At 60.8% G+C, this 56,849-nt stretch carries 57 protein-coding genes and 1 pseudogene (1 of these 58 only partly in view); 19 read left to right on the top strand and 39 right to left on the bottom strand.

Annotated elements, in window-relative coordinates; genetic code table 11:
• Positions 1 to 1,611, top strand: the 3' portion of a protein-coding gene (locus tag XM1_RS11130; RefSeq protein ID WP_011383424.1) for a pentapeptide repeat-containing protein. The gene continues 18 nt to the left of window position 1, outside the view; the window shows 1,611 of its 1,629 coding nt (coding positions 19-1,629); its start codon lies beyond the left edge, outside the window; it ends in the stop codon at positions 1,609 to 1,611.
• A gap of 426 nt (positions 1,612 to 2,037) precedes the next feature.
• Here XM1_RS11130 and XM1_RS23250 read toward each other — a convergent pair.
• From XM1_RS23250 to XM1_RS11110, 4 genes are all read right to left on the bottom strand, one after another.
• Positions 2,038 to 2,989 (bottom strand): IS630 family transposase gene (locus XM1_RS23250; protein WP_156428703.1). Its coding sequence is split into 2 segments (ribosomal slippage): positions 2,038 to 2,653 and positions 2,652 to 2,989, totalling 954 coding nucleotides; the frame shifts between segments, so codons are not numbered across the junction.
• Positions 2,990 to 3,139: 150 nt separating this feature from the next.
• Positions 3,140 to 3,388, bottom strand: a complete 249-nt coding sequence (locus tag XM1_RS11120) for a hypothetical protein (protein WP_068428062.1) — start codon at positions 3,386 to 3,388, stop codon at positions 3,140 to 3,142.
• The gene (locus XM1_RS11115; protein ID WP_369815998.1) at positions 3,385 to 4,593 is read right to left on the bottom strand and encodes an IS91 family transposase; all 1,209 of its coding nucleotides are present in this window, start codon (positions 4,591 to 4,593) and stop codon (positions 3,385 to 3,387) included. The genes XM1_RS11120 and XM1_RS11115 overlap by 4 nt, the downstream gene beginning before the upstream one ends.
• Position 4,594: 1 nt before the next feature.
• Positions 4,595 to 5,452 carry a tyrosine-type recombinase/integrase gene (locus tag XM1_RS11110; RefSeq protein ID WP_068428055.1) on the bottom strand — a complete coding sequence of 286 codons (858 nt, stop codon included), beginning with the start codon at positions 5,450 to 5,452 and terminating at the stop codon, positions 4,595 to 4,597.
• Positions 5,453 to 5,664: 212 nt separating this feature from the next.
• Here XM1_RS11110 and XM1_RS23245 point away from each other — a divergent pair, with 212 nt between their 5' ends.
• The 6 genes from XM1_RS23245 to XM1_RS24935 all read left to right on the top strand — a co-directional run bounded on the left by XM1_RS23245 (position 5,665) and on the right by XM1_RS24935 (position 12,030).
• The gene (locus tag XM1_RS23245) at positions 5,665 to 7,044 is read left to right on the top strand and encodes a bacteriohemerythrin (RefSeq protein ID WP_082700459.1); all 1,380 of its coding nucleotides are present in this window, start codon (positions 5,665 to 5,667) and stop codon (positions 7,042 to 7,044) included.
• A 138-nt stretch (positions 7,045 to 7,182) separates the two neighbouring features.
• On the top strand, positions 7,183 to 7,722 hold the full coding sequence (locus XM1_RS11105; protein ID WP_068433442.1) for a PAS domain-containing protein: 540 nt from the start codon (positions 7,183 to 7,185) through the stop codon (positions 7,720 to 7,722).
• Between the two features lie 14 nt (positions 7,723 to 7,736).
• Positions 7,737 to 9,047, top strand: coding sequence for a methyl-accepting chemotaxis protein (locus tag XM1_RS11100; RefSeq protein ID WP_068433440.1), 1,311 nt, complete (start codon positions 7,737 to 7,739; stop codon positions 9,045 to 9,047).
• A 22-nt stretch (positions 9,048 to 9,069) separates the two neighbouring features.
• On the top strand, positions 9,070 to 9,585 hold the full coding sequence (locus XM1_RS23240) for a bacteriohemerythrin (RefSeq protein ID WP_231920776.1): 516 nt from the start codon (positions 9,070 to 9,072) through the stop codon (positions 9,583 to 9,585).
• Positions 9,586 to 9,602: 17 nt separating this feature from the next.
• The gene (locus XM1_RS11095; protein WP_068433437.1) at positions 9,603 to 10,454 is read left to right on the top strand and encodes a bacteriohemerythrin; all 852 of its coding nucleotides are present in this window, start codon (positions 9,603 to 9,605) and stop codon (positions 10,452 to 10,454) included.
• 13 nt (positions 10,455 to 10,467) lie between these two features.
• A complete protein-coding gene (locus tag XM1_RS24935; protein WP_231920775.1) occupies positions 10,468 to 12,030 on the top strand; it encodes a hemerythrin family protein in 1,563 nt (520 codons plus the stop codon).
• Positions 12,031 to 12,215: 185 nt separating this feature from the next.
• Here the strand turns inward: XM1_RS24935 and XM1_RS11085 are convergent.
• Positions 12,216 to 12,662, bottom strand: a pseudogene (locus tag XM1_RS11085) (transposase); the annotation flags it as partial.
• Positions 12,663 to 12,727: 65 nt separating this feature from the next.
• On the opposite strand from XM1_RS11085, the gene XM1_RS11080 reads away from it, so the two are divergent.
• Together XM1_RS11080 and XM1_RS11075 are read left to right on the top strand one after the other, a co-directional pair.
• Positions 12,728 to 14,086 (top strand): IS66 family transposase, encoded by a 1,359-nt coding sequence (locus XM1_RS11080; protein WP_068433431.1) that lies wholly within the window; start codon positions 12,728 to 12,730, stop codon positions 14,084 to 14,086.
• A 17-nt stretch (positions 14,087 to 14,103) separates the two neighbouring features.
• Entirely contained in the window at positions 14,104 to 14,556 is a 453-nt protein-coding gene (locus XM1_RS11075; RefSeq protein WP_197603116.1) for a transposase, read from the top strand.
• A gap of 220 nt (positions 14,557 to 14,776) precedes the next feature.
• On the opposite strand, the gene XM1_RS11070 is transcribed toward XM1_RS11075, so the two are convergent.
• The 5 genes from XM1_RS11070 to XM1_RS11040 form a co-directional block, all read right to left on the bottom strand.
• Entirely contained in the window at positions 14,777 to 15,217 is a 441-nt protein-coding gene (locus XM1_RS11070; protein WP_008622032.1) for a response regulator, read from the bottom strand.
• A gap of 644 nt (positions 15,218 to 15,861) precedes the next feature.
• Positions 15,862 to 16,275, bottom strand: a complete 414-nt coding sequence (locus XM1_RS11065) for a MucR family transcriptional regulator (RefSeq protein WP_008622031.1) — start codon at positions 16,273 to 16,275, stop codon at positions 15,862 to 15,864.
• On the bottom strand, positions 16,265 to 16,543 hold the full coding sequence (locus XM1_RS11060; RefSeq protein ID WP_008622030.1) for an HU family DNA-binding protein: 279 nt from the start codon (positions 16,541 to 16,543) through the stop codon (positions 16,265 to 16,267). The genes XM1_RS11065 and XM1_RS11060 overlap by 11 nt, the downstream gene beginning before the upstream one ends.
• 159 nt (positions 16,544 to 16,702) lie before the next feature.
• Positions 16,703 to 19,063, bottom strand: a complete 2,361-nt coding sequence (locus XM1_RS23235; protein ID WP_231920774.1) for an ATP-binding protein — start codon at positions 19,061 to 19,063, stop codon at positions 16,703 to 16,705.
• A gap of 718 nt (positions 19,064 to 19,781) precedes the next feature.
• Positions 19,782 to 20,048, bottom strand: a complete 267-nt coding sequence (locus XM1_RS11040) for a hypothetical protein (RefSeq protein ID WP_156428702.1) — start codon at positions 20,046 to 20,048, stop codon at positions 19,782 to 19,784.
• A 414-nt stretch (positions 20,049 to 20,462) separates the two neighbouring features.
• On the opposite strand from XM1_RS11040, the gene XM1_RS11035 reads away from it, so the two are divergent.
• Both XM1_RS11035 and XM1_RS11030 read left to right on the top strand, forming a co-directional pair.
• Positions 20,463 to 20,942, top strand: a complete 480-nt coding sequence (locus XM1_RS11035) for a bacteriohemerythrin (RefSeq protein WP_043743477.1) — start codon at positions 20,463 to 20,465, stop codon at positions 20,940 to 20,942.
• Positions 20,943 to 21,096: 154 nt separating this feature from the next.
• Positions 21,097 to 21,663, top strand: a complete 567-nt coding sequence (locus tag XM1_RS11030) for a hypothetical protein (RefSeq protein WP_008622357.1) — start codon at positions 21,097 to 21,099, stop codon at positions 21,661 to 21,663.
• A gap of 49 nt (positions 21,664 to 21,712) precedes the next feature.
• On the opposite strand, the gene XM1_RS11025 is transcribed toward XM1_RS11030, so the two are convergent.
• On the bottom strand, positions 21,713 to 22,966 hold the full coding sequence (locus tag XM1_RS11025; protein ID WP_068433428.1) for a response regulator: 1,254 nt from the start codon (positions 22,964 to 22,966) through the stop codon (positions 21,713 to 21,715).
• Positions 22,967 to 23,196: 230 nt separating this feature from the next.
• On the opposite strand from XM1_RS11025, the gene XM1_RS11020 reads away from it, so the two are divergent.
• Entirely contained in the window at positions 23,197 to 23,607 is a 411-nt protein-coding gene (locus tag XM1_RS11020) for a helix-turn-helix transcriptional regulator (RefSeq protein ID WP_011383409.1), read from the top strand.
• A 109-nt stretch (positions 23,608 to 23,716) separates the two neighbouring features.
• Here the strand turns inward: XM1_RS11020 and mamW are convergent, their stop codons facing one another.
• Positions 23,717 to 24,070, bottom strand: coding sequence for a magnetosome protein MamW (gene mamW / locus XM1_RS11015; protein ID WP_008622215.1), 354 nt, complete (start codon positions 24,068 to 24,070; stop codon positions 23,717 to 23,719).
• A gap of 166 nt (positions 24,071 to 24,236) precedes the next feature.
• On the bottom strand, positions 24,237 to 25,466 hold the full coding sequence (locus tag XM1_RS11010; protein WP_231920773.1) for a chemotaxis protein CheY: 1,230 nt from the start codon (positions 25,464 to 25,466) through the stop codon (positions 24,237 to 24,239).
• A 327-nt stretch (positions 25,467 to 25,793) separates the two neighbouring features.
• Between XM1_RS11010 and XM1_RS11005 the strand changes: the two genes are divergently transcribed.
• Positions 25,794 to 27,089: a hypothetical protein gene (locus XM1_RS11005; protein WP_231920772.1), complete on the top strand. Its 1,296-nt coding sequence runs from the start codon at positions 25,794 to 25,796 to the stop codon at positions 27,087 to 27,089.
• A gap of 49 nt (positions 27,090 to 27,138) precedes the next feature.
• On the opposite strand, the gene mamV is transcribed toward XM1_RS11005, so the two are convergent.
• The 18 genes from mamV to mamH form a co-directional block, all read right to left on the bottom strand.
• Entirely contained in the window at positions 27,139 to 28,125 is a 987-nt protein-coding gene (gene mamV, locus XM1_RS11000) for a CDF transporter MamV (RefSeq protein ID WP_231920771.1), read from the bottom strand.
• A 98-nt stretch (positions 28,126 to 28,223) separates the two neighbouring features.
• Positions 28,224 to 29,117, bottom strand: a complete 894-nt coding sequence (mamU, locus tag XM1_RS10995) for a lipid kinase MamU (protein ID WP_008622201.1) — start codon at positions 29,115 to 29,117, stop codon at positions 28,224 to 28,226.
• 47 nt (positions 29,118 to 29,164) lie between these two features.
• Positions 29,165 to 29,647, bottom strand: coding sequence for a magnetosome protein MamT (mamT, locus tag XM1_RS10990; protein ID WP_008622199.1), 483 nt, complete (start codon positions 29,645 to 29,647; stop codon positions 29,165 to 29,167).
• A gap of 67 nt (positions 29,648 to 29,714) precedes the next feature.
• Positions 29,715 to 30,257 carry a magnetosome protein MamS gene (mamS, locus tag XM1_RS10985; protein ID WP_068433420.1) on the bottom strand — a complete coding sequence of 181 codons (543 nt, stop codon included), beginning with the start codon at positions 30,255 to 30,257 and terminating at the stop codon, positions 29,715 to 29,717.
• 19 nt (positions 30,258 to 30,276) lie between these two features.
• Positions 30,277 to 31,167: a magnetosome biogenesis CDF transporter MamB gene (gene mamB, locus XM1_RS10980; RefSeq protein ID WP_008622631.1), complete on the bottom strand. Its 891-nt coding sequence runs from the start codon at positions 31,165 to 31,167 to the stop codon at positions 30,277 to 30,279.
• The gene (gene mamR, locus XM1_RS10975; protein WP_008622632.1) at positions 31,164 to 31,418 is read right to left on the bottom strand and encodes a magnetosome protein MamR; all 255 of its coding nucleotides are present in this window, start codon (positions 31,416 to 31,418) and stop codon (positions 31,164 to 31,166) included. Before mamR ends, mamB begins: the two co-directional genes overlap by 4 nt.
• The gene (gene mamQ / locus XM1_RS10970; protein WP_011383430.1) at positions 31,415 to 32,233 is read right to left on the bottom strand and encodes a magnetosome protein MamQ; all 819 of its coding nucleotides are present in this window, start codon (positions 32,231 to 32,233) and stop codon (positions 31,415 to 31,417) included. Before mamQ ends, mamR begins: the two co-directional genes overlap by 4 nt.
• Positions 32,234 to 32,282: 49 nt before the next feature.
• Positions 32,283 to 32,936: a magnetosome protein MamA gene (mamA, locus tag XM1_RS10965; RefSeq protein WP_009869052.1), complete on the bottom strand. Its 654-nt coding sequence runs from the start codon at positions 32,934 to 32,936 to the stop codon at positions 32,283 to 32,285.
• Positions 32,937 to 32,970: 34 nt separating this feature from the next.
• Positions 32,971 to 33,798: a magnetosome magnetite formation protein MamP gene (mamP, locus tag XM1_RS10960; RefSeq protein WP_068433417.1), complete on the bottom strand. Its 828-nt coding sequence runs from the start codon at positions 33,796 to 33,798 to the stop codon at positions 32,971 to 32,973.
• A 27-nt stretch (positions 33,799 to 33,825) separates the two neighbouring features.
• On the bottom strand, positions 33,826 to 35,739 hold the full coding sequence (mamO, locus tag XM1_RS10955; protein ID WP_068433415.1) for a magnetosome protein MamO: 1,914 nt from the start codon (positions 35,737 to 35,739) through the stop codon (positions 33,826 to 33,828).
• Between the two features lie 40 nt (positions 35,740 to 35,779).
• Entirely contained in the window at positions 35,780 to 37,093 is a 1,314-nt protein-coding gene (gene mamN, locus XM1_RS10950; RefSeq protein WP_068433414.1) for a magnetosome biogenesis transporter MamN, read from the bottom strand.
• On the bottom strand, positions 37,094 to 38,050 hold the full coding sequence (gene mamM / locus XM1_RS10945; RefSeq protein ID WP_011383399.1) for a magnetosome biogenesis CDF transporter MamM: 957 nt from the start codon (positions 38,048 to 38,050) through the stop codon (positions 37,094 to 37,096).
• A 50-nt stretch (positions 38,051 to 38,100) separates the two neighbouring features.
• Complete coding sequence (mamL, locus tag XM1_RS10940; RefSeq protein WP_008620778.1) at positions 38,101 to 38,337, bottom strand: magnetosome protein MamL; 237 nt, start codon at positions 38,335 to 38,337, stop codon at positions 38,101 to 38,103.
• 55 nt (positions 38,338 to 38,392) lie between these two features.
• Positions 38,393 to 39,436 carry a MamK family actin-like protein gene (mamK, locus tag XM1_RS10935; RefSeq protein ID WP_068433412.1) on the bottom strand — a complete coding sequence of 348 codons (1,044 nt, stop codon included), beginning with the start codon at positions 39,434 to 39,436 and terminating at the stop codon, positions 38,393 to 38,395.
• Positions 39,437 to 39,483: 47 nt separating this feature from the next.
• Positions 39,484 to 40,644: a magnetosome protein MamJ gene (gene mamJ / locus XM1_RS24680; RefSeq protein WP_068433410.1), complete on the bottom strand. Its 1,161-nt coding sequence runs from the start codon at positions 40,642 to 40,644 to the stop codon at positions 39,484 to 39,486.
• Positions 40,645 to 40,659: 15 nt separating this feature from the next.
• Entirely contained in the window at positions 40,660 to 42,846 is a 2,187-nt protein-coding gene (mamE, locus tag XM1_RS10925) for a magnetosome formation protease MamE (RefSeq protein WP_068433408.1), read from the bottom strand.
• On the bottom strand, positions 42,846 to 43,055 hold the full coding sequence (mamI, locus tag XM1_RS10920) for a magnetosome protein MamI (RefSeq protein ID WP_008620768.1): 210 nt from the start codon (positions 43,053 to 43,055) through the stop codon (positions 42,846 to 42,848). Before mamI ends, mamE begins: the two co-directional genes overlap by 1 nt.
• 36 nt (positions 43,056 to 43,091) lie before the next feature.
• Positions 43,092 to 44,387 carry a magnetosome biogenesis transporter MamH gene (mamH, locus tag XM1_RS10915; protein ID WP_231920770.1) on the bottom strand — a complete coding sequence of 432 codons (1,296 nt, stop codon included), beginning with the start codon at positions 44,385 to 44,387 and terminating at the stop codon, positions 43,092 to 43,094.
• Between the two features lie 270 nt (positions 44,388 to 44,657).
• Between mamH and XM1_RS10910 the strand changes: the two genes are divergently transcribed.
• Positions 44,658 to 45,827 (top strand): DUF445 domain-containing protein, encoded by a 1,170-nt coding sequence (locus tag XM1_RS10910; protein ID WP_043746017.1) that lies wholly within the window; start codon positions 44,658 to 44,660, stop codon positions 45,825 to 45,827.
• Here the strand turns inward: XM1_RS10910 and XM1_RS10905 are convergent.
• The 4 genes from XM1_RS10905 to mms6 form a co-directional block, all read right to left on the bottom strand.
• Positions 45,824 to 47,233: a heme biosynthesis protein HemY gene (locus XM1_RS10905; RefSeq protein WP_011383393.1), complete on the bottom strand. Its 1,410-nt coding sequence runs from the start codon at positions 47,231 to 47,233 to the stop codon at positions 45,824 to 45,826. The two genes, XM1_RS10910 and XM1_RS10905, sit on opposite strands and share 4 nt — an antisense overlap.
• A 2-nt stretch (positions 47,234 to 47,235) precedes the next feature.
• Positions 47,236 to 48,282, bottom strand: coding sequence for a COG4223 family protein (locus tag XM1_RS10900; protein ID WP_011383392.1), 1,047 nt, complete (start codon positions 48,280 to 48,282; stop codon positions 47,236 to 47,238).
• 221 nt (positions 48,283 to 48,503) lie between these two features.
• Complete coding sequence (gene mmsF, locus XM1_RS10895; RefSeq protein WP_008620754.1) at positions 48,504 to 48,827, bottom strand: magnetosome protein MmsF; 324 nt, start codon at positions 48,825 to 48,827, stop codon at positions 48,504 to 48,506.
• A gap of 17 nt (positions 48,828 to 48,844) precedes the next feature.
• Positions 48,845 to 49,318, bottom strand: a complete 474-nt coding sequence (gene mms6, locus XM1_RS10890) for a magnetic particle specific iron-binding protein Mms6 (protein WP_011383391.1) — start codon at positions 49,316 to 49,318, stop codon at positions 48,845 to 48,847.
• 616 nt (positions 49,319 to 49,934) lie between these two features.
• Here mms6 and mamG point away from each other — a divergent pair.
• The 4 genes from mamG (at position 49,935) to mamC (ending at position 52,023) form a co-directional block, all read left to right on the top strand.
• Entirely contained in the window at positions 49,935 to 50,246 is a 312-nt protein-coding gene (mamG, locus tag XM1_RS10880; RefSeq protein ID WP_068433403.1) for a magnetosome protein MamG, read from the top strand.
• 14 nt (positions 50,247 to 50,260) lie between these two features.
• The gene (mamF, locus tag XM1_RS10875; protein WP_008620747.1) at positions 50,261 to 50,596 is read left to right on the top strand and encodes a magnetosome protein MamF; all 336 of its coding nucleotides are present in this window, start codon (positions 50,261 to 50,263) and stop codon (positions 50,594 to 50,596) included.
• A gap of 76 nt (positions 50,597 to 50,672) precedes the next feature.
• On the top strand, positions 50,673 to 51,617 hold the full coding sequence (gene mamD / locus XM1_RS24675; RefSeq protein WP_197603114.1) for a magnetosome protein MamD: 945 nt from the start codon (positions 50,673 to 50,675) through the stop codon (positions 51,615 to 51,617).
• A 31-nt stretch (positions 51,618 to 51,648) separates the two neighbouring features.
• A complete protein-coding gene (mamC, locus tag XM1_RS10865) occupies positions 51,649 to 52,023 on the top strand; it encodes a magnetosome protein MamC (RefSeq protein WP_008620745.1) in 375 nt (124 codons plus the stop codon).
• 84 nt (positions 52,024 to 52,107) lie between these two features.
• Here the strand turns inward: mamC and XM1_RS10860 are convergent, their stop codons facing one another.
• The 4 genes from XM1_RS10860 to XM1_RS10845 form a co-directional block, all read right to left on the bottom strand.
• Complete coding sequence (locus XM1_RS10860) at positions 52,108 to 52,428, bottom strand: hypothetical protein (protein WP_068433401.1); 321 nt, start codon at positions 52,426 to 52,428, stop codon at positions 52,108 to 52,110.
• 874 nt (positions 52,429 to 53,302) lie between these two features.
• A complete protein-coding gene (locus XM1_RS10855) occupies positions 53,303 to 54,331 on the bottom strand; it encodes an IS110 family transposase (protein WP_068430816.1) in 1,029 nt (342 codons plus the stop codon).
• Between the two features lie 376 nt (positions 54,332 to 54,707).
• A complete protein-coding gene (locus XM1_RS10850; protein ID WP_011383385.1) occupies positions 54,708 to 55,112 on the bottom strand; it encodes a response regulator in 405 nt (134 codons plus the stop codon).
• A gap of 178 nt (positions 55,113 to 55,290) precedes the next feature.
• On the bottom strand, positions 55,291 to 55,770 hold the full coding sequence (locus XM1_RS10845; protein WP_008621838.1) for a hypothetical protein: 480 nt from the start codon (positions 55,768 to 55,770) through the stop codon (positions 55,291 to 55,293).
• Between the two features lie 386 nt (positions 55,771 to 56,156).
• On the opposite strand from XM1_RS10845, the gene XM1_RS10840 reads away from it, so the two are divergent.
• Positions 56,157 to 56,369, top strand: coding sequence for a hypothetical protein (locus XM1_RS10840; protein WP_068433399.1), 213 nt, complete (start codon positions 56,157 to 56,159; stop codon positions 56,367 to 56,369).
• The last annotated feature ends 480 nt before the right edge of the window (positions 56,370 to 56,849 follow it).

Here is a 56,849-nt window from a genome sequence, read left to right as displayed (position 1 = left end):
CTACAACATCTCGGCCAGGGAGCCGGCGACTGGAACGCCTGGCGCCAGCAGGAGCCCGATGTACGACCGGACCTGACCAACGCCAATCTGCGTGGGGCCAATCTCGCCGGGATGGATTTGTCCGGATCGCTGTTGTCGCTGGCAAATCTGCGCAAGGCCGTTCTGTCCGGCGCGAATCTCCGTGATTGCAACCTCCCCCGGGCCTGCCTGGAAGACGCCGATCTGTCGGGCGCCAAGCTTCAGGGCGCCAATCTGGCCGGGGCGACCTTGCTGCGCGCCAACTTCTCCGGCGCCAATATGCGCATGGCCAATCTGGCTGGCGCCAATCTGGCTGGCAAGATGGATTTGTCCGGAGTCGATCTGACCGGCGCCAATCTGGCCGGCGCCAAGCTGATGGGGGCCAATTTCTCCGGCGCCACCTTGGCCGGCGCCAATCTGGCGGGCGCCGACGCCCGCAATGCCAATTTCACCGGCGCGGATCTGACCGATGCCGTGACCGCCGGCGCCCTCCTCGACGGCGCCAACATGTCCGGCGCGGTCATTCGCCGGACCGCAGGCCGCCCCCAGACCATCGTCGCGGATCTGGAGCCCGAGCCCGAACAGCCTCTGCCCCGCACCGTTTCCGAACGCCCGCAGCCCGTTTCGGTCGAGACCTTCGAGGCCGAGGGATTCGAAGCCCCCCCCGTTTCGGTCGAGGCGCCTTCGAACGAGATCGAACCGGTCTTCGAGACCCAACCGGAATGGGACAATTCGGCCCAGCCGGAATTGGCCGAGCCGGAGCAAGAATCCGAGCCGGAACCCATCGACACGCTGGTGGATGTACCTGCGGATATTGAGCCGGAACTCGAGCCCGAACCCGAGCCCGAGCCGGAACTGGCCGCCGTCGAGGAGATGGCGGAAGACGACGATTCTGCCTTCGACGCGCCCCCCATGGCGACAGCCGCTCCGATCCCGCTTGCCGAATCGCAAATTTCAGATCTTTTGGCCGATTCCGTGCAGGACGAGGCCCTCTCGCGTTTACCTGTTCCGGTCGATGACGCCGTTGACGAGGAACCGCAAGACAGCCCCTTCTATACCTACGAAACCAAGGAATTGGCCATTCTCGCCCTGTATCTCGATCAGGTGAGCCGGAAGACCAAGGCCGAGAAGGCCATGCTGCTGGATCTACTGGTCCAGTATAACCGCAATTTCCTCGGACAAGATGTCAGCGTCCCCATGACCACCAGCGGCAACGCCATTCTGGTCGGTTTCGGCGACCCCACCAACGCCCTGCGCTGCGGCGGCCTGTACATCAGCATGCTGCGCGACATGCAGGTCGAGTCCTATGTGGCGATCAATTGGAGCATGGCAACCGTCCGGGTCGATTCCGAAGGAAGCGAGAGCGACGAGTTGATCGCCAATTCCATTTCGCCGTCGGCTCGTCTGATGCCGGTGGGGGTCGTGGGCGAGGTTCTGGTCTTGGAAGAGCTGTATTCCAATCCCCTGACCCAGCGCGACCTCTTCACCTTCGAGCGTGTCGCCCGGAAATGGAAAGCCGCCAACGACACCCATGGCGAAGGCATCGACGTTATCTGCTACAGCGTTCGCAGCAAGCAGCCCCCGTATCCCTGAGTCCCCCCCCCCCCCGGTCAAGCCACCTCCGTGCCCCTTGCCCGCACGGGTGGGGCATGTATCGTGGGGATTGAACGGAACCGCTATGGCGGTATCGGTGTGTGATGTGACGTCGAAGGCTCCCATCTGACAGGGCTGGTTTCGACCACCCGACAGACAGGAGGCCCACGATGGCCGAGATGAGCCCCCTGCGTCGCCGCACGATCCTTATCGAAATTCATAAACGGATGGGATGCCTTTATAGCAATCGGTTAGCATTCATTTATTCATTCAGTATGCTCATCAGGCCGCGTTCACCATCCATTCAATCTGGAAGAGGCGTCGGAGATGACGGGTGACCTACGTAAACGATGTGTTTTTGACGGTCAGCGGCTATACCGAATCCGAATTGTCACAGCAGTCTGAAAATCTTAGAGCAATTCGCGATCACACTGGTTCATATCCGGCAGCCTTGAAGAAATTTCGGCACTCTTGAGGTTCGTAGAGATCGCAGCTTCGGCCGATGGCGTCCCAGAGGTCCTGAATGGTCCTGGCAGCCGTTTTTCTGAGGTGTGCCTTGAGCTTCGAGAAGGCCATTTCGATGGGATTGAGGTCGGGGGAATACGGCGGCAAGAACAGCATGAAGGCACCACGATCTTGGATGATCCGTTCTGCCCGAGGACTTTTGTGAGCTGAGAGATTGTCGAGGATCACGACGTCGCCCGGCTCCAGGGTTGGGGCCAGTTGGGTCTCGATATAGGCCTCGAACATCTTCCGGTTCATCGGGCAATTGATGACAAAGGGCGCCACCAAGCCATCATGACGCAGCCCGGCGATGAATGTTTCCGTCTTCCAATGTCCGAAGGGCACAGCGGCTTTCAACCGCGCCCCTTTGGGTGAGCGGCCCCGCAGACGGGTCATTTTGGTATTGGTTCCGGTCTCGTCGAGGAACACCAGGCGATGGGCCTGACGCCGCATCAGCGGTTGGCGGCCTTTAATCCACTCCTCGCGCAGCAACCGGACGTCCGGCCTCATCTGCTCGGACGCGACCAAAGTTTTTTTTATAGGTCAGCCCCTGTGCCCGGAGAAACCGGGCAAGGTTGGAAAGATGGATTTGAACGCCCCGCTCGGCCAGTTCTTTGGTTAAATCGGCCAGCGAGATATCCGGAACCTGCTTAACACGCAGCAGCACATAGGCCCGATGGTCGCCCAATTTACTGCGCCGATCACCGCCTTGCCGCTTTGGCGCCACCGTCCCACTCGACAGATATTGCGCCACATAGCGTACCGCCGAGCTCACCGAGATATTGAAGACACTGGCCGCCTGTCGGCGCGAATGGCCAGCCAGAACATATCGCGCAACACGGTCGCGCAGATCTACGGATAAAGGTCGAGTCATCGTGGGCCACCTCCACAGGAAGTGAATCACGATTAGCCGCGCCTGTGAATCTGGAGGGTTCTCTGAGGTCCGGCCGGTACGACGGCAGCCTCAAAGGAGCCGGACCTCTGAGAAGCCGGATTGAACGAAACCGCGGGACGCAGACGAGGTCTATGGGGATTTGGCCGTGGCGGTGGGTGCGCCGGGCGGCTGGGGCGGTGAGATGACGGCCGAGGGGGCGTTCACGGGCGCGGCGGCCAGGACCAAAATTGCGGCGGCGGTTGCCGTGAGGTGCCGATCGGCGGCAATCGCGCTGACCATGATGGGCGCCAGGACACGATGTGGGCGACCGAGCGCGATGCCGACGGCCAGCGTCGGTGCGAGCACGGTTCCCAAGAGCAGGCACGGTACGGCGGTCATGACGTGTCGATCCGGTAGGCGGCATGGCCGGCCGGTGATCGAGGGATGGCGCCGAGCGGCGCCATAGTGCCGCCGCAGCATGGGCAGCGGCGGAGGTCGTGGCCGGTGAGGCGGTGATGGCGGTCGCGGTAGTCGTCGGGCGTCCCCGCCGTGACCGTTGCCGGCGCCGGCACGGCCAGCAGGCGACGGCAGTTTTCCAGCTTGGCCGCCCGCTGGCCGTTGGCGAGGAATCCGTAATGACGGATGCGGTGGAAGCCGTCGGGCAAGACGTGGAGCAGGAAGCGGCGGATGAATTCGCCGGGCTGCAGCGTCATCACCTTCTGCTTGTCGTGATGACGATAGTCTTTCCAGCGGAAACGGACCGAGCCGTCCGCGATCTCGACCAGGCGGCTGTTGGCGATGGCAACGCGGTGGGTGTAGCGGCCGAGATAGGCCAGCACCTGCTCGGGGCCGCCGAATGGGCGTTTGGCGTAGACCACCCAGTCGGTTTTGCGCAGCGGCGCCAGATGGCGGGCAAAGGCGGCCGGCTCGGCGAGGGCTGCGAGGTCGGAGAAGAAGGCGAGCTTGCCCGCCAGGAACGCCGCCGTCATTTGGGCCAGAAACAAGCGGCGGAACAACCGGGACAGCACACGCACCGGCAGGAAGAAGCCCGGACGGCAGGCGACCCAGCGGCTTCCGTCCGGCGACAGGCCGCCGGCCGGCACCACGCAATGGAGATGGGGATGGTGCTGGAGCGCCTGTCCCCAGGTGTGCAGCACGGCGACGAAACCGGGTTCGGCGCCGAGATGCCTGGGATCGGCGGCGATGGTGCGCAGTGTCTCGGCTGTCGCCTTGAACAGGATGTCGTAGACCACCGCCTTGTTGTGGAAGGCAATGGCGGCGATCTCGGCCGGCACGGTGAAGACGACGTGGAAGTATGGCACCGGCAGCAACTCGGCTTGGCGGTCGGCCAGCCACTGGGCGCGTGCCAGCCCCTGGCATTTGGGACAATGCCGGTTGCGGCAGGAATTGTAGGCGATGCGCACCAGCCCGCACGCACCACAGGACTCGCTATGGCCGCCCAATTGCGCCGTTCGGCAAGCCTCGATGGCGGCCATCACCCGGCGGCGGCCGCGGTCGAGATGTCCATCCTGGGCAGCCCGCCATGCACTGCCGAAGCGGCGGAACACGTCCGCCACCTCCAGTCCCCCGGCCATGGCTGCCATCTCAGGACGGCGGCACCACCATCAGGTCGAGGCCGTCGAGTGGGCTGGTCGTCTTGGCGATCATTGCGTTGGAGACCTGGGTGTAGCGGGCCGTGGTCGACAGATTGTTGTGGCCGAGCAGCACCTGAATGATGCGGATGTCGGTGCCCGCTTCCAGCAGATGGGTGGCAAAGCTGTGGCGCAGGGTATGAACGGTGACGCACTTGTCGATCCCGGCGGCGGCACAGGCCGAGCGGCACGCGCAATTCAGCACATTCGGCTCGATCGGCTTGTCCTCGCGGCCGGGAAACAGCCAATGCCCGGGCCGCGCCAGCCGCCAATAGGTGCGCAGGATGCCGAGCAACTGCGCCGACAACATGACGTAGCGGTCCTTGCGCCCCTTGCCCTGCTCGACCCGGATCACCATCCGGCCGCTGTCGATGTCGGCCAGCTTGAGCGCCACCACCTCTGATACTCGCAGCCCGGCGGCATAGGCCGTGGTCAGCGCCGTGCGGTTCTTCAGGCTGGGCACCGCCTCCAGGAAGCGCACCACCTCGTCGGCGCTCAATACTACTGGCAACCGCCGCGGCTGGCGGGCATAGGTGATCCGCTCCGGGGTCTCGGGGCACCGCAGCGTCACCCCGTAGAAGAACCGCAGCGCCGCCACAAACTGGTTGAGGCTGGCCCACGAAATCCCCTGCGACACCAAGTGGACCTGCCACGTGCGCACGTCTTCAAGGTCGAGCCGATCCGGCGATCGATTGAAGAAGCGGCTGAACTTCGAAACCGCATGAAGGTAGGATCGTTGCGTCGCCGGCGAAAGATTGCGGACCGTCATGTCCTCGATCATGCGGCGACGCAAAGGGCTCAATTCGGCCATCGGGGGCCTCCTGTCTGTAGGGGGGGGCGTGGAAAACCAACCTTCTCAGACAGGAGCCTTCGCCGTCCCCTCAGGCTCCAATACCGCGCCAGCGGTTTCGTTCAATCCCCTGCGATTCCGTTAGATCGCGAACCGCTCTAGCCGCGAGGTTGATGGCTTTATCGCCCGAATTGGCGGGCGGTAAGCGATAGAGTCCATGGAGATTTTGCTGAATGACAGAAGAATGCCAGATCGCTGGATGGTCAGACGCTTTCTCTGTCGGGAATGCTGCGATTGACAGCGATCACAAGGCATTCTTTGAAATTGCCAATTTACTCAAGGGCGTCATTTTCGAGGCAGCAGAAAGCAAATTCGTAATCGAAAGTGCTTTGGCTATGCTCGAAGAATATGTCGCAGGGCACTTTCTCCGTGAAGAAAAGGCCATGGCTAAAATTGGTTTTCAACACTTTGACGATCATCGTGCAAAGCACTTTGCCTTCAATCGAAAAATTAATGAGGTGATCAGACTATATCGTGGCGGAAGTTTGTCAGTTGCGGAGAAACTGCACGATCTTGTGCTTAAGTGGCTTGCAAGTCACATTATGAATGAAGACATGAAGTTCAAGTCATTGTTGACTGATGACGTCGTTGATCAGAGGCCGCTTGCGTATCTTGCTCTCGACGCTATTGAGAATGAAGAGTCTGAAAAAGTTGCCGTTCCTAATGCCATTGTGCATGCCAAGGTTAAATTAGATTACTCTAAAATAACAGCATTAATTTGCGAGCCAAGCAGCACAATTCGATCTGGAATACGGTTTACACTAAATGAAATTGGAATCACAAATATAGAGGAGTCGAATAATTTTATTGCCATTGATGAATCATGCAAAAATGGTGGCTTCCAGATTGTTGTCATGGATGCTGTGCTTGATGGGAATGACTCGGCGTATTTCATTCGCCAAATCAGATCTTTGCAGACAAATAGCGATCCATTCGTATTGACGGTTCTTCTCCTTTCATCAAGAGATGAAGTGGCGGTTCGTAGTGCCATGTCGTCAGGAACAGATTCCGTGCTTCTTATTCCATTCTCATCCGGCCAATTGAGAGATCAGATTGTTGGTCATGTAGAAAGGCGGAGGCCATTTATCGTCACCCAAGATTATATTGGTCCTGAACGCCGAAATGAAAGTCGTCCTGGTTGTGCCTCGGCCCCACAAATCATAGTTCCGAATCCGGTCGAGGCGTTAGGTCGAGGCATTCCGATGGATCAGTATGAATCCAAAAAAAATGAAGCCATTCAAGTTATCGTAAATTTTCGTTTGAAAAGTCTTGCTGGAGCCATAATTTTTGAATGTAACTCTTTGGCGGCTGGCATGCGTGACGGATTAGCTACAAATGAAAGCACTTTTCGAAGCTTAACAAAGCTTGAAAATATTGCTGATGAGTTGGCGGAGAAAATTCGAAAATTTTCTGGAGCCAAATCCTACTCAGTTGAAACCTTCCGAGATAGATGTCGGGAATTGAAGGGTGGGGTGGACAAAATCACCTACGCTGATGTGGAGGAGCTTTCAGCATCCGGCAAGAAGGTATCGGAAAGCTATGCGTCACGCTGAATCGGGTTGCTGTTCATAAATTAATCCAAACAATGAGAGTGACGTTTGATTGTAACATTCTGACAAATAACGACTATTCTCTTTTTTAGAGCACTAGCCTAAAGTCATAATCCAATCAGACTGGGAGAGGTGTCGGAGATGGCGGGTGACCGTAAAACTCCATCAGGTCGCGAGCGAACTTTTGCTCATGACGAACTGATCGTCAGTAAGACCGATCCCAAAGGAAGGCTGACCTACGTCAACGACGTGTTTTTGACAGTGAGCGGCTATGCCGAATCCGAGGTGATGGGGAAACCACATTCGGTCATACGGCACCCCGAAATGCCACGATGCGTCTTCAAACTGCTTTGGGACACCATTGCCGATGGTCGGGAGATATTCGCCTATGTGAACAACATGGCAAAGAATGGTGACAATTACTGGGTATTCGCCCATGTCACCCCGAACTTCGACGCTGCCGGTCAGATCATCGGATATCACTCCAATCGACGGGTGCCCGAGAAGGCTGCTTTGGAGACGATCAAGCCGCTTTATCATTCGCTGATGGAAGAAGAACGCCGCCATCCAGATTCGAAGGTCGGGCTTGAGCGATCATGGAAAATGTTGAACGACGCCGTAGCAACGGCGGGATTTGATAGCTATGACCGATTCATCTTCACCATCACGCCAGAAAATTGATCAGAGGCAGCAACATGGAATCGACTCTCGGCTCATATGCCCGAACCTTATCCCTTGGGATGCTGGTTCCTTCGGCGATCTGCTTACTGGCGGGAACATTCGGGCTGCTTGGCGGTTCGAGCATCGCCCTTTGGGTCGTGATCGCGGTATCCCTGCTTGGCATTGTCGGAGGCGTCAAGATCGGTGGTTCTGCTCGACGAATGGCAGGTGATCTGTCCACTGCGATCCACGTGCTCAGCCGGTCCGCCAGTGGTGATCTCAACGCTCGGATTCTGGACGTTCGAGGCAGCGATGGCATTGGAGCCTTGCAACACAGCATCAACCGTTTGCTGGACCTCGCTGAAGCCTTTGGAAAAGAGGCGTTTGCCGCCGTCGAGTCCGCCAATCATGGTCGGTATTACCGCCGGATCATCACCACGGGTTTGCGTGGCGATTTCGTTCTGTACGCCAAGACCATCAATCAAGCTTTGAAGCGAATGGAAGCCAGAGACGCAGAGTTCATCGCCTTTGCCAACAATCAGGTAAAGCCGGTCGTGAACGCCGTGGCTGCCGCAGCGACAGAATTGGAAGCATCTTCGGGGGCCATGTCGGCACAGTCTACCGACACCAGCCACCAAGCCATGACGGTTGCCGCAGCGGCGGAACAAGCCTCGGTCAACGTCCAGGCCGTGGCCTCTGCCGTCGAGGAGTTCTCTGCCTCCATCAAGGAGATTAGTACCCAGGTCCATCGTGCTGCCGCCGTAGCCTCGGAAGCAGCCGGTGTCGCGTCTCGTACCGATACGACGGTCCATGGCCTCAATGAGGCCGCCGAACGAATTGGTGCCATTGTCAGCTTGATCAATGACATTGCCGCCCAAACCAATCTTCTGGCTCTCAATGCCACAATCGAAGCGGCTCGTGCCGGTGATGCCGGGAAGGGCTTTGCCGTGGTGGCGAATGAGGTCAAAAACTTGGCGAACCAAACGGCCAGAGCAACCGAAGACATCACCTCCCAGGTGGCCCATATCCAGGAGGTCGCCGCCGAAGCTATCAAGGCGATTGATGAAATCACTCGAACCGTATCCCAGATCGAGGAAACATCCTCCGCCGTGGCCGGTGCCGTGGAAGAGCAAAATGCGGTCACCGTGGAAATCGCACGTAATGTCGCGGAAGCTGCAACCGGAACGTCCTCGGTTTCCTCAGCGATCATCACGGTTCAAGCGACTGCCGCTGAAGCTACCGAATCCGCTGGTCAGGTTGCTGATGCTGCATCAGAATTGTCACGGCAATCTGAAAATCTTAGCCGCGAGGTTGATGGCTTTATCGCCCGAATTGGCGGGCGGTAAACGATTTTGGTTTTCAATGTGAATGGGTATTTCTATGCCAAGTGAACAAGCCAATGAACCGGGTATAGCCGTAAATAAATCGAACATTTCAATTTTTGAATTTTCACCAGAAATGTCTGTTGGAAATGAAACAATTGATGCAGATCACAAGGCATTCTTCGAGCTTGCAAAATTACTACACGACACCTTGAGTGGCGGCGAACGAGGCGTGATCGTATTAAGCTCATTGGCGATTCTTGAAGAGTATGTCGATGGTCATTTCCTTCGCGAAGAAAAAGCTATGCGTAAGGTCAGTTATTCGAATTTTGCTGAACATCGCCTCAAGCACAATCAATTCCGTGCCCGGATCAAGGCGATTTCAGAGGTTTTCCAGCAAGGCATTACATCCGCAGCCGATGACCTTCCGCCCTTGGTTGTCCACTGGCTACGCAGCCACATTGCAAATGAAGACCAGAGATATAAACGTTGGATAAATAATTCCGCTGTTGATAATCGCCCGCTGGTCTATCTGGCGATGGAAGCCGAGCATGAAACCTAAAAGTAAAGGAAATGTGGATGCTTGAGCTAACCGACGACCTTCGCATCGGACACCCCATCATTGATGCAGATCATCAACGTCTTATAGACATTATTAATGAATTCAACGACCACTCGGCGTCGCTAAACAATGAAAAGTTGATGCATGAAACTCTTAAGGCATTGCTTTCTTATGGCCGGGAGCATTTTGCCAGGGAAGAGAAGATTCAGCGGGAGTGCATGTATCCCTACCACAATATGCATTTTCATGAGCACAAGGCCCTGTTGGAGCAGGTTCAGGACATTGCCAGGACATATTTTATCGCAAAAACACGGCCACTTAATGAGCGATCGATTTCGGAATTAAACGAGTTTCTAAAGACTTGGCTTATTGGACATGTGAAAAAGTTTGATACAAATTTGCGGGAGTGGGTGGCCCCTTCAAATGAATGCCTGGAACCTGACGGTGAGCAGAAATTGTTCCGCCTGCCGTGTTCGGATGTGGCGGCACTCGTAATTGATGACGATGCAACAAGCAGAACATTGTTGGTTAAGTTGTTATCTGTGATGGGGGCTTCCGTCGTGCTTGAGGCGTCCAATGCAATTGAAGGGCTTCAATTGGCATTCAGTGATCCTGTCCCGGATATCATAATAACGGACCTGAATATGGAGCCAATGGACGGATTTTCCGTTGTTGCCGCGGTTAGAGCAAGTCAGAAAGAATATATTTCTTGTATTCCCGTTATTATATTTTCAGCTACGGATGACAACGATCTAATGGCAAAGTCGATGGCTATTGGTGCAACAGGGGCATTTAAGAAGCCATTTAATCCAAGAGATTTATCGAAGTTCTTGTTCCATGTTCTAAAAAAGCGGCCCGATAAATCGTAGGTGGACGCCGCATATGGCAATCGCAGCCTCGTCCTCATTTGACGTTAATGCACTCGTCGCCATCGAAAATGCCGCGACAAGAAAGCTTATTGTTTCTGTGATGCGTGAGTGTGGCTTTGTCGTTCAGGAAGAAACAAAAGACATTAGTCACACGATGCTGCACCTTGAGCATGGAAACGCATCAAACATAAATATCATCCTGTGCGATAAGCTTGGTGGAACTGGGCATCTAAAGGTTTTGAAGCATGTCCGCTGGGGAGAAGGGCCCCCCCCTCAATCCCTTCCCGTAATCGCCCTGGATAACCAGTGGACCGCCGATGAGCTAATCGCGGCAAGAGACGGGGGCATATCCGCTTCGCTCACCCTACCCATAACCCGACATTCGCTTCAAATGGCGATCACGGCTGCAATGACTACGCAGAAGGCTTTTATTTCTTCTCCGGCCTTCCATGGGCCGGACAGACGCTCGGCGATTATGAAGGGCTACAAAGGGCCGTTTAGACGGGCGGATGATACCCTGACCCGCCGTCAAGAAGGCTCCCCTGTGATTGCTCCTTCCGCAGATCAGCGGCAGGTCAAGCCGCGAGGTAAGCCCCGAGAGGCAATAGCCCCTTCATCTTCGGTCGATATGAAGGCTGAAATTGGTTGGTCTACGGCGATTGCCACTGGCCGGGACGACATCGATGATCAACACCGCAAAATTATCGATTTCCTGAAAATACTCGGGGCAACTTCAAGTGCGGAGTATGAAAATAAGGCCGTCGATGACGTCATCGATGGGCTTTCAGATTATGTGAAAATGCATTTTAAGCACGAAGAGTCTCTCATGGACTCCTTTGATTATGATGAAAGAGATAAGCACAAACGTATTCATGCGGGCTTCGTTGAGAAGTTTGACGGAATCAATCGCGATGACCTTCATAATGGCAGCGGAAGTGAGAAACTATTCTTTATAATATATAATTGGCTTGTCACGCATATTGTTAGCATTGACCGCATCATGATCGCCAAGATGAATGGCGAATATGATGATGGCATTGGCAGCGAGACTGTACACAAGCAAACTGGCATCGTGATAGAAAATGCGTATGAGTTAGCGGCAAGAATTATGAACGTCAACCTCCAGACAAGCTCAACGACAGATGATAGTCATAAAAAAAGGATACTGTATGATATTTCGACATCAACAGAGAGATTGATTAACCTTATGGAGCTTGCGGATTCTCGTGTACAGGTGAGCGGATGCTCTAATTTTCAGCTTAAACGACTGGGCGAGATACGGCATGCACTGACGAAAAGTGCGGATTCTCTGGCCGTGACGGCTGCAAAAAAAATTGTACGGCTTTGCAGTGATATTTTGTCCGGCAAGCAGGGCATTCCCCTTGGGATCGGGGATATCTTGCGGCGACAAATGGGCCGGGTGGCAAGCTTGGCTGCGGTAATCGGTGGATTGGACGCTATGAGTTCCACCGCAAAATCAGCAGCCATCGAGGCAAATGAGTTGGCCGGGAAAATCTTGGAAATGGAACTCGGATCAGCCGCGTCTTTGCAGGACTTTGATATTGTCGAAAAATAGCGAAACAGCAACGCCAGCCTTCGAGATGCCCTAATTACCCTTTGGGCAAACCCAGTCTCTGTAGTTCATGTCAAACTTCATAATATGATTAAACAGCCACATTCTTAAAAATTCGCTCATTTCGTTAAGTGATTGACGGTTGACCGTAAGCATCCGGTGAGCACCGCAGGTGAAGACGGTTTTGCTCAGGCGGCCTGACTGTCGGCGACGCGCGGCAGCGAGCGCCAGTTCCACGGCAGGAGTTCATCGATCCGGTTTGCGGAGTGCCCGGCGATGCGGGCAAGGACGTCGGCCAGCCAGGCTTGCGGATCGATGTCGTTCATCTTGGCGGTGACGATCATGCTGTACATGGCGGCGGCGCGCTGGCCACCACGATCAGAGCCGGCGAACAGCCACGACTTTCGGCCCAAGGCGATGCCACGCAGGGCACGTTCGGCGGCATTGTTCGACAGGCAGATGCGGCCGTCGTCGAGGAAGCGGGTGAAGGCGGGCCAGCGTTTCAGCATATAATCCATGGCCTTGGCGAGATCGTTGCCGCGCGACAGTTTGGCGCGCTGTTCGCGCATCCAGATTTCCAGATCAGCGACCAGGGGAGCGGATTGCTCCAGGCGGATTGCGCGGCGCTGTTCGGCCGTAATTGCTCACGGGGGTGGCGAAAGGCTTGCGTCGCGACTCGGAATATGAGTCAAAGCTATGTATGAAGCTGCCGGTCCGTTATCGCCTGAGTGACGCCGAAAAGGACGCCCTGCTGACTGAGCAGGCGGCGCTGATTGAGCGCATGGCGGCGCGGATCGCCGAGCTTGAGGCGGCGACAGGCAAGCCGAAGAAGACCTCATCAAATTCGCATACGCCGCCTTCCAAGGATGGTCCCGGCCGAGAGAACCGCAAACGCGATGAGAAGCGGCCTCGCAAGCAACGACCGTCTCGGCCTGGGGTATCGCGCCCGCTGGCCGAGGCGCCCGACAAGACCGAGCGGCGCATGGCCACGGATTGCCCCCATTGCGGCACGTCGGTGGCCGAGGCATCGCAGCGCTGCCGTCATCGCTATGATCACATCGACCTTCCCGTGATCCGTCCGGTAGTGACCCGGGTCGAGTTGTTCGGCGGACGCTGTGGCGAGTGCGGGCATCGCTATCGGGCCGAGCCCCCCATCGGCCTGAGTCCGGGAACGCCGTTTGGCCCAGGCATTCGTTCGCTGCTGCTCTACCTCCATCACAGCCATCACGTCGGCTTCGAGCGCCTATCGCGGATGCTGAAGGAGTTGTTTGGACTGACGATCTCAGAAGGTGCCATCGCCAACGCCTTTCGCCGGACGCGGAGCGGTCTCGACGCGGCCCGCGCGGCGATCAAGACCAAGTTGCTGACCGCCCGGGTCATCGCCTCGGACGAAACTACCACGCGGGTCGACGGTGCCACCCATTGGCAATGGGTGTTCATTTCCGACCGGGCGGTGCTGCATGAAATAGCCCCGCGTCGGGCCAAGAGCGTGGCAGAACAGGTGCTGGGCGACCACCGCCCCGAGGTCTGGGTCTCGGATCGCTACGCCGGGCAACAGGACCTGGCCTCGGTCCATCAAGTCTGCCTCGCCCATGTGCTGCGTGATGTCCAATACGCCATCGATAGCGGCGACACGGTGGTCGCCCCTAAAATCCGCGACCACCTGCGATGGGCCATCCGGGTCGGGAAACGACGAGCTGAATTGAAGGATACCACCTTGGCCGCCTACGCAGCCAAGGCCGAACGTCGCCTTGATGCAATGGTTGCCACCCCCGCCGCCCATCCCGCCGGACAGATCCTCCAACGCCAGATCAAAGCGTGGCGCACCAAGTTCTTCGTCTTCCTCGCCGATCGGGAAGTGCCGCCCACCAACAACATCTCCGAGCGGGAAATCAGGCCATCTGTAGTTTTCCGCAAGGTCACCAACGGATTTCGCTCCGACTGGGGTGCCCAGATCCATGCCGGATATCGATCCGTCACCGGCACAGCCCGCCTGAAAGGTCAGGCCGCATTCGACGCCGTCCGGGAACTCATCGACGGCAATTTCGCTATCGCCTGAACCCCAGCGTCAACCCCGTGAGCAATTACCAAATCTCTGCCATCGAAGCCGAGATCCATAGCAGAATACAGGCGAACGCCGAGCTCGCACGCCGCTTTGGAATCCTGACCAGCATCCCGGGCATCGCCCGCTTGACGGCCTTTGTTCTGTTGATCGAAATGCCGGAACTGGGCGCCTTGGAACCGGGGCAGGCCGCCAGCCTGTCCGGTCTGGCCCCCATTGCCCGCCAGTCCGGACGCTGGACCGGACACGCTTTCATTCGCGGCGGACGGGCCGGTGTCCGCCAAGCCCTCTACATGCCCGCCCTGGTCGCCATGCGTTTCAATCCTGATCTCAAGGCGAAATACCAGCAACTCATCGCCACAGGAAAGCCCGCCAAGGTCGCTATCACCGCAATCATGCGAAAGCTCATCGTCCTGGCAAACGCTCTGCTCAGGGCAGGGCGTCCATGGATGACAAAAACCGCTTGATCAACACGGATACTCTAATGTTTCGCATATTTTCGCAGTTACCAAGAATTGATTTATTATGCTAATGAGCTTCTTATGATCGGCGTCAATAATCGGGTGTCCGATCATCATATCTTGCGTGAGCTTGAGCATATCGTCCTCGCTGCCGATCAAGCCGACATTCGCTGCGGTATTCTATGCCCTACAGTCTTTTCGATCACTTCCCTTTTTAAAGGGGAAGCTACGCCAGCACCTTCTGAGGTGTTTTGGTCAGGGCTTCAGCAATTCCGGCGGAAAGTGAGCGAAGTGAGACGGGTTTCTTGACAAAAACGGTGACGCCCGCATCCAAAGCCGTTCTCTCGCATTCATCTTCTGTCCTGGCCGTAACCATGACGATTGGAACATCGGCATTAAAGCCATCAAGCCCGCCTGAACGGATCAGTTTAGTGCAGGCTATGCCGTCGAGCATGGGCATCATCCAGTCGAGGAAAACGATATCCGTGCTGCCATCAGTCAATTCGCCGTCTTCAAGGCTGACGATGTTGGCGGCACCGAATGCGAGCGTACCATCCTCCACTTCGATGACATCGAGGCAATGAAAGGAACCCAGAGCGATTCTGATCAGTTCCCGCATCGGCTTAGCGTCATCAACGACCAAGGCCCTTCGGATTCGTGGAAACATGGTTTTCTCACTTTCATCTTGGTTACGTTATACCAATCTGCGCTGACCGGAACCGATCATCGCAGAGCCCTCAAACGGCGGGCGGGCGCGAGCGCCCCAATCTTGCAGTCGCAGGGCCTTCCCCGCGCCGTAAGGCGCGCGCCCCCCTTCCTTGGGCCTTATGTACGCCCTCCGCCTGAGCGTGGCCCTCCGGCCGCTTTGGCCGCTCGCTCAATGCTCGCCCGAGCATCGCGTCTCACATTTGAGGCACGACGCTCTAATTTGCGGCCATCAATCGGCACTTACCAATGAGTACCACGTGCCCCAGAACAACAGCCAAGATATTCCATTATTGCTATTGAATGACTTCAATTGGCAGGGGGACGCCCCTTACTTGTTTCCGAGAATCTTTCCCATGGACACCAGGGTGAAGGGCCAGAGACGGACCAGCGGCACGACCGGCTTCAAACGCCCCTGCCGCGACCTTCTTCCCTGATTTCCACGCCACGTCTCAGGTTCAGGTCCAACTTGGCGAATTCAGATTCGACGATGGCGTGGCGGACCTCTGGTGGACCGGCCAGTCTTCTTGGCTTCCTTGGCAGGCTTGGGGGCGGTTGCGGGCTTGGAAGCCTTACGTGGCGGCATGACTATCCCTTCCCTGTTCATCAGGTGGCTGATTTGGGCTTCCGGTTCGTCCGGGAATAGCCCAGCCCAACAGCTTTCGCAAACTCCGATCTGCGTGCGGCGTATTCCGGGGCGACGAGAGGGTAATCCCTGGGCAAAGCCCACTTGGCCCGGTACTCGTCGGCAGTCAGCCCATGCCCAGTCGTGAGGTGTCGCTTAAGCATCTTTTGCCGATCACCACATTCCAAACAGACAATGTAATCGGGGGTCACCGACCGCTTCACCGAAACGGCAGGTTGCTGCCGTTCAGCCGGTGCTGAAGCAGGGTTGTCCGTAGCGGCTAAAGTCGAATAAACGGACTTGATCAGGGTTGGGATTTCAGTGGCCGCCAAGGTGCTGCTGCTCAGGTAGGCGGCCACGATCTTAGTGGTCAGAGCCTTGATGTCATCGGCCATTGATGGTGTCCTTGAGGCTCTTTCCGGCGGTGAATTTGGCAGACTTGCTGGCCGCGATGGTGAGGGTCTTGCCAGTCTGCGGATTCCTGCCTTCACGTGCAGGACGGGCAGAAACCGAGAAAGACCCGAAGCCAACAAGACGCACGTCATCGCCCGATTTCATGGCGGCGGTGACGGCTTCGAATACAGCGTCGATGGCACTTGCCGCGTCGGCCTTGGTCATGTTGGCACCATCGGCAACGGCGGCGATCAATTCGGACTTGTTCATTTGCCCCTCCCTGCGAAAAGCATGGCTGTAACGAATGGCACGACGAACAGGCATCGTCAACCAAACGGATTTACTCAGAAGTCGGCAAGGTAAGCAGGAAAGTCGAGCCACCTGAAGGCGATTGCTCGACCCAAACCTCGCCGCTATGCGTTCCCAAATCTATACCGGCACCGTGAACCGGAAGGTGGCTCCGTGCCCAGGTTCTGACTCCACCCAAATTTGCCCACCATGCTGTGTGATGATCCGCTTGCAGATCGCAAGTCCAACGCCACTTCCTGGATATTGATTTCCAGCATGGAGCCGCCGGAAAATCTCAAAAATATCCTGGGTGGTGTCCGCAATGCCAATGCCATTGTCGCGGACAGCAATCTGCCATTTGCCGTCTTTCTGCTCTGCATCAATGGATATTTGAGGCTTACGGTCAGGGTGGCGGAACTTGACAGCATTGCCGACCAGGTTCTGAAACACCTGCATCAATTGGACATCATCGCCGATCACCTCGGGAAGCTGGCCTACAGTGATTTCCGCGTGATTTTGGGAAATGACCTCTCTGAGATTATCCTGTGCCGCTGAACATGCCGCCGTAAGGGAAACGCGGGAGAACGAGACACCTTTTGCCGAAACTCTGGAAAACGCCAAAAGATCGTTGATCAGCAGCCCCATCTGCTTTGCCGCACCAACGACGAATTCAAAATTTTCCCGGTCTTCCGGTGGGAGCTTGTCGCCCAGATGGCGATCCAGCAATTGTGTGAAGGAAACGATGGTTCTCAGCGGCTCTTGAAGGTCATGAGATGCGACATAGGCAAAGCGTTCCAATTCCGTATTGGATGCCATCAAGCGTTCGACCAGCTCTTTCTGCTCGGCTTCATGCTGACGATGACTGGCCTCAAGGTCCATTCGATCCAAGGCAAATGAAATTTCATCGGTCATTTCCGTCAGAAGTTCGATGAGATCGTCAGTAAAGAATTCTGGAGCGTCTGAGTAAAGTGATAATGTACCAATGGCTTTTCCCTGATTTTTCAGTGGAAATGCGGCCGATGAATTAAAATTAAAGAATGCTGCTCTCTTCTGCCAAGGTGCTGTTATCTGGGTTCCAAAAAAATTCTCTGCAACGCGGTACTCACCAGCACGAATGCATTGCCCGGACGGTCCTTGTCCATAAGGGCTATCCGCATCAGCGGACACTTTCAGACCATCTAAATAGGCGCCCCCCTCACCGGCCCAAGCTGCTGGAACTATTGCTTGGCTCGCGTCATCGACCACGCCGATCCACGCCATGCGAAAATGCCCGAAATCCACCGATATTCGAACGATGGCATCAAAGAGTTCCTGGCGGCTTTTGCTGCGAATGATGGCCTTGTTGGTTTGGCTCAAAGCCGCATAAATATCCGTCAAATGAGCAATCTTAACCGTGGTTTCCTTGTGCGAACTCATATCTCGAACAAACGCCACATCAAATTCCTGCCCCTCATGGGAGAGGTAATTTGCCGATATTTCGACCGGAAGCGTTGATCCGTCTTTGCGTTTTAAAATTGCATCAAATCGCAGGAAACTATTTTCTTTTAGAGAACCCCAATGCTCCGCCCATTTTTCCCGAGGATGGTCCGGATTTAATTCAGACGCGTGTAGATTCAATATCTCAGTCTCAGCATACCCCAAAAGTGAACATGCGGAATTATTCACATATGAAATCAACCCAGATTCATTAATCCAGTAAACAGGCTCCTCCGCTCGGTCTATTGAGAATTGAGTTATCAAATGCTTTCTAGTTAATAATTCACGCTGCCTAATATGTGATTTTCCGATGATCCATATCAAGCCGATCCCAGACATCACCAGAATCCAGAAGATTGCATGATTGATCGCTAATCTTTTGATCTCCGTTGACGCAATTTCATTGGATTTCTCCAATGGAATGGTGACATCAATACCTCCTCGTAGGTCGCCTACCTTGTAGCCCAGAGCATTGTGGCAAGTCAGGCAGGATTGTTCGACGCGGATTGGTGCCATAACACGGACAGCAGCTTTTCCGTTGCTCAGAACCTTTTCAGTTACCTCTGTCTCACCCTGCTCCAGACGCTGAAGTGCCTGACGTTCCCATGCATCCGGAGCATTCTCAGGATTGATGGGCTTCATACTCGTAATTCGGCCCTTGGCGACAAATCCCGACTGCATCAGTTGACGCAGCACATATGCCGGATTCATCAAGGTCAGGTGTTTGCCGTTTGTCGTTACCACGTCACGGTCGGGAACATGCAAGTACGGATTTGGTGGAGTTTGGGTGTCAGGAGCCACATAAACTCCACCATGGGATGCAGCCCAATGGCGGAAGCCGATATCTGTTTGCACGCTGGTTCGTGCTTCTTGAATTGCCAGACTTACCGCTTGCTGCCTTTCGTTTTCAGCCGCCATCCAAAACGAAAGCAAGACTGCCGATGTCCATAATGCAGCAGACCCAACCATTAGCCTTCGAAATGATGAAACTGAAATTGCAGCATTTGGTTGTGCAGCGGAGGTCATAGGCAAATACTCCAGCACGTAAGCCTGTCCGACTAAAGCCGTTCACGCAGCAAAGGTATCATGCCTATTTCAAAAGCCATATACCGCCAAGTTACCTACCAAGATTTCGGCTCTGCCCTCATGCATTGATCGGCAAATGTCTCCCGGATGTGGTATTCACCTAATCGGCTATATCTGGATGGATATTTCCCGCCCATCCCCAAAATCCGTCCAGCATGATTAGGTGGTAGAGTTCTCGCCCGTTCGCCACCGCAGATCTGTTTTACGGTTCGTTCCGCTTCACAGGAACGACCACGAAGAACTCTTGATCATTCAACGTTCCAACCGACACCATCAACGTCTCATGCTGGTTCACGAGCCGGGCATGGGGGACACCATCGACCGCCGTCCAAAGGCGGGACACCTCCCAGACTTTCCTGGTGTGGTCATTTGCCTTTGTGAATCGGTCACCGGCTTGGATGGGTGGAGTTTTTCGCCCGAATATTGCCATTGTCGCCCGAAATGATTGCCTGCGTTCGTCCTGCTGTATCTCGAATCGCTTGGATTTGTCCAAAAAACTTTCGATCCTCGGACAGCGTGTGCTTTGCCGTCACGTCACAGGCCAGGAAATTGAACCGGGCGCCCAAGGGCCAGTTCGCCGGCACGATCGCTTAGGTTGAAATAATAGGCCACCGGCAAACGACACATCCATCCAGGCCCCCTTGTCGGACTGGAACCGTCATTTGCGCCACATCCAGCCCTTCAATCGCGCGGACATTGCCGGCGGCATCCGCAACCGAATCCGGGTTCCCGGCCCCATGGCGCGCTGGACCGCATGATGAACGAAAAGTATGCACAGCGCCCCCACCGCGATCGCGACGAAAAGATGCACGAACAAGATCGCAACCGTCAGGCCAATGGCCACGACCAAAAGCAGCCGAAGCCATCCTGCGGAATTTACCGCCCGGCGAATCTCCTTGAAGCCGAAAGCATTATTATGCGCCACACTTCTCCCCTTTCGATTGCGAGCCCCGGTAAAAGCCGCATGGCCCCATGAATTGGGCCCCATACGGGCGGGGCTCGTCAAACGATTGTTGCATCCTTGGAGATATGTTGCCGCCCATCAAATATTGCGACTTATTTTTATTCTCTGCCCTTGGGCCGATTCATGCTACAGTTAGTGATCGTATTCGAGATGATTCGCCCCGCGGGAGACGCCGCCGATGCCGTTTCCCCAAGGTTCGGGCCGTTTCCCCAAGGTTCGGATCGGAAGCCTCGCGGCTTTGGAATGCAGCTTGGACTTTGGCCGGATTTGCCGGCGATCCCGGTTGACTTTTGGTCGCGCTGGCTGACTATGTGACTCTGGCATGGGGTATTGCCGTAGTTGGGCCGCCCGTTCAAGCAGGTCGTGAGACGAGGAATGAACCAGACCAATCCGCTCCCCGAATGGACCGATGATTTATCCGTGAACGTCGAAATTATCGACGAAGATCATCAGGCGTTCTTTCGCTTGGCAGCTCTGATGAGCGACGTGACCTCCACGCCCGACAACGATCAGCCCTACCTCATCGAAACCTCCATCAATATCCTCGAGGAATATATCGAGGGGCACTTCCTGCGCGAGCAAAAGGCCATGGCCAAGGCCGACTACGCCTATCTGGTCGAGCATATCGCGGCGCACGACGCCTTTGCCGACCGAGTAACCCGCATCATTCAGGACTACCGCCAGACGGGCAGTATCGAAAAGATCGGCACCCTGGCGCATTTGGTCACGGATTGGCTGAACAACCATATCCGGGTGGTGGATGCCCAATACAAAGGGATCTTGACCAACGCGAATGTGGATGACCGCCCCCTGGTGTATATGGCTGCAGGCCTGGACACCGAGCTTGTCTCATAGCCAAAGGCAAGAAAGCCCCCCGTCGGCATATGCTCCTCCTTCGGGCTTGGGGATAAGCCGGGCCGTCGTGCGCAAGGACGGCCCGGATGGGATTGCCGATCCCGACGGGTTCAGACAGAATGGGCCTGTCCGCGTCAGCACAAGGTCCTGAGAGATGGCGCATCCTTCGATACTGTCCGTAGCGCTGGCGAACCTGCAGAAATCCCATGAATTTCTGCTGAAAATTCTGGACGCCTGCGGCAACATCCCCGGAGCCCCCGGCGCGGCGTCCGATCAGGAAATGATGGCCGCTATCGCCCATCTGGCGCATTTGACCGAATCCGTGATTCAGGAGGGCGAATTTGCCCGCGAGAACGGCGGCGACTTCGTGGCCGCCGACATCTTTTCCGAAACAGCCCGCGACACCCAGGCTTCCCTTGTCCAGGCGCCACCCGCCGACAATAAAATGCTCCGCCTCCAGGTCATCTTGCAGATATGCCTGGAACAAAGCGAACGGAACTGGCTCCAGGCCAAGCGGCTGAAATCCGAAAACGCCGCCCTGCGGCGCGGCATGAAGCAGGTCGCCGCCGATGTGGCCGCCGCCCGCTCGATGCTGCCGCCGGTCGCTGCCGCCGCCCCCCGATCAGCCCCGGTCCCCATCACGGCAGCAAGACCGTCGCCCGCGGCAACGCCCGTGACGGTGACGCGGCTGGCCGGACAGCAGAAACTTCGGCTGAAATAGGGGCTCGGCGCCGAACTCGCCGACCGCCCCGCCCCGCCCACGGCCCTGATCAAGCCTTCTCCCCCCCCCTCTCCCCACGCGAACGCAAAAGATCGGCAACCCCGTTCTGGCTTGCCACCCCGTCATTCGCCTCGGCGGGCGGACGAAACCGGCTCGCCCCGCGCTTGCTGCGCTTGTTGCGCGTCAGATCGGCCAATTCAAAATGTTCCGCCTCCATTTTCTGGAGCTTCCCGATTCCCTCCCAGGCGGAATCCAGCTTTCGCTTCATGGTTTCGTCGGCTTTGCGTCCGCCCAGAACCGCGACGATTTCCTCCACCGAGGCCAATCGCTCCTGCAGAAGGTCGCCGCCTCCCAGGGCGATTTCTCCGCCGTTCAGATACTTCTCCATATCGGCGATGATCGCATCCAGCCTACCGACGGACATTTGCCGCAAGATGCCGATGAACAAAGCCTTCATCGCCCCGATCTTCTGCCGCAGCGGATTGTCCTGGCCGCGATGGGAACCTTTGTTCAAATCCACCAGGGTGACGAGGTTCACCAGCCTATCTGCCGCCTCCATGATCTCGGCGCGCACGACCTTGCGCGTCCGTTCATCATCGGTGGCATGCAGGGCTTCCTTCAGATGCTCGATTCTGGCGGCGATTTCGCTCACGCCATTGAAGATGATGGATGCCTGGGAATTGGGATCCTCCCCCACGACGGCCGGCGCATGCGGTCGGCGCGGGGCCAGGCCCAGCTCCCCGGTATGGCCCTTGGCGGCAAGCTTGCGGGGGGCCGGAGACGGAGACGGCAATTGCGTCGCGCCGTCCTGGCGGTCGGCAGCGCGACGGAACGGCCCTTCGTAAAGGCCCGGAGCGAGATTGCGGCGGCAAGGCCCCCGAAAGGTCGGGTTGGCGATGAACTCGCGCTTTTCATTCAAGGCGCGATTGACGTTTTTCAGCATGCTGCGCGTGCTGATGGGCAGGGTCATGACGCAATTGGCCCCGGAATTGCGCATCATGGACAGATTGCCGACATCCATGTGACTGATGACGCAAATCATCGGCCCGGTCACGACGCCTTCGGGGGTTTCCATTCTGATGCGCCGAATCATGTCGAGCGGTTCGTCGATATCGGTACCGGCGCAAACGATCAGGTCATAGATGCCGGACGCGGCGAACTTGATCGCTTCGGTCAGGATGCCCGACTTCAAAACGTCGGCAAATCCAATCTGATGCAAGGATGTCGCGATCAAGCTGCAAAGCGAATCGTCCGAGGCCACGACCATGCATGCCTTGCCTAAGAAGGAGGTATTCAATGACATTCCACGATCCTTGGCCCCACGCGCGCTCCGCATCCCAGGAAATAAAGAACCAGCCGAGGAAAACGGAAAAAGCCATTCCGTGCTAGCCTGTATCCGATAAATAGGCATTGAAGCATGGTTATGGCCGGGTTATCAAACCCCTTGCGAATTGAAGGGGGCATACGGCAACCTTAACGCCTGGGGCCGAGGCTTACGCCAAGTCCGGTATTCGGCCAAGACAGGAGACAAGGATGGGCACGGAAAAGGGGGTGCCTTCACCGGAAACGGACAGTGCGCGGGACGCCAAGATGGCGGAAATTCTCGAAAAGATGCGCGTCCTGCTGACCGGGGAGCAGCCGCAGGCGGCACCGCGCGCGCCCGAACCTCCGAAGTCCACCCCCGTTGCCGAGCCCCCAAAGCCCTGCGCCCCCGCCGCCGTGAGCGATCGGGATCAGTTCCCCCACACGGTGGCGGACCGGTTGATGGCCGGGCAAAGCCCGGTCCAAGTCTATCGCGAATACCGCGGCATGACCCGCGAGTCCCTGGCTCGGACGGCGGGAATCAGCCTCGAAACGCTGGCCGCCCTGGAAGCCGGGTTTGACATGATCGTGCTGCGCAAGATCGCCGAAGCCCTGAAGATCAACGTCCGGCGGCTGCTTTAGCGTCGTGCCTCAAATATGAGGCACGACGCTCAGGCGAGCATTTAGCGAGCGGCCAAGCGGCTGGAGGGCCGCGCTCAGGCAGAGGGACGGACACTAGCCGCCGCCCCCCTCAAGACGGATTCTTGCGGTGCGGCACCACCGCCGTATTGGGGCGGCGGCGGATCATCAGGGCGAAACCATCGCGCACCCGGGTCAGGACGCGAACCGTCGCCCGCTCGGCCCCCGCCATCCGCTTGAAGACCTGATAGGCTCGCCGCCGTCCGCTGCCCGGCCCTACCTGGGCATAGGTTCTGAACCGTGCGTTCCGGACCACGCGACGCCCGAAACGGGTCCGGAGAAAGGCCAGCAGCAGGCCGTTCTTGGCCAACCAGGCGACGAGAATCACCATGGCGTGCGCGAACACGCCTTTGATGAGAACTCCGAACAGAAACAATAAAATACCGGCGATGATCGCTGTCAGCATAGCCGCTTTCCAAACCCATGGGCCGCGCCGAGATCCCCGGGCGAAAGCACCCGGTCTCCATAGGCCGGGGCAAACCGTCGGCAATCATAGCCGAAGGGGAAAAATACGTCATCTTCTATGGTTCGGAAACGGGGCCGATCGCGCCGAATTCGGCGCCGAAACCGGATCAGCGGCCCGCAGGCCCAGAACGGCCGGACGTCTGCGACTTCGGCGAGCGGGCGGTGTCGAACTGCGGCAAGGGCAACACCCCTGCCTCGATTTCCTTCACCTGGGCCACGATGCCTTGGGCTTTCTTGACCGCGTCCTTGACCTCGCTGTCGAGCATGTCGATGCCGCCGCGGACATTGATCAGGAATTGGGCATAGCTCATGCGAGCCTGCATGGCGCCACCGATATTGAAAGACAGTCCGGCACGCCCGGACAAAATGTCCTCGCCGGACTTGATCAGCCGGGAAAGGTGGGCGCGCAGAAGCGATTCCGCGCTGGCATCCACCGATTTGCGGATAATGCGCAGACGCTCGATATCCGCCGCGGAGCAGCCGTGCTGCTCGATGCGCATCTGCGCCAGCGCCATGAGGTTGATAAGGCGCTCTTCGGCATCGGCCACCGCCGTGGTCAGAGCCCCCTGCGCCTCGGCGCCGGTGGTGGTCACCAACCGCGCCAGAAGCTGCTCGATCAGGCGGGCGGTGACGAAGGCCTTGTCGATCACCGCGCGGGTCTGGCGGTCGCCCCCTTCGTCCTCCTCGGCCTCATCCGCCCTGGGACGCGCTGGCGCCGCGAAAGAGCCCCTCTGCGGCGCGGCCGCCGCCATTCCGGGCACCGGCGGCAAGGAACGCTCTCCCTGCAATTCCTGCCGGATGGCCCGCCGTTCCGATTTCTCGACCGCCTGATTTAGCTGCTCGGCGATGCGGTCCTCGGCCCGGCGGAACGGTCCCTGGTGACCCTTGGATGACCGGCGACGACGACAGCCGCCGCGATAGGTGGCGGTGGAAATGAAAGGCCGCTTGCCGTCCATGGCGGATAAAAGCTTCGCCTGCACCGCCATCAGCGAGGTCGGCATGGCGATGACCTCGCAGATTCCGGCCTCGCGGGTTTCCTGAAGCAGTTCCGGCGTCCAGTCCCGGCCCAGGCTGATGATGGGAAGCGTATTGGCGGGAGCGGACATTTCCCAACGGACAAAGCGAGCGATGGCAATGCTCCCGCCGCCCGGTACGTCGTTTTGGGAGATGATCAGGTCGATAGAGGGATTGGCGCGAAGGGCATGCGCTCCCCCTCCGACATCGGAAAGATATTCGACATCATGCATCTTTACCCCAAGCAACAACTCACGCAGCACCCTGCGCAGGCCGCCGTCTGCGATAACAACAAGGCCCTTACAGGCAGCAAATGGCTTCATCTTGAGGATCTACCCCTTTTCGAACGCCACCGATCAGGTGTGTATCGAAGCATTGCCAAGGCCGCAGCACAACCCTCGAATTATGAGATTTACTGGCTATTTTTGCGCCGAGGTTGAGCTGGCCAGCCGGGCCATTCCATCTTTCGAACACGATTTCCTCGCCTCCCATGGACTCGGCACATCATACGGAATAAGCTTGCCACCAAGCGACCCCTCCTTCGGCGTACCGAGAGATGAGGGCGAGGGAATGGGGCAGACACACCGAATTCTCCACTGTATCTACCACCCCTTCATTAAATACAATTCCGCCGTCTTATGAGTTAATGCATGTTGACTCTACCATCATTTAAGAACCTTGCATGCCTTCTGATTTCATCAGACAAGAAAAAGCGCCGTCTACTGGCCGACGTTCTTAATCAGATTGGAATTAGTGTAATTCACGAAACTGATACGGTTGAACATGCCACTTTACAGCTTCGTTACACCACCATCGATCTCGTCATTTGGGCGGAGGCCGGCGATGGTCACATCGACCTGCTGAAGCATATCCGGCGCGACTTGTCCCCCAGAGCCCGGACGGTTCCCTTCCTGTGCGTCACGGAAGGATGGGATAATGAGCGTCTGACCCGAGCCCGGGATGCCGGTGCCTCCGGCTTCGCCACCCTCCCCCTCACTCTGCGGGGGATGCTGAAAGCCGTCTCGGCGCTTCTCACCGACTCGCGCGAATTCATCAATTGCGGCGGCTATGCCGGTCCCGACCGCAGGCGGAACGATCTTCCCAACTACCAGGGACCGCGTCGCCGCGCCACCGATGGGACGGCCCCGCGCCCGGCGGCGGAAAACGCGCCGCCGAAACCGTCCGCCGCCGCCCGGCCCGAAAATGCCGCCGAGGCGCCGAGCGGCGCGACCGCCGAGACGCCAAGCCGGCCGCCGTCCAAAGCCACCGCCGGAATCGGCATGGCCGCAACATCCGGCGGCGGCCGAGGCCCCGATATCGAGCATCTGCCACCGTCCAACCGCCGCGTCCAGGTTGTCCAAGAGGCCCTGCGCATCTCTCAAGAGCTTCAAGCCCTGCTTCACGACCCCGCCGAGGAAAACGCCAAGGCGAAGATCAGCGACCATTTCAATCGTCTGATGAACCTCATGGGGCTGGTCCACGGCTATTGCCGGGAGGAAGGCGAGGCAGGGTCCTTCTTCAAGAAGAAATACGCCGAGATCATGCGGACCGTCAGTAAGTTCTCGTTGGGAATCCTGGCCTCCGGCCTCGAACGGACCGTCCAGGAATCGTCTCGGATCGTCGATGGAACCACCCCCGCCGCATTGGGAGCGTCGTCGAAGATCTTTTACAAGATGTCCGAATTCGACACCTTGATCACAATGCTCGGCGGCTACCCCTCGCTCTCCCTCGACCTGTTGGAGATGATCAAGACCGGATGGCAGAACGTGCTGTCGCTGACGGCCCGAGACAATACCCTCAGCGAGCTGGAAAAGGATGACGCCGCACCGCTGAAGCTTGTGGCCGCCAAGCGACTGAACGATGCGGATGTAATCTTGCAAGAGCGCCGCGCCGCCGATTCCCAAGAGGCCGCCTTCCAGCGCCTCAACCAATCGCCAACAGCGTAGCGGCCCCGGTCCCTATAGCGGCGAGCGCCAAATCCGGCGCACGCCGCGATCAGCCGCCATTGCGGCTGTGGCCAAGCGGCCGGAGGGCCGCGGACGCCTCGACCAGATAGGCGAATTCATCCACCGCCGCCGCCGTCTCGATGACGGCGGTCTTTGCCGCATCCCCAGATTGGGGAATAAACCGGATGCGGATGTGACAGGCGTGCGGCTCTTCCCGGGCGATCCTGCTTTCCAGTTCCCGGGTCAGGGCATGGCACTCCTCGACCGTGACCTGGCTTGAAATGGAAAGCTGCAGATCCACTTCCCAGGTTTCCCCCATGCGGCGACCGCGCAGGTCCACGACGCTGACGCCGGGATGGTGGGCGGCCAGCAATTGCCGGATGCCGTCGATGCGATGGGAGGGAACGCTGCCGTCCATCAAGCCGTGGATGCTGTCCCAGGCGATCACCGCGCCGATGCGCAAAACCAGCAGCGACACCAAGATGGCGGCCAGATGATCCGCCGCCACCCATCCCAGGATGGACAAAACGATGCCCGCCAGTACCGCCAGAGACGAATAGGCGTCGCCCCGATTGTCGGCGGCGGCGGCCATTATGGCGGGACTGTTGGTGTGTTCGGCCACGCAGCGCAGATAGCGATGCATCAGTTCGGCGGTTCCGGCGGAGATCAGGGCGCCGAACACGGCCCAGACCTCGGGGACCTGCACATGGCCGGAGCCGAGATGGGTGACGTTGTACCACAGCATGGCGGCGGCCCCGGCCATCAAGCTGATGCCGATGAAATTGGCCGACAGGAATTGAACCTTGCCGTAGCCGTAGGGAAAGGCGGAATTGGCCGGTCGGCTGGACAGCTTGACGCTGGCCAGATTGATGCCCTTGGTCAGAAAATCGCCGAAGGAATGCAGGGAATGGGCCTGAAGCGCCATGCTGCCGCTCAGCACCCCCAAAGCGGTCTTGAACACGGCGAGAGCCAGGGCGGTGAACATGTCCAGCCAAGCCGCTCGGTCACGACATTCCTGGCATTTGCTTGGTTTCATCGGCCTTCCCAGCATCGGCGACGCCAATGCGCACCGTGGTTTATTCTATAGCAGTTGCCTGCCGTCCATGGCAACCGCACCACCTTGCAAGGCCGCGATTATTTGGGCACCAGCATGGGTAGGACGCCGGGCAGGATGTCGAAGCGGAAGGGGGCTTCCATCTTTTCCACCTCGCCGTCGATGGAGACCAGCGGCTTGCGCTGCCGGGTCCGGATTTCCAGCCAGGGCAAGGAGCCTCGGATGAGGGCCTCGTTGCTGGCCCAGCGCCCCATGGCCACCTGCAGGCCCAGATCCATGAGGCTGAAGGGCCCCGCCCCCTGCCCGATATAAACCCCCAGGGTAGCGCCATCCATGCGCTCGCGCTCCAGCTGGAACGGATCGGAATCCCGGCACATATTGTTGGACACCATAAAAAAGGAAGTGGCGATCCGGGCTTGGACGTCGGGTCCGATCAACTCCGCTTCGATCAAGCGATGCCCCCGGGCCAGGCCGGTCAGCCCGGCCAGGGCTCCGTCCAGAAAGCTCCCTCCTTTGCGGCGGGCCTCGTCGCGAGAACGGATGAATTCAGGAAATGCGCCGAGACAGGCACGAATCAGGAAGAAACGGTCATTGACCCGCCCCAAATCGGTGGGGGTGGGAACCGCATCGGCCAAGGCCACCGCCGCCCGGTCAAGGTCGAACGGCACTCCGAACTGGCGGGCGACATAATTCATGGTTCCCAGCGGCAGGACACCCAGGGACTTGCCGCTTCCCACCACATGCTTAAGCGATCGGGACAAGGACCCGTCGCCGCCGCCGATGATGACCGCATGGACGGCGGGATCACGGCACGCCTTGCGAATTGCGCGCCCCATGTCCTTTCCCTCGGCCAGGGTGACATGGGCCTGATGGCCCAGCGAGGTCCAGATGGCCGACAGCCGGGCGGCGACGACCGGGGGCGACAGGCAGGCGACGGTTCCCGCACGTTCATTGATGATCGCCGCGATGCGCATCGCTCCGCCCCGTCCCGTCCCTGGTCAGCGGGGAATGGCGCCCGCGATCATAATTGCCATCTCATGCCGCCTTTCTTGTCCACCGGCACCTTGACCACGATGTCGTGGCATTTGATGCATCGTCCGGCCGGCGGATGCGGCTGGCGGGAGGTCGGCAGAATGGGCGGTCCCAGCTTGCGGACCCGCGAGAGATTTTCCAAAACGGCGCCATAGGGCGTCTTGAACTGGGAGCCGGCGGCCGGGCCGCCCACCATCAGGTGGCACTGGATGCAATCGCCTACATAGGGATGCGGCATTCCGGTTCCTGGCTTCACCGGCGGGATATGGCGGATGGTCATCAGCTTGTAGCGGAGCGGCGGTTCCAGCAGCCGCTCCAACGGCGACAGCAGCGATGGCTCCATGGGCAGCGGTAGACGCCCCAGCAGCAGCCCCTCCGCCCGTCGGGGCGAGGTGGCGGGCGTTATGCCGGACGGCGTGGACAGCTGGTCCCAATAGAGTCCCAGCCCGATCGCCGCCAACAAGGCGATCATCCCCAAGCTTACCCAGCGACGGCCGCGCCGCGGCGCCTCCATGCTCACCTTCCCCGTCTCCTCGGACTCACTGCACCACCATCCACAGTGCCAGTCCCTCGTCATCGCGCAACTTGCAGGTCCGCCCGCCGACCTGGATCGACTTGACGTAAAGCTCGGCATTGGGCCGCCCCGGATCGAAGATGAATCCGACGCCGCTGACCCGCGCTCCGTCGAAGGACGGGCAGCCGATCTGGGTAAGATATGCCTGCGGCGCCACCGAAATCTCCTGCAGGGCGCCGGTGCCGTTGTCGATCCAGATATGGACCTGCCCCCAGCCGACATCGTTGCCGATGCTGGCCACCTGGGTGACACGGCCGCTGAACTGCAAAGGCGTCGCCGGGGTAAAGGGCGACAGACCCGGCAGTGCGGCGGGAAGCGACAATGCCTGGCTTTGGGCCGTGACGCCGCCGCCGGTTTTGCCGCCGCCTGTGAAGCGGTCGGGAAGCATGGCGCTCACAACCAGCCCCAGGATCAGGACGCCCCCGAGGCCGAGCACCAGCTGGGGCGAGACGGCGCCTTCGGCCATCTGCCGAATACGGCTCAACATACGCTCTGGCCGGATGTCCATGACGCCGCCCCTCTCTCGCTCAGGCCCGTGCCGCGGCGGCGGGTGCCGGGCTGACGAACAGGCGGATGTCGCGGGCGTGGGGGATTTCCTCCTGGATGCGCCGGCGTACCGCCTCGGCCACCATGGAACTGTCCTTGATGCGCAGATTGGGATCGACCCGCAGGCGGATGTCGAACTGCACGTCCTCGCCCACATGGCGACCGCGCAGGAAATAGATGCTGTGGACCATGGGCGTGTCCATGGCCACCTGCCAGGCGGTCTGCAGCAATTCCGTATCCACCGAGCTGTCCATCAGGCCGTGGATCGAGGTTCCGATCAGTTCCAGGCCGATGCGTCCCACCAGGGCCGAGACGCCGATGGCCGCGATGGTGTCGGCGATGGGAAAGCCGATCACCGAGGCGATCACGCCGACCATCACCGCCGCCGACGAGATGGCGTCGGACCGGTTGTCCCAGGCATTGGCGATGATGGCCGGGCTGTTGTTTTCGTTGCCCACGCAGATCTGGTAGCGATACATCAGCTCGTTGACGATCACCGTTACCGACGCCCCAACCGCCGCGAAGATGCTTGGCGCCTCGTAGGTCCCCGAGATCAGCTTCATCACCGAGCCGTACATCAAGAAGCTGGCCCCGATCAGCAGCAAGGAGCCCACGATGGACGACGAGATGTATTGGATGTTGCCGTAGCCGAACGGATAGCGCTCATCCGCTGGCTTGTTCGAAATCTTCAAGCTGAGCTGGGTCACCCCGCTGGCCACCACGTCCGCCCCCGAATGCAACGAATCCGCCACCAGCGCCACGCTGCCGCTCATCAGCCCGAGGACCCCCTTGAACAGGGTCATGCAGATGTCGGCGGTAAAGGCCCACCACACCACTTCCTCGCGGCAATCCCTGCAATTTTCGAACTTCATCGGTTCATGTAATCCACAAGATTGGAGCCCAGGATACGATAATTATCGCCCACCTTCTTCGCCTTGATCGTCCCCGAACGAATCAGGCCCAGCACCTCGAGACGGTCCATCCCCAGCAATTGCGAGGCTTCCGCGCTGCTGTAGATCCGGTGCGGCAAGATCTCCTCGCCGAAGATCTTGTCCACCAGCACCATGGCGCCCTGCACGAAGGTCACCAGCGCGCTCCCCTTGATCACCGCCGTCCAGATCATTTCTTGATGTCCTGCGCATGGTTGAGAGGCAACAGTTCCTGGAACAGCTGCGGCGTGATGATCGGCGTGTCGCCCGCCGGCTTTTCCTGGAAATACTCCGCCCGCTTGAACCCGGTGATGAACGCCAGATAGTTCCACGGCCACTTGGTGATCTCGATGTTGTAGGTCGAGGCGGCGGCGTTGTAATCCTCCCGACGCGTCGCGATGCGGTCTTCCATCTCCACCAGCGACGTCATCATATGCTTGTAGGTATCCACCGACTGGATGGTCGGATACTGCTCCACCACCGCCATCAAACGGCCCAGCGCATTGCCGAAGCCTCCGTCGGCCCCCAGCAGCGCCTTGCCGCCCCCAATATCACCCAGAAGCTTGCCGATCCCGCCCTGCTTCATCAGCTGTTCCAGCGCCGAGCCGATAGGGCCGCCCTTGCCAGCCTCAACGCCCTCGGTCCGCTTGTCCGAGGTATGCGAGAAGATCGAGTGCTCCAATGCAGCATGGTTCAGCGTCAGCTTCACAAGATTGCCGAACAGATTGTCCCGGCGCTGGATCATCACCTCGTAATTGGACCGCTTCGCCTGCGTGTCTTCCGACATGGTCACGAAGGTGTTGTAGCGCATCAGCAACGTCGCGATGAACGCAACAACCGACAAAACCGATATGACCATAAGAGCGTGCACCGGCCCACGCCCCAAACGACGCGGCGTCTCCTCCACCACGTACAACTGGGCAAGCAGCTCCTCCGACTGCTTCACCCGTTGCAGCGCACTGAAGTCGACCCCAGGGGCCGAACCAACATTCGCGTCGCCTAATGCCATATCCGCCTCTCTAAGCTCGTCGTATGAAGGAAACGCCCCTCATACGGCCTCAGACCGAGGCCCCTTCGTCAAGTTCATTGGCCTTCTTGAAATGCGGCAAGGCTTCCTCGTGCCGGCCCATCTGCTCATAGCTGAAGGCGATGGCGCGATGCACCTTGCCTTCATTGGGACGCAGGCCCAGCGCGATCTTGAAGCTGTCGATGGCTTCGTCGAAACGGCCGAGGTTGTCCAGCGCCACGCCCAGACGGAACCGGACGTTGAAATTGATGGGATTGGCCTCGGCCACCTTGATCAGCAGCGGAACGGCCAGATCGTACTTTTGCACCTGCACATAGGTCAGGCCGAGAACGGTCGCCACCTTCACGTTGTCGGGCGCATCGGCCAAGGAACGTTCGAGTAGTTCGGTGCCGCGATCGACGGCGCCGGTCTTCACATAGGCGATTCCCAGGTGCAGAGCCACATCCACATCGAAGGCATCGGCGTCGTAGACCTGCTCCAGCAGCATGACGGCCTGGGAATAGCGCCCGGCCTTGGCGTGGGAGATGCCCTTGTCGCGGTAATACACCTGGCGGATGTCGTCGTTGACGGAAAAGGCCGCACGGAACGCATCGACCATGTTCATTCCGAGCTTCTTCGCCACCGAAAGGCCGTAGTGAGCGTAAAGAGTGACCTCGTCAAGAATATCCGACGGCTTGCTAGACATAGTGTTCTCCAAAATCCTAATCAGGTGGCTCTGATCACTTTATGACGTGGCAGGCTTCGCACGGCCCGCGCACTTCGTGAGGATTGACGCTCCGGGCGACCATATCACGCGTGATCGTCGGCGGGGGCAGGCTTATCAAATCTGGGTCGGGGGTCAACTCGAACCCCTGGCCGATGGGGTGGCAATCGGTGCAGGCGCCGCGATAGCCGTGGGGGCGCGGATCGCCCGCCAGGATCATGGGCGCGCCTTCCAACTGGGCGAAGCCCAGGCCGCCCTCGGCCTCGCGCAGGACCACCGTCAGCTTGCGCACCACCGGAGCCCCCGGCCGGTTGTCCTTACGCAGCACGCTGATCCGCGCTTCGGAGCGGTTGGCCACGGTCCGGCTGGCGGCCTTGAAACTCTCCATGTCGGTGACCGGGGTATCGTCGATCCTGACGATGAGATCGCCGGCCAAAAGCCCGGAAAACGCCGCGTTCAGCGTGACTTCGCCCAGCAAAACCCCCTGCAGGCCGCGCGGATAGTTCAGCTTGCGGGCCAGTTCCTCGGTCATCAGGCGACCGTCCATGCCCTGCCAATGCCCTTCGAACACCTTCAGCTTGCGCGGAACGAAGTTGGGCAGCGGCGATTCCGTCGCCGGCGCGGTCCCGCCGCCCGCCGCAGGATCGGGCTCCACCGGCATGGCAACATTGGCCGCCTGGGGATACAGGGGCTGGGGAAAGGCCACAGGCGCCGCGACCGGCCCTGCTGCCACCGCCTGGGACTGCGTATTCGTGGCCTGGGGCGCGACCGGCCCCTGCCGCCCGATGACGAGCGCCAGAACAACGGCCAGTCCCACGACCAGAAGCGCCACCTTGCTATTCATGTCCGGCCAATCCCAGCATCATGATCATCACACCGAGGTCAGCATCTTGAGAGCGATAGCGGCCATGGTCGCCGCATACACGCCCTTGAGCACCCGCACCGGCAAGACCCGCATCAGGCGCGCTCCGATGATGCCGCCCACATAGGCGCCGGGAATCATCACCAGGGCCAGGGTCACCGGCGCTTCCCAATGAATCAGACCCGTGCTGGATCCGTGGAGGAAGGCCACCACCGAACCGGCCACCGAGGCCCAGAACACCAGGACCGAACTGTTGGCGATGGCGTTTTGCAGGCTGATGCGTCCCACATAGCGCTGCAGCGGAACCTCGATGACGCCGCCGCTGATGCCGAGAATACCGCTGAACAGACCCATGGGCAGCCCCAACACCGCCGAACGGGCATGGCCTTCCGGCAAGGCAAGACCGCTGGCCTTGGGCCTGGAGGTGCCGTCTGCCAAAGCCATCAATTCGTCCATCTCGTCTTCAGCCTCTGCGGCGGAAATGGACTCGGCCGTTTCCTCGCCGGCATTGGGCTGAAGAATTTCCATGACCGCCTTGCCCGCCATGATCAGAGCGAACAGGCCCAGTAGAATACCCACCACAGAATCGCCGATGGCGTTGCCGATGAAATAGCCCAGGATCACGCCGGCGATGCCCCAGGGAATCAGCGGCTTGACCTTGTCCCACTGGACCAGTTGAGCCTTGTCGTTGCGCAATGAGGCAGCACCGTACACCACCACATTGGTCAGAAAGACCACCGGGCGGATCAGATACATGCCATAGCCGAAGAAGACCATCATGCCGGCGACCTGGAGCACGCCGCCGCCCATGGTCATCATGCCGCCGGTGACACCCGCCGCCAAGGCGAGCATGACCAGGCCGACGATATCGGCGACGGAGTATCCGCCGATCTTTGCACCCCCGACATGGTCTGTGTCGATGAAGGGCATGCCCGAGGGAATGGACGGCGCGACATTGCCCTTGACCACATTGCCTTGCACGACGTTCATGCCCATCCCCGGAATGGCAGTCGGTCCCCCGACCACCGCCCGGGCCTTGGACCACCAATTGGTGGAACCGGCAGCGACGGTCTGGGTCTGAGGTTGGCCGGGTGCCGTGGCGGAGCCCTTCTTGAAGCGAACCACGTCCTGAAGATGGGACACGATCACCTGGGCCGGCACCGTGAAGCCTTCCACCTTGCCGGTGGGGCCGGTAGCGGCGATGTTGATGCCCACCAGATCACCCTGGGCATTGACCAGCGGGCCGCCGGTCTGTTCCCAGCTGTAGACCGCGTCCGAACGCAGCAGATGGGTGATCTGGGTCGCCCCCACCGCCAGCGGCGCATCCGCCGATTGCACCAGGCCCTGGCGCACCAGCGGCGCCCCCGCCATGTTGCGGCCGAAGGCGAAGACCTGCTGACCCGGCACCACCGTCTGGACGTCGGCCATGCGGAAATGCAGGAACTTCTCGGTGGTCTGCATCTTCAGCAGCGCCAGATCATGCCCCGGAATGGTCTTCACCACCTGGGCCGGAAAGCGCCGGATCCCACCCGTCGTCGCCACCTGGACCGAAATCTCCGGCAGATTGGACACCGAATGCAAGGTGGTGATCACATAGCCGTTGGTCCCCACGATGGCCCCCGAGGCCACCGGACCGGCATTGACCCCGCCGCCGCCGACCCCGACCACAGCAGGGGGAACCGTGTGATACAGCCGCTGCACATGCGGCATGGCGATGTTGCGCACCAGGAACTGACCCACCGACAGATCGTCGGCCCCGTGGAAATTGTCGTCCTCGTCGTAATGGTCCAGGAGATAGATCCCCCAGGCGAAGGTCACGAAGATCAAGAAGGCCAGGATCGAGACAGGCGTCTTCCACGACCGTTCGCAAAACACGATCTTGTTGGTGGGCAATTCGCCCATGGTCTCGCCGACTTCAATCATGGCTGAGTTCCAAGCTCATTCGGATTCCTGTCGTCATCTCTCATCCCACGAGAACCGCGATATAGACGGTCCCCAGAACCAAGAAGATCCCCATCAGTGGCATGCCCCAGCGGACATATTCCCGATGGGTGAATTGCAGACCGGCGGCGGCGGCGGATGCCAGTTCCGAATGCCGCTTCACGAAGCCGGAATATTGAGTCATGGCCAGGGATCCCGCCGTGGCGCCCGGCAGCGCAGCCACCGACCCCGCCATGATGCCCAGCGCCAGCGCCCACCAAGCCGCCTGACCGTCCCCGTCCAGGCGAAGCGTCGCCGCCACCGGGGCGAAGACCGCCGCCGAGGTGCCGCCGCCCACGAAAATAGTGACGGCGGCTGCCATCCACATCAAAAGGATGGCGCGGACGCGGTCATGGGCGGCGGTAATGCCTTCGAGCCAGTTCACCGCCCAGTCGAGAATCCCCACCGAGGTCAAGGCCCCCACCATCACGAACAGGCCGCCGTAGAACAAGATGTCGGTGCCGCCGCAGGCCGAGAAGAACTCGTCATCCTTGAAGCGGCCCAGACCCAGCGCCGTCACCCCGGCGACAAAGGCGATCCAGCCCGGCCGCACCTTCAGCGGCCCCGCCAGAATCAAACCGGCGACGGTGATGCCGAAAATGATCAGTCCATAACTCAAAAGCCGACGGTCGATGGCACTGTGACGCAGCGCCTCGCCCCGGGCCCAGACCGGATCCACCGGAATTTCCGAGCCTTTCCAGTCGCCCAAACGCCGCTCGAAGAATACCAGCATCACCGCCAGCAAGATCAGGCAGACAGGCATCATCCCGGCGATGAAATCGTTGAAGTGAAGCTTGCCCGCCGAGGCCAGAATCATGTTGGGGAAGTCGCCGATCATGGTCGAGGCCCCGCCCAGATTGGCGGCGATAATCTCGGCGATGATGACCGGCACGGGGTCGATGCCGGTGCGAAAGCACACCGTCAAGGTCACCGGAACCACCACCGCCACCGTCACCAAGGAGTTGCTAGCCAGCGAAATCCCGTAGGTCACCAGCGCCATCATCACCAAGATCCAGCGCCCTTGGCCCTGGGACAGTTCCGCCGTTCCGGCCGCCAGATAGGCATAGACGCCGGAGCGGGCCAGGAGGGCGGAAATGGCCGCCATGCCGAAGATCAGGGCCAGAGTCTCGAAATAGACGGAGCGCAGCGCCATGACCGGCGTGTAGCTGCCGCTGATGGTTCCGATCACCACCAATGCCGCCGCCCCGGCCAGAACGGCCAGATGGCTGCCCTCCGCCCACCGATAGATAACGGCGAACGTCGCGACGAACACGGCAAGGGTGAGAAGTCCGATCATCTAGTTATCCACCTTCGACAACATGACTTCATCGTAAGTCAGCGGTTCTTCCGAGAATGTCGGCTTGCTTGTATCTCCGGCTTCTCGCGCCTCGGCGCTGACATGCAGCGATTCGATACGGCGCATCTTGCCGCAGACCGCGGCCTGAACCGCCTCGCAAATGTCGTGGGCCTGCTCCACCGTATGCTCGGGATCGACGCCGATGATCATGTCGGCCCAGATGTCTTGGCCCACATAGCGGGCGCGCAGATGGATCACGCCGCGCACGCCGGGGACCCGCTCCGCCGTATCGACGATGCGGTTCTGCACCGCCTCGCCCGCGGTATGGTCCATCAGGCCGCGATAGGCATCCATGAAGACGACCTTGCCCAGCAGCAGCAGGTCGATGGTTTCCCACAGGGCGACCGCCGGATCGATCCACGGCATGTTGAGGTAATGGGCGCCGATGATGCCCAGCGCCACGGCCCCCGAAGCGGTGGCGTCGCCATGGTGATGCTTGGCCATGGTCTTGATGATGGGACTGTTGGTCTCGATGGCGACGCAGCGGGAGTAGAAATACATGGCCACATTGACGCCGACGGAAACCAGCGCCGCCCACAGCACGATCAGATGCGGGGTGCGGTGCATGCTTTCATCCAACAAGATCTGGACGGCGTGGACCAGCAGATAGCCGGTCAGTCCGATGAAAACGACGCTGACCACCATGGACAGAATGAATTCGACCTTGCCGTGGCCGTAGGGATGCTCCGCGTCAAGGGGCTTGCTGGAGATGGTGGTCCCGATGACCACCATCAGCGCATTCAGCATGTCCTTCAGCGAATACATGGCATCGGCGAGCATGGCCTGCGATCCGCCGATCAGACCGACGAACGCCTTCATGACCATCAGTACGGTGTTTACAGCTAGGCCGACCCAACCGATGCTCCTGCTGCAGACCGTGCAACCGCTCTTCCTCATCCTTACTCACTCCAAAGCCCCGACCCCGCCTTCAACCCAAGCGAAGGGATTCAGCGCTTGATGACGATGCTCTTCCCCGGCGACTTCTGCTTGCGCCGCGTCATGACGTTCGCCAGCACCGAGACGATGCCGATGGCGAAACCGAGAAAAAACGTTATGCCCAGAACAACGAAATGCGGCGCAATCATCGCCAGTGGTCCCAGGCGGGTTTCGACCATATGCGCGTTGGACGACGCCAACAGCACGATCAACCCGCCGAACACCAACGATCCGATCAATCTTACCATGCCACTGTCCTAGACTGCCGCGTATCCCCGTCCCGCATATCGAACTCTCCCCCCGTCACGAGCCGGAGACGTCTCCAAGCTGACGCCAATACTGCGGCGGAAGCTCTTCCGCCAGACGCAAGGCGCCCCGGCAACCGTCGAAAGTGGGGTCCTTGACGCAGGTCACGTTCGCATCGCCGAAGGGACGCAGCTTTTCCTTGACGTAAGCCGCCAATCCGCGAATGCGCGAGCCGCCGCCGGCAAACACGATGTTTTGAAGCACGGTGGCCTGATATTCGGGCTGGAACGAACGCAGCAGCGTCTCGATGCTTTCGATAATGTCGGGCATCAGCGCCTCGCAGGCGATCTTCACCGGCTCGGTCACGTCAGCGCGCACGGGCTTGCCGGCGGCGCGGAACTCGAACGAGGCAACCTCGGTGGGGGGGCCGACGAAGGAGAACTGCTCTTTCACCGCGCAGGCGACATTCACGTTCATCTGCAGTTCGGGATGACGTTCCAAGATGGCGTTCTGGAGCCGCTCATCCACATAGTTGCCAGCCTTGGTCAGGGTAACCTGATCTTCGGGGCCGGGAACAGTGCCCTTCAGGGCGCAGATATCCGTGGTTCCGGCGCCGATATCGACGATGATGGTGTTGATCAGCTTGTCCAGGCCGTAGCCGACCATGAACGGTTCGGACACCACTAGGGCGGTATGAACCACCTCCTGAGCCATCTTGAGCAGCAGCGCCTTGTTGGCCGCCGACGCCCGCGCCGGCACGCCGATGACGGCGCAGATATCGTCGTTGGGGCCGGGCTCGGCCGACTTCACCACATGGGTCAGCAGATGCCGCGCCACTTCGATGTCGCGGTCGCTGATCTCGCTCAGCACGCCGTCCTGGAGCGGATAGCGGATGTCCAGGTAGGAGCGCATCTCGAAAGCCTCGTCGCCGACCACATAGGGGCGGCCGAGCAGCTTCAAACCGATGACGTCCTTCGGGTATCCAACCACCGACTTCAGCAGGAACTTTTTGCCCCGGCTCGACATCACCGCAGTATGGGAAGTCCCAAGGTCGATGCCAAGGAACAATCTGTTCTTGGCCTGGCCTTCACCTTCACTCATTTTTGTCACTCCGTTCGCGTGCTAAATGACCAATTGACGGCTGCCAGCTATTTTTTCTTGCCCACCGTATCGCATTGAGACGTGGAGCAGGTCCCGCAACTTCCCTCGGCGGACCCCGTAAGCCGACGCGCACCGGCGACGACGTTGTCCCCAATGACACGCCCCCCCTTGACCACGCCGCCGACGACCCCGGCACCAAGACTGAGGACACTACGCACCGCCGAACCGGCGATCCCGAAAATTCCACCGAGAAGGTCTTCGACGGGAACGTCCTGAACCGTGGCGACCTTCTTTCTGACCGGCGGAGCCTTCCTCTTCTTCGCGGGCTCTCGGACGGGCTTGGCCGCTGGGGCAACGGAAGGGGGAGAGGCCAAAACCGGGGCCATGGCCGCAGCCGCCTGCATCAGTTCGGCAAGACCGAAATTAGTCGCCGGGGCGGGAACCGCCACCGCGTCCTCGATGCTTTCGGCCACCGGCTCGGAAACAGCCGCCTCATGAACCAATTCGGGCTCGGCCACCGGAAGCTCGGGCTCCGGCTCGGCTTCGGCCACAACGTCCACCGGCACGACTTCGGGCTCGGGCGCGGCCACCGGAAGCTCCGGCTCCGGCTCGGCTTCGGCCACAACCTCCACCGGCACGACTTCGGGCTCGGGCTCGGCCACCGGAAGCTCCGGCTCCGGCTCGGCTTCGGCCACAACGTCCACCGGCACGACTCCGGGCTCGGGCTCGGCCACCGGAAGCTCGGGCTCCGGCTCGGCTTCGGTGGTCTGGATCGGCTGAACCTCGATCACCAGATCGGAGACGGACACCGTGATATCCGAAGTGATCGGCTGGGACGCCTCCAACTCGATGACGAAATTGCTCTCCGGGGTCTCGACCTCTTCCACGCGGCTGGGGGTCCGCCAGATCGGCTGCGACCAGCGGCTGACCAGATCGCCGACGGACGGGGATTCCGTGGGGCGGGTAGGGGCGGGGCTCGGCTGAACCGGCTCGATCCGGCCGCCGTGATTGGCCGACCAGGGCGAGCTTTCCAGCAAACTGGCCCAAATATCGCCTTGCTGCGCCGGCTTCAGCGACACGGCCAAAGTTGGCGTGGGATGGACCGTCACCGAGACGATCTCGGGCTCCGACGGCATTCCGCCGCCCGCCGACAAGCCTTCACCCTGGCTCCCGTCGCCTTTGTCGCGATCTCGCCGGTTATTCGCCATTATCCAGCTCCACCATCAAAGGACAATCCAGAACTCTTGGCCATTGCGGTTGACCTTCAGCAAAATCTGCTGCCCGGCATTCGTCGCCCCCTTAATGGCGGCGTCGAGACGAGCCGGACCGGCCACCGGCCGATTATTGACCTCGAGGATGAGGTCATTGGCCTGGAGCCCCGCCACGGCGGCCCGGGACCCGACCAGAACCTCGGCCACCTGGGCACCCTTGGCTCCGGGAACCGGAACGGCGCCCGGCACACCGGTGATCGGACGCGGCGCCTGGAAGGTTTCGATCTCCATGCCCAGCCAGTTGAACTCGGTCGGAGGCTTCGGCATGACGGCCGGACCACCGGGAACCGCGACCATGCCGGGTGCAGTGGGGGCCATGCCGCCCATGGGCGGCTGCGCCATGTCGGCAATGGTCGGAGCCTGGACCGCTGCGGCGGCCAGACCGGCGGGTCCCGCGACCAGGGTCATGTTGCGCACATCGCCATCGCGCAGGACGCCGAGCCGCACCGACCGTCCGGCATGCATCTCGACCATGATGGCGGAGACTTCTTCCGGCAGGCGGACAGGACGGCCGTCCACCTTGAGCAAGACGTCGCCGGGCCGCAGCCCCGCCGTCGCCGCCGGAGTATTGGGCGTGACGCCGGAGATGAACACTCCGCGTCCGACCGGTACGCCGGTCTGGGCGCCAAGGCGCTGCGACATGGGAGTCAAGGCGGCGCCCAAAAGCGTGACCCGGCCGGTTCCGGCGGCGGTCGACTGCCCGCCGCGCGGCCCCTGAATATTGATGGCCAGGCTTCCCGGCGGCTGCGCGAAGCGGTAAGCCCCCCCGCCGAGTCCCGGTGCGGCGATGGGCGCGGCACCGCCCAGCATCTGATGGCAATTGGCGCAGTTCATGTTCTGACGGCCGTCGGTATGGGGCGAGACGGCGCCCATGGGAATCGGCGGCGGCGGAATCGGGGCGGCGATGGGCATCATCGGCGCGGGCCGCCCGTTTCCGGCCGGAATCAGATCGTGGCAGGTGGTGCAATCCATGTTCTGGCGGCCATCGGTGTGGGGCGCCCTAGTCCCGGCGAAAATGGCCGGACCCGCCGCGCCCACGCCGCCGCCCATGGGGCGCTGCATGGCCACCAGGCCCATGGAGGCCCCCTCGGCGGTGGAGGTCGGCAGCCAGCCCACTTCATCCAAGATGAACAGGCGGGCCTGATTGCTGGGCACGGCGAAGCCTATTCCGGCAAAGGCGCCGTTGGGGGTGTAGATGGCGGTATTGATGCCGACCACCGTCCCGTTGGAAATCACCAGCGGACCGCCGGAATTGCCCTGGTTGATGGCGGCGTCGGTCTGCAGCAGGTTGGAATGGGTCACGCCCTCGATCACCATGGACTTGCGCTTGGCGGAAATGATGCCGCGGCTGACGGTCATGTCCAGACCGAAGGGAGTCCCGATGGCGATCACTTCGTCGGCGACCTGCACCCCGTCGCTGTCGCCCAGAACGGCGGCTGTCAACGGCGTCTTGGGGGCGACCTTCAGCAAGGCGAGATCCAGAGCCTCGTCCATCTTGATGATTTCGGCGGAATAGCGGGTCGAGCCCACGTCGTCCTGCACGGTAACGAACACCGAATTGGCGCCGCGCACCACATGATAGTTGGTGACGATGAAGCCGTCGTTACGGACGATCACGCCGGTGCCGATGTTTTCCACCGACCGGGTGGCGGGATTGGCGAAATGGGGCAGTCCGTCAGGGTTGGCCAAGCCCAGGGGATCGGGCATGGCCTGCCCGTTGGCCGATGACGCGGTCACGGCGACGACGCTGTTGCGCAGCAAGGTGACGACGCTGGAGAACGGCCCCCCGGCCCCAATGGGAGCCGGTCCGAAATCCACCATGGGAGGCATGGTCGCTATAGCACCGGCGGCCGAGGGCGGCGCCACGCGGGCACCAGCCGGAACCGACATGGCCGGATTGACGGCTGCCGACGGCCCGCCCTGCTGTACCGGAACATTGACGGCAGGGCCGGTGCCCCGCCCCATCTGCTCCAACATGGCGCCGAGACGAAGACCGCCCGAGGACTGCCGGTAAATGAAGGCGCCAAATAGGACGACCAGGGCAACCACGCCCATGAGCATCAGATAGCGCTTCAGATCCTTGCCGCAGGAAGCATCGCCGCGCCCGCCGTCTTCTACGTCACCATTGAACATGGCCATCAACCATCGATGTCAGGGTCTGAAGCGGTCCCCTTGTTGGAACGAGGCAACCGCACGGATTGCACCCCGGAGGCCAACGCGACCAAGCCAAGGATGAGCAGGGCCACCGGCACCGCTCCGCGCAGGAACTCGGTCACCGACCACCACCATGCCGTCACCCCCAGCAATCCGAGGGCAAGCGCCAGCAGTCCGAAAATCACGCTTGGCATAAACGTTACTCCAGTCTTGATGCAGAGCGAATGGCGCTACGCCACCCCGTCGTCCCCTGGGGCGTCGTCGCCGCCGCCGTCACGCGCCTCGCGTTTTAGCAGGCGCAATGCATACGCCGATATAATCAAGTTTCCAACACCAGTAAAGACAAAAGGTGCCGGCGGGCCAACATAATCAAATAAAAACCCGCCGACCTGAACAAAGAAAATAATACCAATGCACCCAATAACATTAAATGCGCCAAGCACAGACCCAAGCAAATCCCTAGGCGCGTAGTCAACTGTTAATATTTGAGGCGCCACAAAACAACCAGCCTGCCCGGACGCAATCAACAAGATGGGCAGTACGATGAACCAGTCGAACGGATTGATGATGAAACCCAACATTATGAATCCCAGGGCGGAGAGCACCATCCCGAGCAGAACCGCCTGAATGCGGCCGAAATGCTCGATAAACGACCGCCAAACCGGGATCGAGAGCATGACCACCGCCCCCATCAGCCCGATCAAGATTCCGGCCCGCGCCGCCGCCTCGGCCTGCCCGACCTTGATCAGATCGGCAAAGTAGATGAACCACAGCATGAGGAAGAGCCCTACGAACACCATGTCGCTGCGGGCGAACAGCGAACTGGCGAAAGCCAGGCGCAGGCGGGGCTCCGCCTTCACCAAGCTCCAGACCGCCCGCCAGGGAACCGAGGTTTCCTGGGTGCGCGGAGCGACATCCACCAGGAATTTCCCCGCCAGCCAAGCACCGGCCAGGGAGACCGCCGCCGTCAGCAGCATGGTCACGGCGATGCCCGCATGGGCCGGGATCTGCATCAAAACAGCGTAGACCAGCGTCACCCCGAAGGCCATCATGAACGCGGTATTGGACATCAGGCGCGCCCGGGTGTCGTCGTCGCTGAAATCCCCGGCCAGGGCCGACAATTGAGGCCATACCGCGCCGCTGCCCGCCGACATGATAACCCGCGAAACGTAATAGACGACCAGCGCCCCGATGGAGGCACCGCCGATCCAGGGGCTGAGCGGCGCGATCACCGCACCGATGGCGGCGACCAGAAAACCGGCCACGATGATCCTGACCCGCCCGATCCGATCCGACAGGTAGCCGAGATAGGCGAAGATGAAGATATCCAGAACCTCGGTCACCACCTGCACATTGGCATTGACGGCGCCGGCGGTTTCGAATGAGATATTAAGAACGTTTCGCAAGAATAGCGGCTGAATAGCAACCACCAGGGTCATGAAAACCATGCACAACGCCGACAGCAAATAAAGGGCGTTGTGCTGGCGCACTTTAACTTCTGCCGCAGCCGCTTCCACTCGAGACACCCGTCACCTCCGATTCGGTCAGACTATAACAGCGAGTCGGGGGCGGTTGACAACACATAAACACTGGGTTCATACGAAGGTACCCCGTAATCCGCCGCTGCAGCGGATTGCGTATATATGCTCGAAACAAAAAGTCTCGATTTCCTGCCGCCGCCCTCGGATTCGGATCAGATGCTCTCTTCACCAGAAGATAACGATAATCGAACGCAACATGCCGGACTTTCCCGCATGCGGACTTATGCTACGGCTTTGCTTGCCTTGATCTCCGCTGTGTTCGCATTCTCCGTTTGGGGCGAGAAAGCCTGGCCCTGGCTGGCGCCGGTTCGGGCCTTCGCCGAAGCCGCCCTGGTCGGCGGCATCGCCGATTGGTTCGCGGTTACCGCCCTGTTTCGCCATCCTTTCGGACTTCCCATCCCCCACACCGCCGTCATTCCCCGCAATCACGGCCGGATCGCCGCCGCCATCGGCCGGTTCGTCGCAGACAACCTGCTGGCGTCGCAGGCCCTGGCCCAACGGCTGGAGGAACTCGATACCGCCGGACGGCTGGGGCGCTGGCTGGCCCGGCCTGAGACGGCGGCCATGATCGCCGCCCGGATCGCCGGATCGCTCCCCCCCATCGTCGATACAATCGGCGAGCAACGGTGGCGCAGCACCATCGGCGGCGGTCTGCGCAAGGTGGTCGATACCGCCATCACCGCCCCGCGCATGGCCAACATCTTGTCCTACATGGTGGGGCGCGGCTATCACCACGCCATCTTGGATCATCTGGTGACCGAGGCCCGCTCCTTCGTCGCCCAGAACCGTTCATTCATCCGCGCCAAGGTCGCCAAGGAATGTCCGGAATGGCTGCCGCTGTGGGTGGAGACCCAGATCGCACAGGGCGTCACCCAAGGCATCGACGGCTCACTGGGGGAGCTGACCGCCCCCGACCATCCCTGGCGGCTGAAATTCGAGCTCTTCGTCCACGAAACCATCGACGGCATGACCAATTCGCCGCATTTTGCCCAGCGGATCGAGGAGGTCAAGATGCAGGTTCTCGACGATCCCGCCCTGGATGCCTATCTCCGCCAGTTGGGAAGCAGCGCCTACGACCACCTGATGGAGGAGGCCAAGACCATGGAGATGCTCCTTGAAAACGGCCTGCGCGAGATCGGTCAACGGCTGGAGCACGACACCGCCATGCGGGCGACCCTGAACCGCTGGCTGCGCGACGCCACCGAAGCCTTGCTGGTGCCCCGGCGCGAGCTGATAGGCTCGCTGATCACCGATCTGGTCATGCGCTGGCGCACCCCGTTCCTGATCGAGAAGCTGGAAAGCCATGTGGGCAAGGATCTTCAGTATATCCGCATTAACGGCACCGTGGTCGGCGGCCTGGTAGGATTGGCCATCTACACGGTCACGACGCTGGCTCAGCGCAAGTGCATCAGCTCGTTTTTCTAGAGTTTCTCGATTTCTGATTCGGCTTGAATGCGAGAAACTCTAGGCTCGGCGGGAGCGGGCGGAGCCTCCGCCGACGGCGGGACACTCGCGGGGGCGGGCGGATTTTCCGGCTTGTGGGCCGGGCGCGTCCATTGGATGGCGGCTCCGGCGGCGCAGGCCGAACAATAAGGCGCCCATGACCCCGAGGTAGCGCCGCAAGCCTCGCACACCCAGGTGGGCGCTGCCGGAGCTTCGCGTTCACGGCGGCGCCAGATTTCCGCCCGCTCCGCTCCGCCAGGCTCCTTGTCCTCGATCTCGGCCATCAGCCGACATCCCAACGCATCGGGCGCGATCTTCAGCGCCGCCATGAGGTGACGGCGGGCGACGCCCCATTTGGCGGCGGCGACGGCCGCTTCCCCGGCGGCAAGGTGGCCTTCGGGATCATGCGGAGCCCATTCCGCCAGGACCTCAAGCCGCTTCAAACGGCTTTCGGCATCGTCTTCGCGCCACAGCGGCGAGCAGGTTTCCAGCAAAATCCGTGCGGGAGCGCTCCGCCAGACCGCGGCCAGGACCGCTTCGGCTTCGGACCGGCGACCTTCGGACACCTCCTGCCGAAGCACGTGCAGAGCCGCCGGGAGAAAGCCCGGATCGGCGGCCAATGCCTCACGCGCCAGCCGTAAGGACCGAGCGGGATCGTCCTGGGAGTCCAGGCATGCCTGCCCTTCCAGCACCACGGCCCGCCATCGCGCGGCCAAGGCCGGCGACAACCGCCCGGCGGAAAGAGTGGCGTCGATGCATGCCTGGGCCGCCGCCCACTCGCCATCCCGGAGTTTGGCGGCAAAGGCGGCCGCATCCTCGGCGCTGGGATCGGCGGGGGCGGCAGGCGTCTCGACGACGGCGACGGGAGCAGGCGGCGGCGCGGCCTTGACCGGCGGCGGCGGCTCTCTTTCGACCACCGGCGGTGCGGGCGGCTTCTTCGCGAACAGACGTCCCTTGGCCGGCTCGGGCCGGAGCGTCGCCGCCGGAGGCGCAGCGGGGCGCGGTATCAGCCGGTCCAGGCGGGCAGCAAGCTCGGGACTGTCCAGCAACCGGGCCGCCTCTGCTCCGAGGCGGCGGCCGTCGCCGACATCGCCGCTTTCGGCCGCGTCCAGCGCCGCCAAAAGGGCGAGCATTCCCTTTTCCCGTCCCCGGGCCTGTCGCGACTTGCCCAGCTTGGCAGGCAGATCGGCCACCAGCGCCGACAGCCGCGTCAGGCCGGAAAACAGCATGAACACCGCCAGAAGAATGCCGAGAAGCACGGGGACATTGGTGTCCACATGCCACCCCAGCCATTCCACCTGCACCGTCCCGGCATTGTCCGAGAACCACAAAGTGGCCAGCACCACCGGCGACATGAAGATCAAAAGGACGATAAGGCGCAACAGCATGGTCACTCGTCCCGGGACGCGGCGACGGTCATAACCGTCGCCGACAGTTCAGACAACACCGCGTCCACGGTCAGACGCAATTCCGCCGCTTCCAGCCAGGGCTGGATGGCAGCCATGCCGGGACCTTCGGCATGGCGCAGCACCGTGACCGCCCCGGCCAGATCGCCGCCCGCCAGCAGCCGGGAGGCGCTGTTTAAGGCCCCGTCGATGCCTTCATTGCTGTTTTCCGCCCGCCGAACCACCACCGCAGATCCCAGCCAATGCCGGATATTGGCAGGAATCCAGCTGCTTTCGGCGACGTCGTCGAGCTTGCGCGCCGCCGCCGCCGTCATGCGGAAGCTCTCGGCCAGGGCCACGCGGGAGACCACCCCGGTCCCCGCCCCCATGGTCAATGGCGCCAGCTTGTCGGCGCCGCCCTTCTCGGCCAGAGCCAGGGCCGCCTTCAATTGGGCGGGATAAGGCGTGCCCCGGTCCACCGCTTCCCGCAGTTGCCCCAGCACCGCCAGGAACAAGGGTGCGCGGTCGCGGCGTTCGGCGATGCGGCGAAAAGCCGCTTCCGCCTTTTCCACCGCGCTGGACAGCTTGGCGGCGCCCCCTTCGTCGGTCGCCAGCTTGCGGACCACGTCCAGATCGCCCTTGATGGCGGCCACCTCGGCGGACAGACGCGCCATCTGCGCCTGATCGGCGGCGGCGGCTGCCTCCTTGCGCGGTTCGTGCTCCTGCTTGCGGATCACGGCTTCAATCACGGTCAACCGCCGGTCGGTCTCCGCCAGCCGCATGGCCAAAGGCCCCAGGGAGGCTTCCAGCATCTCCACCCGTTCGTCCAGGCCGGCCGGTCGGGGCGCGGCGGCCGTGGAGCCCATCTCGTCCCCCAGCCATTTGGCCCAGGGGCCGGGAAGGCCGCCGAGACGCGGCGCCAGCAAGGGCCAGGCCAGCACGCCGCCCACCAGGATCACGGCCAGATACAGAACCACCACCTGGCCGCCGCCGTCCCGGCGTCGCGCGGGGCGGCGTCCGCCCAGGGGTTGTTCTTTTTCGTTGCTATCCATCAGGCTCCGCTCCCACTGGCTTCGCTGCCGCCGATCAGGCAGGCAGACCCGCCGGGGCGATCTTCATGATCGCCGACCTTTTTGGCAAGCCATTAACTAAGTGCCGCGAGCGGCCTGCGGACGCGGCCCGCGCACGGCCCCGCGGGGCTCCCGAAACGAAACATCCCAACGCCCGCCAAAGCGAGACGTCGAGATGCGCATCATCGGGTCCGAAGATCAGATCAGATCCGGTGGGCGACCCAGCTGATCAGGGGCAGCTTCCACGCCCGCTGGAACACTACGGAAACCAGGCCGAGCAGGGAGAACACCAGAACCCCCATGGACGAGAAACCGAAAATCCACTTCCCCAGAACGGGAACATGCAGCGCGAACAGCGCCAAAACGCCCCACATCCAGATCACCAGCCCCTGCTTGGCGTGGAAGTAGACGAATTCGTCGTCCCGATCCACCAGAAGCGGAACGAAGCACAAGACGCTGAGATAGGACAGCGCCGCCATGACCGTCGTGCGCGCACCGAGCGTGCTGCGAAGGATAGCTTCAGTCATTCCCCCCTCCTCCTCGTTCAGGCCAGCGCGTCGCGCAGTTCGACTTCCTCGTCGCTCTGCGCCGATTCGATATCACGGCTCTTCATATACGCGTAAACCGCCCCGGCGCCAACAACGCCGAGAATGATCGGCCCCCACGCGCCCAGACCGAGACCCAGACCGAGGCCCAGCCCCTTACCGGTCCAGATGGTTCCACCGACGACCTTGGCACCGGCGGCGGCCTTGCCCGCGCCAAGGGCGACCTTGGTCCCGGCGCCCTGGGCGGCGGCAACATTGGCAGGAGCCGCCGGAGCGGCAACGGCGGTGGCAACACCCGTCTTGGCGGCGATGCCGGTCTTGGCGACGGTTCCGGTCTTGGCGGCGCCCGTCTTGGCAGCCCCGGCCTTGGCGGCGGCGCCCTCGCGCTCCATCTCGCCCATGGCGGCGGCGGCCTTGGTTCCGGCCGGGGCCCCTGGGGGGCAAATAACTCCGTTGGCGATCTGAGCTGGCACCTCGGTTCTCCTCACAATCAAGTAGCGCGGGACTGAAAACGCCAGCCCCCCTTCAGACTAGCGGCATCAATAACATGAGATCATTGCTGAGGACAACACGTTACGAGGACAACGTCACGACAGCGGAGAAGTTGCGACCAACTATTATTTTCTCTCTCAGAAGAGCAAAAGAGAATTAGTCGCACTTTCCCGCCTTTGGCGTCTTGCAGCCGCCGCAGCCGAGACCGCAACCTTTGCCCCGATAGAAACGCCGCGCCGCCCAGGCCCCCACTAAAGCGACCACGGCGAGCGCGGCGGTCACATCCCAAAGATCAAGCATGACGAGCACCTCATGGCCGGGGACTTTCGAGTGCCACAGGAAACAAGCCACCGTCAACATCCAAAGGGATCGTTCCCAAGCCGACCAGGATTGAATACGTCAACCCCGTCCGGTTTGGCGCGCATGCAATTCACTCTCAACAAAATATCTGGAGATGAAGCGCATAGTCATCCCCAGCCGAAGATCACATGACCCGAAGAGAAGTTGAGAGGAGCTATCAACGCATTTTCTGTTTGCCTGGGCTCTTGTTTCAATTATTCTTGCCAGGCTGTACGTGAGGATTCGGAGTGTAGAGTCATGGCCGCTCAGGCTGGAGGGCAGATTTTGGCAAACGCCGCCGCCCCGGCAAAGGCTTCGGCTGCCGCGGGGGTCGGGACCGGCGGAGCCGCCCTCGGCGTCGGGAGCGGCATCATCGCCTCTCCGGTCGGGACAGCCGCCATCGGCAACGCCATGCTGACCGGCAAGGGTGTCTGTCTCGGGCTCGGACTGGGACTCGGTGCCTGGGGACCCGTGCTTATCGGCATCGCCGGGCTGGCGGGCGCCGCCTATCTGGTCGGCAAATTGAAAAACTGCAAGGCGGAGGTTGATGCCGCCGCCGATGCGACTTAAGCGAGGATACGACAATGGCTGAGGCAATCTTGCTCGAAACCGAAAATACCCCCTGCGGCTGCCGCTCCTATCTGATGGCGGGCCTGAGCTATCTGGGCATTCTCTGCTTCGTCCCGCTGCTGATGAGCCGGGACGACGAATATGTGTACTTCCACGCCAAGCAGGGCTTGGTCTTGTGGATGTGGAGCGTCCTGGCCATGTTCGCCCTGCATCTTCCCCTGATCGGCAAGTGGCTGTTTGGTTTCTCGTCCATGGGCGTGCTGGTTCTGTCGGTGGCTGGTCTGGCCTCGGTGGCGCTGCGCCGCACCTGGCGCCTGCCGCTGGTCGGCTATTTCGTCGCGTTGATCTGATCCAAAGCCGCTCGACAAGCCCGCCGGTTTCAGGCGCATAGCGGCATTCTCGCCGCCGTAAGGAAAGACAGACACGATGCAGGACCTTTTCCTGGCCAAGGTCGAAAGCGCCATGCAGGCGTCTCAGGTTTCCGCCCTCGCCGGTCAGACCGCGACGGTCACCAAGGTGTCGGCGGCCACCAATCTCGCCACCATCACCCCCACCGCCGCCGGACAAGCGCCAATCATCGTCAAGCTGGACGCGACCCGGCAGGTGGTTGAACTGCAGGCTCTGGTCGGCAAGACCGTGATGGTCGGCAAGACCCCCGCCGCCATCGGCGGTATCGGCAACTGGATCGCCTTGACCCCGGTCACCGGCGCCAAGGCCGCCGCCGCCGCCACGGGCGCGGGACAATTGGTGATGATGAAGGTGGAAGGCACCGCCGCCGCCGTCAACCTGCCCGCCCTGGCCGGCAAGAGCTTCACCATCGCCCAGCCCCCCGTCGCCGCCGGAACCAAGGCGGCCGGCATGCTGTATCTGAACCCGGTCGGCGGCGGCGATCTGATCGCCATCAACGTCCAGAACGCCGCGACCCAGACCGGCGGCCTGGTGGGCAAGACCTTCGTGATCGCCCCCAGCCCCGTCATCGGCGGCACCACCGGCAAATTCCTGGTCCTGAAGCCCCTGACCGCCGGAGCGGGCAAGGCCGTCGGCGGCGGCGCCATCGCCGCCAAATTCATTCCGGCCGCCGTCACCGGCACCGGCGGAGCCGCCGCCGTGGGCGCTGGATCAGCCTCGTCGCTGCTGACCGCCGGAGCCGGCACCGTCACTCCCATCACCGCCGCCGGAACCGGCAGCGCCATGCTGTCCGCCAAGGGGCTTGGCCTCGGCCTCGGTCTGGGACTCGGCGCCTGGGGGCCGTTCCTTCTGGGGGCCGCCGGACTGGCCGGGGCCGCCGCGCTCTATGTCTGGGCGCGACGCCGCCACGGCACCCCCGACCTGTCCGATGATGCGCTCCTGGCTGCGGCCGGGGAAGAATAAGACCGACATCCGAACCACAAGGACCATCGTAATGCCCTTTCACCTTGCCCCCTATCTGGCGAAATCCGTTCCCGGCGTCGGCGTTCTCGGCGCCCTGGTCGGCGGCGCCGCCGCCTTGGCCAAGAACGTCCGCCTCCTGAAGGAAAAGCGCATCACCAATACCGAAGCGGCCATCGATACCGGCAAGGAAACCGTCGGCGCCGGCCTGGCCACCGCGCTTTCCGCCGTGGCCGCGACCGCCGTCGGCGGCGGCCTGGTTGTATCGCTGGGCACCGCCTTGGTGGCCGGCGTTGCCGCCAAATATGCCTGGGATCGCGGCGTCGATCTGGTCGAGAAGGAACTGAACCGCGGCAAAGCTGCCAACGGCGCTTCCGACGAGGACATCTTGCGGGACGAACTGGCCTGACGCCCTCCGGTTCCGGCCGACCGCCCCCTTCGGAGCGGCATGGCAGAAACCAAGCGGGGCCGAAAACACCCCACGGCGGATGGGTCAGTCTGTCGAAAGGTTGATCTTGCGCATTCCCTTGACGCAGAACCGCCGATGCCGAGCCAGGGCGGCATGGTTTCGCATGATGGAATCGCAGTCGGGGCAGCTGATCAGCTTGACCGAGGTGTCATGCCCGGTCCGCCGGTCGGCGGCCTTGGACGGTCCATGCCCGCCCGATTGCGGATGGCCGTGCTCGCAGATTTCGCGCAGTGTTATGAAAACCGACGCCACGACGTCCTGTTTCGGCTTGATCGCCCGACCGCAGCAGCCCGCCCACGCCAGCACGATTTTTTCCGCAAGTCTGGCCAGATCATCGTCACGCATGGCGTGGCAAACGAAATGATCGCGGCCTATGCCTCAAGATCGCTGACGGGTTCGCCCAATTCCCCTGCGAATTTGCGGCATAGATAGACACTACACAATGCCGCCACAGCGAGAACCGAAAGAACGCCCCACCCAATACCGGCACTGACACAGATCGCCAAGGTCTTGCCGACCATCGGCGACATTGTCAATGCCTTTGCCCCTCCAATATTCGTAGCGACCATTATCATCTCCCACGACGCCCACCATCCTGGTTGGCGATCGTCACATTTTATTACATGTCTGGGGGGGGGGGGGTAGCAAGTAAAAATTGTGGATAATTAGACGCATTTTATATTATACTCTATTTATATCCCATGCATTATTCATTCGCATCTCATTTATACTAAGAAATATTGGTTGGAACCGATCAACAGCGCCCTCAGCCGCGGGCGACGCCTTCCGTCCAACCTACGCCGCGACAAGATTCGCGCCGATTTGGCTCCAGCCGATCCAAGATTTTGGAATGAGCGGCGCGCCTTCAAATATGAGGCGCGACGCTCAGGCGAGCATTGGGCGAGCGGCCAAACGGCCGGAGAACCGCGCTCGGGCAGAAGGACCAACATAAAGCGAGATCATCGTGCGTCATGTGTGGACAGCCCCTGCGTTGCAAGGAGATTTTTTCGCGCTGACGCCCCGGTCGGGTGCAGTCATGTGTCCGGCCTGTTTGCGCGGCACTCTGACCGCTGGCCATGATGTGATCCGTGAAACGGCTCCCGATCAGATTTACGACCTTGGCGGCCATGACGTACGCTGGGTTTTGCCGTTCCTTGGATTGACCGGTCGCCATCACGCTTTCATCGCCCTCGCAACTGGTTGTTCCTCGCGCTCTTTCTCAGGCGGCCTGTGCTGCCGCGTCGTGATAGAGGCCACCCTTGGCGAGGATGGCCCAGGCGGTGCGCGCCATCTTGTTGGCCAGGGCGACGGAGATCTGCCGTGCCGTCTTACCCCGCGCCATCATGCCCGCCAGCCATGTGCCTTGCTCTTTGCGCCGCCGCCATAAAGTGCCGGTGGCGCCGACCACCAGGAGCGACCGCAGATAGCGGTCCCCAGCCTTGGTGATCGGCCCCAGCACGGTTTTGCCACCGGTGGAATTCTGCGATGGCACCAGCCCCAGCCAGGCGGCGAAGTCTCGCCCCGTCTTGAAGCGCTTGGGATCGCCCATGGCGGCAACGATGGCGCTGGCGATCAGCGGGCCGATGCCGGGAATGGAGGCGACCCTCTGGCTGTCGGCGTCGTTACGGTGCCATCTCAGGATTTCGTGATCCAGCGCATCGATCTTGGAGTCGGTCTCACGCACATGCGCGGCCAGCATCGCCATGGCTTCACGAGCCGCCTGAGGCAATGCCGCATCCGGTGCGTCCAGCGCACAGACGACCAGCCTTGCCAGCCCACCTTGCCCCTCCGGTTCGATGATGCCGTATTCGGCAAAATGCGACCGCAGCGCATTGCCGAGCATGGTGCGCTGGGTCACCAACAGGCGGCGGGTGCGATGGAGCATCAGCACCGCTTGCGCCTCCTCGCTCTTGACCGGCACGAACTCCATGTGCGGCCGTGTCACCGCCTCGGCGATCGCCGCAGCGTCGGCTGCGTCGTTCTTCCGTCCTCGCTTGACATAGGGCTTGACCCGCGAGGGCGGGATCAGGCGCACCTCATGCCCCAGTTTGGCCAGCGTCCGCGCCCAATAATGGGCTGAGGCGCACGCCTCCATCCCCACCACGCAGGGCGACAGCTTGGCGAAGAACGTCACGACCTCGGAGCGGCGCAACTGCCGCCGGATCGTCACGGCACCGTCGCCATCGACCCCGTGGACCTGGAAAACCCGCTTCGCCAGATCAAAACCAATCGTGCTAACCTCGGTCATGGACGGCCCCCTTCAAATGGTGTGTCTCGACAACCACCATCTTGGCGCATTGCGACGCCGGTGAGCAGGGGCCGTCCACCCCATCATATTTGACGCACGATGATCTGAACGCAAATCCCCGCATGGCTTGCGCCCAAGTTGCAATATTGCGAATCAGTTGCGGCAGCGACGTGAGTATTGGAGTGTGCCGCGCAAGTCACGGGGAAGAAATGGCCCCCACGGCTTAATTCAGACCGGTCCCCATGGCTGCTTTTCCAGATCAGCCCCCCTGTCCCGGGCTTATTGCGTCCCTGAAACAAGCCCGATGGGATGCCGACGGCGGGAATCGGGGCACAGCAAGCCATCCGTCCGACCCTGTGCAGAATCGACGATCACATCAGTTCATCGGGGCGGCACTCTCGCCCAGAGCCATGACGAAGGCCGCATGCAGCCTCTTGATGGAGAATGGCTTTTTCAGGAAGCAATTGGCTCCGGCCGCCAAGGCCATTACCTCGGCGCTGTCGCCTTGCACCCCGGTGGCCACGATTATGGGAATGCTCGGGACAATCCCGTCCTGCCCGGCTCGGATGCGCCGGATACATTCAATGCCATCCATGCCCGGCATCATCCAATCCATGACGATAATGTCAGCACCGCCTTCACGCAGGACCTGCATAGCCTCGTTACCGTCCTCCGCCTCAACGACCTCCGTCACGCCGAACTGATGCAAGACGACCTTGATCAGCGTCCGCATTTGCGGCGAATCCTCGACGATGACTGCTCGCTTGCAACTGTGATGCATGGTCAAAATCCAGACTGTGATTGCTGCGTGGCGTCACGCAACAATTATAACAAGAACGGCAAATGGCATATATATATATATATCTGGCAATACCAAGCGGAAGGTGAGCGCCGATCTTCACGGCATCTGCAGCAACACCAGCCTGGGCTGAATTAACCGAAATCGTACGCCCCGCCCATTAGCCGCTCCGGCGGCTCAGCCCCGCCCGCAGCAGCTTCGCCTCCATAGTCCCGACATCGAAAGCCCCCCCATCCCGAGGCACCATGTCCTCCAGCAGAATCGGGCAGGATCGGGGCAGTTCAATGGCGGTCGGCCGAATCTGCCCGGCCGCCTCGCGGACCTGCAGCCAGATATCTTCCATATCCAGATGACGCCGAAAGCCCGGCCGCCAGACGAGGGCCAGCTGGGATTGGGTGAAATCCAGGCGCTGCAATTGCCCGCGATCATCGTAGGCCGCAAGCTTCACCAGGGCCAGCAAGGCGCGAAAGATCCACCCGGCCGCCTGATCCACCTTCAAAGTCGCCCCGTCTTCGATCTCTTGAGCCAGCGCCTGGGGATCGAGCCCCGCCGGACAGGTGGCGACGGGCAGGCGCCGCAGCAGCGCCGCCTGATCGCGGCACCATCCCACCCAATCGGCATCACGGTCCGTGGTTGTCATTTGATCACGCCTTGCCGCAGGAAGCCCGCACCCGACCGAACCATCTATTTACCCTGCGCGGCGCCCTTCTGTCACCGCCCATGGAGATCACCTTCCCCCAGGCAACCATGAAATGGCGAAAACTCTCCGCGAATCTGATAAGACGTAATTCAAGACCTCATGTGATGGGATGGACGCGGCAAGTGACCAGGAAATGCGGAAAGCCGGTTTGCGACAATGCGGCCTCCTGTGCCGCGGACACGGAGCGGACGCCCCCCCCTTCCGCCACCAGGCGCGCCAAGGCCAGGACGCCGAAGCCCCGTCGAAGCGATCTTCGGGACGCCGGTCCGACCGACGCCGTGCCCGCCCCACCGCCCCCCGCTCCGGCCGTCGAAGCCGCGCCGGCCGTGGCGACGGGTCCGTCCGTCAAAACCGGGCTGGGCGAGGTCCATTGGCAAAAGCGGGAGGAAGCGGGCATCTTGGATGGCCGCGAAAGCCTGTTCATCAAGATCTGGAACGCTATTTCCTCGTTCCGGACGCCCAAGGCGCCGGTCCGTCCGAAGACGCCGAAGAAACGGCCCGAAGCGGAGCTTGACCCTTATGCCGATTTATTCGGCTAGATGTGAAGTCTCAGGAGGTTGCCCACTCGATCTGAACCATCCGGCTCCGGCCGTCACTCTGATGGAGATCGCCGAGGGCGACAGCTTTCATGATCCACTCCCCTTGAGGGCGTGTCATTGAACACTGATGGCGGAGTGATCACGTGACCGATTGAAACCAGGATTATGGGATCAGCCGAACCCGGGGGCGACCGCGGCCCCCTCTATGCGGTAGCCAACGGGCTCAACACGCGCCTCGTCCGCCGGTATCAATTGCTTGACTGCTCTTGGAGATCGAGCACAATTCCTACAGGAGAGCGGTTTCGCCAATTCGCCCTCCCCCCGCGAGGCCGGCCGGGCCGCCTTCGACAACCACCCGGTCGGCCATCTGCATTTTGGGAGAACGGTATGCGTCACTTTGGCCTATCTGCCGCCGCCAGTTCGTCACCGCTCCAGGCTCCGGTTTACATGGCTGGGTTTGACTGCCGCTTTCGCCGGTGC

The organism is Magnetospirillum sp. XM-1 (assembly GCF_001511835.1).
GTDB lineage: Bacteria > Pseudomonadota > Alphaproteobacteria > Rhodospirillales > Magnetospirillaceae > Phaeospirillum.
Note: the sequence above shows the minus strand (reverse complement) of the source record. Positions and strands in the feature narration are given on the sequence as shown.

Bases quoted from the DNA above. Each gene is read 5' to 3' on its own strand.
- XM1_RS11120 (WP_068428062.1), bottom strand. From the start codon at position 3,388: ATGACCGCCGTACCGTGCCTGCTCTTGGGAACCGTGCTCGCACCGACG.
- XM1_RS11115 (WP_369815998.1), bottom strand. From the start codon at position 4,593: ATGGCAGCCATGGCCGGGGGACTGGAGGTGGCGGACGTGTTCCGCCGC.
- XM1_RS11110 (WP_068428055.1), bottom strand. From the start codon at position 5,452: ATGGCCGAATTGAGCCCTTTGCGTCGCCGCATGATCGAGGACATGACG.
- XM1_RS23245 (WP_082700459.1), top strand. From the start codon at position 5,665: ATGACAGAAGAATGCCAGATCGCTGGATGGTCAGACGCTTTCTCTGTC.
- XM1_RS11105 (WP_068433442.1), top strand. From the start codon at position 7,183: ATGGCGGGTGACCGTAAAACTCCATCAGGTCGCGAGCGAACTTTTGCT.
- XM1_RS11100 (WP_068433440.1), top strand. From the start codon at position 7,737: ATGGAATCGACTCTCGGCTCATATGCCCGAACCTTATCCCTTGGGATG.
- XM1_RS23240 (WP_231920776.1), top strand. From the start codon at position 9,070: ATGGGTATTTCTATGCCAAGTGAACAAGCCAATGAACCGGGTATAGCC.
- XM1_RS11095 (WP_068433437.1), top strand. From the start codon at position 9,603: ATGCTTGAGCTAACCGACGACCTTCGCATCGGACACCCCATCATTGAT.
- XM1_RS24935 (WP_231920775.1), top strand. From the start codon at position 10,468: ATGGCAATCGCAGCCTCGTCCTCATTTGACGTTAATGCACTCGTCGCC.
- XM1_RS11080 (WP_068433431.1), top strand. From the start codon at position 12,728: ATGAAGCTGCCGGTCCGTTATCGCCTGAGTGACGCCGAAAAGGACGCC.
- XM1_RS11070 (WP_008622032.1), bottom strand. From the start codon at position 15,217: ATGTTTCCACGAATCCGAAGGGCCTTGGTCGTTGATGACGCTAAGCCG.
- XM1_RS11065 (WP_008622031.1), bottom strand. From the start codon at position 16,275: ATGGCCGATGACATCAAGGCTCTGACCACTAAGATCGTGGCCGCCTAC.
- XM1_RS11060 (WP_008622030.1), bottom strand. From the start codon at position 16,543: ATGAACAAGTCCGAATTGATCGCCGCCGTTGCCGATGGTGCCAACATG.
- XM1_RS23235 (WP_231920774.1), bottom strand. From the start codon at position 19,063: ATGACCTCCGCTGCACAACCAAATGCTGCAATTTCAGTTTCATCATTT.
- XM1_RS11035 (WP_043743477.1), top strand. From the start codon at position 20,463: ATGAACCAGACCAATCCGCTCCCCGAATGGACCGATGATTTATCCGTG.
- XM1_RS11030 (WP_008622357.1), top strand. From the start codon at position 21,097: ATGGCGCATCCTTCGATACTGTCCGTAGCGCTGGCGAACCTGCAGAAA.
- XM1_RS11025 (WP_068433428.1), bottom strand. From the start codon at position 22,966: ATGTCATTGAATACCTCCTTCTTAGGCAAGGCATGCATGGTCGTGGCC.
- XM1_RS11020 (WP_011383409.1), top strand. From the start codon at position 23,197: ATGGGCACGGAAAAGGGGGTGCCTTCACCGGAAACGGACAGTGCGCGG.
- mamW (WP_008622215.1), bottom strand. From the start codon at position 24,070: ATGCTGACAGCGATCATCGCCGGTATTTTATTGTTTCTGTTCGGAGTT.
- XM1_RS11010 (WP_231920773.1), bottom strand. From the start codon at position 25,466: ATGAAGCCATTTGCTGCCTGTAAGGGCCTTGTTGTTATCGCAGACGGC.
- XM1_RS11005 (WP_231920772.1), top strand. From the start codon at position 25,794: ATGTTGACTCTACCATCATTTAAGAACCTTGCATGCCTTCTGATTTCA.
- mamV (WP_231920771.1), bottom strand. From the start codon at position 28,125: ATGAAACCAAGCAAATGCCAGGAATGTCGTGACCGAGCGGCTTGGCTG.
- mamU (WP_008622201.1), bottom strand. From the start codon at position 29,117: ATGCGCATCGCGGCGATCATCAATGAACGTGCGGGAACCGTCGCCTGC.
- mamT (WP_008622199.1), bottom strand. From the start codon at position 29,647: ATGATCGCCTTGTTGGCGGCGATCGGGCTGGGACTCTATTGGGACCAG.
- mamS (WP_068433420.1), bottom strand. From the start codon at position 30,257: ATGGACATCCGGCCAGAGCGTATGTTGAGCCGTATTCGGCAGATGGCC.
- mamB (WP_008622631.1), bottom strand. From the start codon at position 31,167: ATGAAGTTCGAAAATTGCAGGGATTGCCGCGAGGAAGTGGTGTGGTGG.
- mamR (WP_008622632.1), bottom strand. From the start codon at position 31,418: ATGATCTGGACGGCGGTGATCAAGGGGAGCGCGCTGGTGACCTTCGTG.
- mamQ (WP_011383430.1), bottom strand. From the start codon at position 32,233: ATGGCATTAGGCGACGCGAATGTTGGTTCGGCCCCTGGGGTCGACTTC.
- mamA (WP_009869052.1), bottom strand. From the start codon at position 32,936: ATGTCTAGCAAGCCGTCGGATATTCTTGACGAGGTCACTCTTTACGCT.
- mamP (WP_068433417.1), bottom strand. From the start codon at position 33,798: ATGAATAGCAAGGTGGCGCTTCTGGTCGTGGGACTGGCCGTTGTTCTG.
- mamO (WP_068433415.1), bottom strand. From the start codon at position 35,739: ATGATTGAAGTCGGCGAGACCATGGGCGAATTGCCCACCAACAAGATC.
- mamN (WP_068433414.1), bottom strand. From the start codon at position 37,093: ATGATCGGACTTCTCACCCTTGCCGTGTTCGTCGCGACGTTCGCCGTT.
- mamM (WP_011383399.1), bottom strand. From the start codon at position 38,050: ATGAGGAAGAGCGGTTGCACGGTCTGCAGCAGGAGCATCGGTTGGGTC.
- mamL (WP_008620778.1), bottom strand. From the start codon at position 38,337: ATGGTAAGATTGATCGGATCGTTGGTGTTCGGCGGGTTGATCGTGCTG.
- mamK (WP_068433412.1), bottom strand. From the start codon at position 39,436: ATGAGTGAAGGTGAAGGCCAGGCCAAGAACAGATTGTTCCTTGGCATC.
- mamJ (WP_068433410.1), bottom strand. From the start codon at position 40,644: ATGGCGAATAACCGGCGAGATCGCGACAAAGGCGACGGGAGCCAGGGT.
- mamE (WP_068433408.1), bottom strand. From the start codon at position 42,846: ATGGCCATGTTCAATGGTGACGTAGAAGACGGCGGGCGCGGCGATGCT.
- mamI (WP_008620768.1), bottom strand. From the start codon at position 43,055: ATGCCAAGCGTGATTTTCGGACTGCTGGCGCTTGCCCTCGGATTGCTG.
- XM1_RS10905 (WP_011383393.1), bottom strand. From the start codon at position 47,233: ATGCTGTTGCGCCTTATCGTCCTTTTGATCTTCATGTCGCCGGTGGTG.
- XM1_RS10900 (WP_011383392.1), bottom strand. From the start codon at position 48,282: ATGGATAGCAACGAAAAAGAACAACCCCTGGGCGGACGCCGCCCCGCG.
- mmsF (WP_008620754.1), bottom strand. From the start codon at position 48,827: ATGACTGAAGCTATCCTTCGCAGCACGCTCGGTGCGCGCACGACGGTC.
- mamG (WP_068433403.1), top strand. From the start codon at position 49,935: ATGGCCGCTCAGGCTGGAGGGCAGATTTTGGCAAACGCCGCCGCCCCG.
- mamF (WP_008620747.1), top strand. From the start codon at position 50,261: ATGGCTGAGGCAATCTTGCTCGAAACCGAAAATACCCCCTGCGGCTGC.
- mamD (WP_197603114.1), top strand. From the start codon at position 50,673: ATGCAGGACCTTTTCCTGGCCAAGGTCGAAAGCGCCATGCAGGCGTCT.
- mamC (WP_008620745.1), top strand. From the start codon at position 51,649: ATGCCCTTTCACCTTGCCCCCTATCTGGCGAAATCCGTTCCCGGCGTC.
- XM1_RS10860 (WP_068433401.1), bottom strand. From the start codon at position 52,428: ATGCGTGACGATGATCTGGCCAGACTTGCGGAAAAAATCGTGCTGGCG.
- XM1_RS10855 (WP_068430816.1), bottom strand. From the start codon at position 54,331: ATGACCGAGGTTAGCACGATTGGTTTTGATCTGGCGAAGCGGGTTTTC.
- XM1_RS10850 (WP_011383385.1), bottom strand. From the start codon at position 55,112: ATGCATCACAGTTGCAAGCGAGCAGTCATCGTCGAGGATTCGCCGCAA.
- XM1_RS10845 (WP_008621838.1), bottom strand. From the start codon at position 55,770: ATGACAACCACGGACCGTGATGCCGATTGGGTGGGATGGTGCCGCGAT.